Source organism: Streptomyces daliensis, from assembly GCF_054782395.1.
The window spans coordinates 433,490-478,254 of record NZ_BAAGSO010000088.1 but is presented as its reverse complement, the minus strand read 5'-3'; the positions used below and the strand labels follow the sequence as shown (position 1 = coordinate 478,254).

General features: G+C 71.5%; 40 protein-coding genes (1 of these 40 cut by a window edge). 15 read left to right on the top strand and 25 right to left on the bottom strand.

Annotated features, from left to right (window positions below; genetic code table 11):
• The 4 genes from ACYVOO_RS21470 to ACYVOO_RS21455 form a co-directional block, all read left to right on the top strand.
• Positions 1–252, top strand: a 252-nt coding sequence (locus ACYVOO_RS21470) for an acyl carrier protein (RefSeq protein WP_461017277.1), incomplete at its 5' end; no start/stop codon positions are given.
• Positions 245–2,113, top strand: a complete 1,869-nt coding sequence (locus ACYVOO_RS21465) for a fatty acyl-AMP ligase (RefSeq protein ID WP_461017276.1) — start codon at positions 245–247, stop codon at positions 2,111–2,113. The genes ACYVOO_RS21470 and ACYVOO_RS21465, both read left to right, overlap by 8 nt.
• 243 nt (positions 2,114–2,356) lie before the next feature.
• Positions 2,357–3,916, top strand: coding sequence for an eCIS core domain-containing protein (locus ACYVOO_RS21460; protein ID WP_461017275.1), 1,560 nt, complete (start codon positions 2,357–2,359; stop codon positions 3,914–3,916).
• 113 nt (positions 3,917–4,029) lie between these two features.
• On the top strand, positions 4,030–4,500 hold the full coding sequence (locus ACYVOO_RS21455) for a hypothetical protein (protein ID WP_461017274.1): 471 nt from the start codon (positions 4,030–4,032) through the stop codon (positions 4,498–4,500).
• Between the two features lie 70 nt (positions 4,501–4,570).
• Here the strand turns inward: ACYVOO_RS21455 and ACYVOO_RS21450 are convergent, their stop codons facing one another.
• On the bottom strand, positions 4,571–5,785 hold the full coding sequence (locus ACYVOO_RS21450) for a cytochrome P450 (RefSeq protein ID WP_461017273.1): 1,215 nt from the start codon (positions 5,783–5,785) through the stop codon (positions 4,571–4,573).
• A 190-nt stretch (positions 5,786–5,975) separates the two neighbouring features.
• Between ACYVOO_RS21450 and ACYVOO_RS21445 the strand changes: the two genes are divergently transcribed.
• On the top strand, positions 5,976–6,626 hold the full coding sequence (locus ACYVOO_RS21445) for a TetR/AcrR family transcriptional regulator (RefSeq protein ID WP_461017272.1): 651 nt from the start codon (positions 5,976–5,978) through the stop codon (positions 6,624–6,626).
• 127 nt (positions 6,627–6,753) lie between these two features.
• Here ACYVOO_RS21445 and ACYVOO_RS21440 read toward each other — a convergent pair whose 3' ends face one another.
• Positions 6,754–7,380, bottom strand: a complete 627-nt coding sequence (locus tag ACYVOO_RS21440; RefSeq protein WP_461017271.1) for an ATP-binding protein — start codon at positions 7,378–7,380, stop codon at positions 6,754–6,756.
• A gap of 70 nt (positions 7,381–7,450) precedes the next feature.
• Complete coding sequence (locus ACYVOO_RS21435) at positions 7,451–8,311, bottom strand: helix-turn-helix transcriptional regulator (protein WP_461017270.1); 861 nt, start codon at positions 8,309–8,311, stop codon at positions 7,451–7,453.
• 85 nt (positions 8,312–8,396) lie between these two features.
• Between ACYVOO_RS21435 and ACYVOO_RS21430 the strand changes: the two genes are divergently transcribed.
• Together ACYVOO_RS21430 and ACYVOO_RS21425 are read left to right on the top strand one after the other, a co-directional pair.
• The gene (locus tag ACYVOO_RS21430; RefSeq protein ID WP_461017269.1) at positions 8,397–9,158 is read left to right on the top strand and encodes an SDR family oxidoreductase; all 762 of its coding nucleotides are present in this window, start codon (positions 8,397–8,399) and stop codon (positions 9,156–9,158) included.
• Between the two features lie 179 nt (positions 9,159–9,337).
• Positions 9,338–9,547: a 4-oxalocrotonate tautomerase family protein gene (locus ACYVOO_RS21425; protein WP_453350738.1), complete on the top strand. Its 210-nt coding sequence runs from the start codon at positions 9,338–9,340 to the stop codon at positions 9,545–9,547.
• Between the two features lie 36 nt (positions 9,548–9,583).
• Here the strand turns inward: ACYVOO_RS21425 and ACYVOO_RS21420 are convergent, their stop codons facing one another.
• From ACYVOO_RS21420 to ACYVOO_RS21380, 9 genes are all read right to left on the bottom strand, one after another.
• Positions 9,584–10,297, bottom strand: a complete 714-nt coding sequence (locus ACYVOO_RS21420; protein WP_461017268.1) for a bifunctional 4-hydroxy-2-oxoglutarate aldolase/2-dehydro-3-deoxy-phosphogluconate aldolase — start codon at positions 10,295–10,297, stop codon at positions 9,584–9,586.
• Positions 10,294–10,674, bottom strand: a complete 381-nt coding sequence (locus tag ACYVOO_RS21415; RefSeq protein ID WP_461017267.1) for an HPr family phosphocarrier protein — start codon at positions 10,672–10,674, stop codon at positions 10,294–10,296. Before ACYVOO_RS21415 ends, ACYVOO_RS21420 begins: the two co-directional genes overlap by 4 nt.
• Entirely contained in the window at positions 10,671–11,804 is a 1,134-nt protein-coding gene (locus ACYVOO_RS21410; RefSeq protein ID WP_461017266.1) for a DgaE family pyridoxal phosphate-dependent ammonia lyase, read from the bottom strand. Before ACYVOO_RS21410 ends, ACYVOO_RS21415 begins: the two co-directional genes overlap by 4 nt.
• A 115-nt stretch (positions 11,805–11,919) precedes the next feature.
• On the bottom strand, positions 11,920–12,645 hold the full coding sequence (locus ACYVOO_RS21405) for a DUF4310 family protein (protein ID WP_461017265.1): 726 nt from the start codon (positions 12,643–12,645) through the stop codon (positions 11,920–11,922).
• A gap of 15 nt (positions 12,646–12,660) precedes the next feature.
• Complete coding sequence (locus tag ACYVOO_RS21400; protein WP_461017264.1) at positions 12,661–13,452, bottom strand: DUF4311 domain-containing protein; 792 nt, start codon at positions 13,450–13,452, stop codon at positions 12,661–12,663.
• A 7-nt stretch (positions 13,453–13,459) separates the two neighbouring features.
• A complete protein-coding gene (locus ACYVOO_RS21395) occupies positions 13,460–13,795 on the bottom strand; it encodes a DUF4312 family protein (protein WP_453350744.1) in 336 nt (111 codons plus the stop codon).
• A complete protein-coding gene (locus ACYVOO_RS21390) occupies positions 13,792–14,178 on the bottom strand; it encodes an SFCGS family glycine-rich protein (RefSeq protein WP_453350745.1) in 387 nt (128 codons plus the stop codon). The genes ACYVOO_RS21395 and ACYVOO_RS21390 overlap by 4 nt, the downstream gene beginning before the upstream one ends.
• Positions 14,179–14,200: 22 nt before the next feature.
• The gene (locus tag ACYVOO_RS21385) at positions 14,201–14,647 is read right to left on the bottom strand and encodes a hypothetical protein (RefSeq protein ID WP_461017263.1); all 447 of its coding nucleotides are present in this window, start codon (positions 14,645–14,647) and stop codon (positions 14,201–14,203) included.
• On the bottom strand, positions 14,644–15,864 hold the full coding sequence (locus ACYVOO_RS21380) for an amidohydrolase family protein (RefSeq protein ID WP_461017262.1): 1,221 nt from the start codon (positions 15,862–15,864) through the stop codon (positions 14,644–14,646). The genes ACYVOO_RS21385 and ACYVOO_RS21380 overlap by 4 nt, the downstream gene beginning before the upstream one ends.
• Before the next feature lie 137 nt (positions 15,865–16,001).
• Here ACYVOO_RS21380 and ACYVOO_RS21375 point away from each other — a divergent pair, with 137 nt between their 5' ends.
• The gene (locus ACYVOO_RS21375; RefSeq protein ID WP_461017261.1) at positions 16,002–16,748 is read left to right on the top strand and encodes an IclR family transcriptional regulator; all 747 of its coding nucleotides are present in this window, start codon (positions 16,002–16,004) and stop codon (positions 16,746–16,748) included.
• A gap of 45 nt (positions 16,749–16,793) precedes the next feature.
• On the opposite strand, the gene ACYVOO_RS21370 is transcribed toward ACYVOO_RS21375, so the two are convergent.
• Positions 16,794–17,270: an SRPBCC family protein gene (locus ACYVOO_RS21370; RefSeq protein WP_461017260.1), complete on the bottom strand. Its 477-nt coding sequence runs from the start codon at positions 17,268–17,270 to the stop codon at positions 16,794–16,796.
• Positions 17,271–17,495: 225 nt separating this feature from the next.
• On the opposite strand from ACYVOO_RS21370, the gene ACYVOO_RS21365 reads away from it, so the two are divergent.
• A complete protein-coding gene (locus ACYVOO_RS21365; RefSeq protein WP_461017259.1) occupies positions 17,496–18,728 on the top strand; it encodes an erythromycin esterase family protein in 1,233 nt (410 codons plus the stop codon).
• Positions 18,729–18,921: 193 nt separating this feature from the next.
• Here the strand turns inward: ACYVOO_RS21365 and ACYVOO_RS21360 are convergent, their stop codons facing one another.
• From ACYVOO_RS21360 to ACYVOO_RS21345, 4 genes are all read right to left on the bottom strand, one after another.
• Positions 18,922–20,007: an NAD/NADP octopine/nopaline dehydrogenase family protein gene (locus ACYVOO_RS21360; RefSeq protein WP_461017258.1), complete on the bottom strand. Its 1,086-nt coding sequence runs from the start codon at positions 20,005–20,007 to the stop codon at positions 18,922–18,924.
• Positions 20,008–20,173: 166 nt separating this feature from the next.
• A complete protein-coding gene (locus ACYVOO_RS21355; protein ID WP_461017257.1) occupies positions 20,174–21,724 on the bottom strand; it encodes an AbgT family transporter in 1,551 nt (516 codons plus the stop codon).
• A 517-nt stretch (positions 21,725–22,241) separates the two neighbouring features.
• A complete protein-coding gene (locus ACYVOO_RS21350; RefSeq protein ID WP_461017256.1) occupies positions 22,242–22,964 on the bottom strand; it encodes a GntR family transcriptional regulator in 723 nt (240 codons plus the stop codon).
• 186 nt (positions 22,965–23,150) lie between these two features.
• On the bottom strand, positions 23,151–24,236 hold the full coding sequence (locus ACYVOO_RS21345) for an endonuclease/exonuclease/phosphatase family protein (RefSeq protein WP_461017255.1): 1,086 nt from the start codon (positions 24,234–24,236) through the stop codon (positions 23,151–23,153).
• Between the two features lie 210 nt (positions 24,237–24,446).
• Here ACYVOO_RS21345 and ACYVOO_RS21340 point away from each other — a divergent pair, with 210 nt between their 5' ends.
• The 3 genes from ACYVOO_RS21340 (at position 24,447) to blaOXA (ending at position 27,329) form a co-directional block, all read left to right on the top strand.
• Positions 24,447–25,142: a response regulator transcription factor gene (locus ACYVOO_RS21340; RefSeq protein WP_461017254.1), complete on the top strand. Its 696-nt coding sequence runs from the start codon at positions 24,447–24,449 to the stop codon at positions 25,140–25,142.
• Positions 25,135–26,217 (top strand): sensor histidine kinase, encoded by a 1,083-nt coding sequence (locus tag ACYVOO_RS21335; protein WP_461017253.1) that lies wholly within the window; start codon positions 25,135–25,137, stop codon positions 26,215–26,217. The genes ACYVOO_RS21340 and ACYVOO_RS21335 overlap by 8 nt, the downstream gene beginning before the upstream one ends.
• 200 nt (positions 26,218–26,417) lie before the next feature.
• On the top strand, positions 26,418–27,329 hold the full coding sequence (blaOXA, locus tag ACYVOO_RS21330) for a class D beta-lactamase (RefSeq protein WP_461017252.1): 912 nt from the start codon (positions 26,418–26,420) through the stop codon (positions 27,327–27,329).
• On the opposite strand, the gene ACYVOO_RS21325 is transcribed toward blaOXA, so the two are convergent.
• The gene (locus tag ACYVOO_RS21325; RefSeq protein ID WP_461017251.1) at positions 27,220–28,806 is read right to left on the bottom strand and encodes a nucleotide disphospho-sugar-binding domain-containing protein; all 1,587 of its coding nucleotides are present in this window, start codon (positions 28,804–28,806) and stop codon (positions 27,220–27,222) included. The genes blaOXA and ACYVOO_RS21325 overlap by 110 nt on opposite strands.
• A gap of 527 nt (positions 28,807–29,333) precedes the next feature.
• Between ACYVOO_RS21325 and ACYVOO_RS21320 the strand changes: the two genes are divergently transcribed.
• Positions 29,334–31,073: a formyltransferase family protein gene (locus tag ACYVOO_RS21320; protein ID WP_461017250.1), complete on the top strand. Its 1,740-nt coding sequence runs from the start codon at positions 29,334–29,336 to the stop codon at positions 31,071–31,073.
• A gap of 34 nt (positions 31,074–31,107) precedes the next feature.
• Positions 31,108–31,887, top strand: a complete 780-nt coding sequence (locus ACYVOO_RS21315; protein ID WP_461017249.1) for a phytanoyl-CoA dioxygenase family protein — start codon at positions 31,108–31,110, stop codon at positions 31,885–31,887.
• A gap of 52 nt (positions 31,888–31,939) precedes the next feature.
• Here ACYVOO_RS21315 and ACYVOO_RS21310 read toward each other — a convergent pair whose 3' ends face one another.
• The 4 genes from ACYVOO_RS21310 to ACYVOO_RS21295 all read right to left on the bottom strand — a co-directional run bounded on the left by ACYVOO_RS21310 (position 31,940) and on the right by ACYVOO_RS21295 (position 35,404).
• On the bottom strand, positions 31,940–32,635 hold the full coding sequence (locus ACYVOO_RS21310; RefSeq protein ID WP_461017248.1) for an SDR family oxidoreductase: 696 nt from the start codon (positions 32,633–32,635) through the stop codon (positions 31,940–31,942).
• A 47-nt stretch (positions 32,636–32,682) separates the two neighbouring features.
• Positions 32,683–33,600: a cupin-like domain-containing protein gene (locus ACYVOO_RS21305; RefSeq protein WP_461017247.1), complete on the bottom strand. Its 918-nt coding sequence runs from the start codon at positions 33,598–33,600 to the stop codon at positions 32,683–32,685.
• 482 nt (positions 33,601–34,082) lie between these two features.
• On the bottom strand, positions 34,083–35,174 hold the full coding sequence (locus ACYVOO_RS21300) for a 1-aminocyclopropane-1-carboxylate deaminase/D-cysteine desulfhydrase (protein ID WP_461017246.1): 1,092 nt from the start codon (positions 35,172–35,174) through the stop codon (positions 34,083–34,085).
• Positions 35,171–35,404, bottom strand: coding sequence for an MbtH family protein (locus ACYVOO_RS21295; RefSeq protein ID WP_461017245.1), 234 nt, complete (start codon positions 35,402–35,404; stop codon positions 35,171–35,173). The genes ACYVOO_RS21300 and ACYVOO_RS21295 overlap by 4 nt, the downstream gene beginning before the upstream one ends.
• A 354-nt stretch (positions 35,405–35,758) precedes the next feature.
• Here ACYVOO_RS21295 and ACYVOO_RS21290 point away from each other — a divergent pair, with 354 nt between their 5' ends.
• Positions 35,759–37,150, top strand: a complete 1,392-nt coding sequence (locus ACYVOO_RS21290; RefSeq protein ID WP_461017244.1) for an MFS transporter — start codon at positions 35,759–35,761, stop codon at positions 37,148–37,150.
• A 333-nt stretch (positions 37,151–37,483) separates the two neighbouring features.
• Here the strand turns inward: ACYVOO_RS21290 and ACYVOO_RS21285 are convergent, their stop codons facing one another.
• The 3 genes in view from ACYVOO_RS21285 to ACYVOO_RS21275 are tightly spaced (each overlapping or abutting the next) and all read right to left on the bottom strand, a layout consistent with a single transcriptional unit that may run on beyond the window.
• Positions 37,484–38,446 carry a class I SAM-dependent methyltransferase gene (locus tag ACYVOO_RS21285; RefSeq protein WP_461017243.1) on the bottom strand — a complete coding sequence of 321 codons (963 nt, stop codon included), beginning with the start codon at positions 38,444–38,446 and terminating at the stop codon, positions 37,484–37,486.
• Positions 38,443–44,394: an amino acid adenylation domain-containing protein gene (locus ACYVOO_RS21280; RefSeq protein WP_461017242.1), complete on the bottom strand. Its 5,952-nt coding sequence runs from the start codon at positions 44,392–44,394 to the stop codon at positions 38,443–38,445. Before ACYVOO_RS21280 ends, ACYVOO_RS21285 begins: the two co-directional genes overlap by 4 nt.
• Positions 44,391–44,765: the final stretch of an amino acid adenylation domain-containing protein gene (locus tag ACYVOO_RS21275; protein WP_461017241.1), read on the bottom strand. Its footprint extends 13,254 nt past the window's final position; the window shows 375 of its 13,629 coding nt (coding positions 13,255–13,629); its start codon lies off the right edge, out of view; the stop codon is at positions 44,391–44,393. Before ACYVOO_RS21275 ends, ACYVOO_RS21280 begins: the two co-directional genes overlap by 4 nt.

The window sequence follows — 44,765 nt, the reverse complement described above, 5'->3', positions numbered from 1 at the left end:
ATCCTGACCGAAGTGAGAACGCTGCTCGCCGAATGCGGCGGCATCGACCCCGCGCAGGTCGATGAACAGACCGCTTTCATCGCCGACCTCGCACTCGACTCACTCGTCCTGGTACGCATGACCGTCCACGCCGAGGAACGCTTCGGGGTCCGTATCCCGGAGGAAGACGCATGGGAACTGCACACGGTCGGCGCCGTCGTCGGCTACGTCGAGGAGTGCCTGACGCGGCGGGCCGGAGCCGGTGGTGAGTGAACTCGTCCGCTTCCTGCACGAAAAGGTGTGGCTCCTCGGAGACACCCGCTGGTACGCGCGTGTGGACAGGGTCCGGGGCGAACTCGTCGAGGTGGAACGCCTCGGATTCGCCCAGCTCGACGCGCGGGCCCGCGCCGTCGGGGCGTGGCTCGCCGAACGTACGCCTCCGGGCGCACGGGTCCTGCTGATGTATCCGGCGGGCCTGGAGTTCCTCACCGTCTTCCTCGGCTGCCTCTATTCCGGGCGGACCGCCGTCCCGGCGCCACTCCCGGACACCGACCGCCGGGCCCTGCAACGCGCCGAGCGCGTCATCCGCGACGCCGGCGTCGGGCTGGTTCTCACCGATACCGCACACCGGCCGAGGCTCGCCTCCTGGCTCTCCGGCGCGGACACCAACGGCACCGACACCACCCGCCCTGACACGACCGGTCCCGACACCACCGGCCCGGACACCACCGATCCCGACACCACCGGCCCGGTCAGCGCGCCACAAGCCGAGTGCGTCGCCACCGACAGCACCGAGCTGCCCGATCCGGACACCTGGCCCCCTCTCGCCCAGGACCTCTCGGCGACCGCCTACGTCCAGTACACCTCCGGCTCGACCAGCGAGCCGCGCGGTGTCGTCATCACCCACCGCGACCTCCTGCACAACCTGCTGGCGATCAGGGAGACGATCCTCCCCCCGGACGTCCGGGACGAGTTGCGCGACGACCCGTCACAGGCCGGTGCGGGCTGGCTCCCGCACTACCACGACATGGGCCTGGTCGGGATACTGCTCAGCCCGCTCGCCAGTTGCGGCAACCTCGTCTTCTGCTCCCCGGTGTCCTTCATCGCGCACCCACTGCTGTGGCTCCAGATGATCAGCCGGTACCGGGCCTTCTACACCTTCGCCCCGGACTTCGGCTACGACTGGCTGCTCAGACGCCTCAAGGGCGGCCGGCCCACCGAGCCGGTCCCGGTCCCGGATCCGGAGCTGAATCTGGAGCTGGAGCTGGAGCTGAGCTGCCTGCGTTTCGCGCTGAGCGGCGCGGAGCCCGTACGCGCCGACGTCCTGGACGCGGTCGCTCGGCGCCTCGCTCCGATCGGCTTCCGCCAGGACATCTGGGCGCCCAGCTACGGCCTGGCAGAGGCCACCCTCATGGTCACCGGAACGCCCTGCGGCAGCGGAGCCACCGTGCGGCGCTTCGACCGCGACGCGCTGGAAGCAGGCCGTGCCGTGCCCGCCCCGGACGGCGCCGAGCTCGTCGGCTGCGGCCGTCCCACCGGCACCGACGTGCACATCGTCGACCCCGGCACCTCGCGACCGCTGGACGACGGTCACGTCGGCGAGATCTGGGTCCGCGGCGACAGCGTCACCAACGGCTACCTCGGCAACCCGCAGGCCACCGCCGAACACTTCGGCGCCCGCACCGCCGACGGCGACGGCCCCTTCCTGCGCACCGGCGACCTCGGCTTCCGCCAGGACGGCGAGCTCTACGTCACCGGCCGCGCCAAGGACCTGATCATCGTCAACGGCCGCAACATCCACCCCCAGGACATCGAGCGCGTCAGCGAAACCGCCGACACCGCCACCGGTCCCTGCGCGGCCTTCGCCCTGCCCGACGGCTCCGGCGCCGAACGCATCGTCCTGGTCCAGGAGATCCGCCCCCGGCACCTCGAAGGGCGCACCCCCGCGACCCTCGCCGACACCATCAGGAAGCGCCTGGCACACGAGTTGCGGCTGGCCGCCCACGTGGTCGTCGTCGGCCCGATGAGCGTGCCCCGGACCACCAGCGGCAAGGTGCAACGCGCCCGCACGCGCGACGCACTCCGCTCCTCCCGCCTCGCCACCCTCCACTCCGACCTTCCCACGCCGGCCTGAGCGTGCCCGGTTCCGCTCCCGGCGGGGTTCACGCCCCACCCCGTCGGCACAGCCCTGACCAGGAGAGGCGCGGCCACCTGGGGCGCCAGTTCCTCCCATGCTCTTGCCCCTGTCCCTCCCGTCCTGCCCACTCTGCCCTTTGGGCCGTCGGATTGTGCCCTCGAGTATCTGGTCCGGCGGGCGACGGTCGCGTATCCAAGAGAGGTCGCATTCCGGCGTGGGATCGTGAGATGAGGCTTCCCTTTGCGTGATCAAGAGACGGTCGGCCAGCGGGACGCCGGGCCGGGGCGGGCGCCCGTGCGCAAGCCCTCGGAGGGGAGCGGTGCGCCGCCGTCGACGAGGCTGCTGGCGCTGCAACGGACGGCCGGGAACGCGGCCGTGGTCCGGATGCTGCGCCGGGCCGGGCTGACGGAGGCACCGACGCCGCACGATCACGGCCCGAACAATCACAGCCCGCACGCCGATGACCGGAGCGTGCAGCGCTCGGCCGTCCACGACGTGCTGCGCCGCGGCGGCCGCCCGCTCGACGCCGACACCCGCACCGACATGGAGTCGCGCATCGGTGCCGACTTCTCCGATGTGCGGATCCACGACGACGCCGCGGCGAGGGCCTCGGCGGCGGAGATCGGGGCCCGCGCCTACACCTCCGGCAGTCACATCGTCATCGGCGACGGCGGTGGCGACAAGCACACCCTCGCCCATGAACTCACCCATGTCGTGCAGCAGCGCTCAGGGCCCGTGGCCGGTACCGACGACGGCTCGGGGCTCAAGGTCTCCGACCCCTCCGACCGTTTCGAGCGCGAGGCCGAGGCCAACGCCACCCGTGTCATGCGCGCCCCCGCACGCGAGAGCACGTCGGCCTCGGCGGCGGACGTCGGGCGGACACCGGCACCGAACTCCGCGACGGACTTCGTCCAGCGCACCCTGAACCACACCGCCGCGCCGACCCGCGCCGAGCGCGCGTCGCGCGTGGACAACCGGGGCCGGGCCGTGGAGTCCGAGATCCTCACCGACGGCTCGCTGGCAGGCTCACCGGTCTCCCAGGACCCGCCCGGCTACGACTACATCCGCTCTCTGAACCTGACCAGCACCTGGGTCCGCTTCCACCTGGTCAACCAGAAGGCGGGCGGTGAGGGCACCAGGGACAACCTGGTGACCGCCTCGGGAAGCGACAACCAGGTGTACGAGCGGACCATCGAGTCGGTCCTCAAGAACGACGTGAACCAGGCCAAGAACAACCCGGGATCCTACGTCTACTTCGCCACCAGGGTGGCGTACAACCGAACGGCCCCGGCGACCGCCGGTGTCGCCCAGCAGAATTCCGTCTACGCGTTCCCGTCCAGCCTGGACATCACGCACAAGCTGTACGACCCCGCCGCCGGATGGACAGCGGGCACGCACGACAACACGACCTTCACCTTCCAGACCCCGCAGCCCGTCGACACCAGGACTCCGATGGCGATCGCCAGCCTCGACCTGCCGACGCTCTACCAGTACACCGGTTTCGCCCCGAGAACCAAGGTCTGGGACCAGCAGGACATCGGGTTCCTGAAGAGCATCGCGACGGGCGGCAGCCGTCACCAGGCGTTCGTGACCGCCGTGCAGGGGTACGGCGGCACACTGGCCGAGCAGGTCGACGCCGCCCTCTGGGAGTTCCCCTTCTCGCCCCCGCGGGCGAACGCGCGGGGAACGGGTGCCCAGGGCGCGACGTCGTTCGGCAGCCGTGTCACGGGCCACGACGACGGCTTCGAGGCACTGGACGCCCTGTGTGCCACGATCGGCGCGGGGCTGCTGACGCTCTAGCTCTTCCGGCGCGTCCTGCGACACCACCTTGCGGTGCGGCGTGGTGTGGTGGTGAGAGGGTGCCGGGCGTCACGACACGAAGCACCATGACACACCCCTGCGAGGAGTACCGGATGTCGAGTCTGTGGAACGCGAAGGTCGAGGCGGTCGACGGCGCGAGGGTCACGCTCCGTCTCACGGCGGTCCACCCGGATGCCGGAGACCCGCCGGAGAGTGCGGTCTTCGCGCTGCGCCTCCTCGTCGACGGCCTGGAGCGGGCGGCCGACGCACCGGCGGCGGCTGCCCGCCTCGACTCCCTCAGCACGCCCGAGGGGGCCGGCCAGGCCGTCGCCGATGTCTCGGTGACCGAGCGCCGCAACCTCCCCTTCGACGAGCGCGCCGCCAAGCACGCGATCAAGACCGAACTGCGCGAGCGGGGTCAGGACCCCGCGGAGACCTCGGACGCCTTCCAGGCCCGGTGGCGCGACCTGTGGGAGGACCCGCGGCAGGCTCCCAGCGCGAGGCTGACGGTCCACCTGCGCGACGCCGGGGCCGTGGCGGGCCTGAAGCCGGGTCACGCCTGGGAGTCCGCCGCCTTCGGCTGAGCCCCGCGCCGGGCCGGGCCTCCGCCTGGCCGGGGACGGGGGCGTGTGGCGACCGCCCCCGCCGGGGTGCTCACCAGGTGACGGGCAACGACGTCACACCGCCGGTGATGTGACCGGTCTTCACTTCGAGCTCGTCCAGGTCCGCGGCGAGGCGGAGACCGGGAAGGCGGCGGGCCAGGGTCTCGAAGACCACCCGCAGCTCGATGCGCGCGAGGCTGGCGCCGATGCAGAAGTGCTTGCCGTGCCCGAAGCCGACGTGGCCCCGCTCCTCGCGTCCGGGAGTGAACTCCTCGGCCTCGCTGAAGGCCCGGGGGTCACGGTTGGCCGAGTTGAGCGAGAGGATGACCGCGTCGCCACGGCGCACCGTCACCCCGCCGACCTCCACGTCGGTGTGGGCGTAGCGCAGGATACCCAGGTCGCCCGGGGCGCCCAGGCGCATGATCTCCTCGACGGTGGCGTCGGTCCGCGCCCGCGGGTCGGCGGCCAGTTCCCGCCACCGCTCGGGACGGGTGAGCAGGAACAGGGTGCCCAGCCCGATGCGGTTGACGGTGGTCTCGTGCCCGGCGAAGAGCAGCCCCACGCACAGGCGCACCATCTCCGCGTAGTCGAAGCCCTCGTCGGCGGCCTGCGCGCGGACCAGGTCGGAGATGACGTCCTCGGTGGGGGTGTCGCGCTTGGCCTCGGCCAGGCCGGTCATGTACTGGCTGAACTCCTCGCGTGCCCGAAGCGCGTCACCGTCCGGGGACTCGGTGGCCATCCGCTCCGACAGCGACCGGAAGACGTCGCGGTCGGCCTCGGGTACCCCCAGCAGGCGGCAGATGACCGCGACCGGGAGGGGGAAGGCCAGCGCGGAGTGCAGGTCGACGGCCCTCCCGGGTGCCGCGTCGTGCTCGGCGATCATCCGGTCGACGTAGCCGTCGACCAACTCCTGGACGTGGGTGGAGAGCAGGCGCATCCGCTTGGCCGAGAACGCCGGGGTCAGCAGGCGCCGCATCCGGGTGTGGTCCCGCTCCTCGGTGGCGTAGTCGCCGGTCGGGCCGTTCTGCACCGCGGCGGTGGTGATCTGCGCGGCCCGCTCGGGTTCGGGGTGGGAGCGGCCCAGCCGCGCGTCGGCGAGCAACTCCCGCACCTCCTGGTAGGAGGTGACGAGCCATGCCGGGTCGCCGGCGGGTGTGGTGACCGCGGTGACGGGGGCCTCGCGGCGCAACATCTCGTACACCGGGGCCAGATCGAGCACGTTCGGCCGGGGGAAGGGAAGCTGGGGGCGGTCGGTGGCAACGGTCACGACGGGCTCTCCTTCACGCTCACGCGAGGACGATGACGGCGAGATCACCAAACTACCTTTTCTGGCAGTCGCCGCCAACAAAGTGTCGCCAGCATGGCCAGTATTCTGTGCGGCCCGGACACGGTCGCAGCCATGGCCACGGTCACGGTCCCCAGTTACGTTCACGGTCACGAGCGGGAGGCCGGCATTCATGCAGGAGCAGCGCGACGCGGCACGGCGCGGGCGTCCGCCCGTCACCGACCAGGCCCGGTGGGCACAGCGCCTGCACATCTCGCGGCACGCGGTGCGGCTCTTCCGCGAGCAGGGCGTGGCCGCGACCCCGGGCCGTCAGATCGCGCACGCGGCCCAGGTCTCCGAACGCACCCTGTGGCGGCTGTTCCGCGCCAAGGAAAGCTGCGTGGAGCCGCTGCTCACCCAGGCGCTCGAGGCGTTCCAGACGGTCCTGGGCACCTGCCCGCCGGGGCTCCCGCCTGCCGAACACCTCCGCGCCCGCTACACGTTCCTCCCGCCCGCCGCCGGATCCGACGTCGACGCCGTGCTGGCCGTCATCCGCATGACCCGCGACGAGCGGGCCCTGCGCGCGGTCTGGCTCGTCCTGCACGAACAGGCCGAGACCGCCCTGGCCCAGCTCCTCGCACGGCACTCCGGCCACCTCGCCGACTCCTGGCACACGCGCCTCCAGGCCGCACAGCTCAACGCCGCACTACGCGTGATCACCGAGGACTTCGCCCACTCCGCCGCCGACGGCATCACCGGCCACGAGATCGAGCGCCAACGCACACGCGTCGCCGACGCCTTCCACACCGCCACCCACCCGCACCGGCCTGCGCCCGGGGCGTGACGACCGCCGACGCGTGCGACGCTCTCGGCGTCCCCGTCGGGAGCATGTGTCCGAGCCCGAGAGCGCTGTGGACGGTGCCGGTGAAGCCCGCGACGAAGAGGCTTTCTGTGGCCGTAAGGAGAAGCGTTCAGCGGTTGCGGCGGTCGTCGGCCTCGAAAGAAAGCTGTGGCCATGCCGAGGAGAGTCGCGCCAGTTCGTCGGTGGTCACGTCGGGAGCGGTGCGCAGGGACTCGTCGGGGAGGAAGTGGACGACGGTCCCGGTCGTGCCGTCGTCGGCTATCGGTTCCAGGCCGGTGGTGGGGACGCCGTGTGCGTAACGCTGGGTCCAGGATCCGTTGCGGCGGCGGTTGGTGTGGACGAGCCATGTGCTGAGGGCGGCGACGACGGACATGCCCCGACGGGGGTGGCCGTCGGGAAGTGGGGGTGCGTCGGGGCGGTCGAAGAAGCGGAGGTCTTTGGTCGCCATGATCGGCTTCTTCACCGGCCGGCCGTGTTCGTCGAGGCGTGTGTCGGTGCCCCGGCCGTCGTCGGCGATGGTCACTGAGCCGTCGGCGTGGAGGGTGACGCGGCAGTGGCCGCCGTTGCCGCACTCGGCCTCGTCTGCCGCGTAGGCGACGACTTCGATTACCAGGTGCTGGACGCCGCCGGGCGCGAATGTGGCAGGGGCCCGGCGGACGTGTTCAAGGTGGTCGAGGTCCACGCCGCCCGCCCAGTCGTGCGTGGTGTTGCGCCAGGAAGCCCTTGGTGTGTCCATCCGCGAAGTATGCGGGCGGTGGCCACTGCCCGTGCTGCCCCTCGCGACGGCGCCGTAGGCGTGGGACCCCTCAGCGGGCCGGGTCGGCGATGTCCTGGGTGCCGATGACCGTCAGCAGGTCGAGCAGGCCGGCGCTGTCCGTACCGACCGCTGGGGTGAACCAGAGCAGTCGTTGCCGCCCGTCCTCGCTGAACAGGTTGAGGCAGTTGACCTCGACGAGGCCGAGGGCGGGGTGGTTGAGGCGTTTGCGGTCGTCTCGCCGGAAGGCCACGTCGTGCTCGGCCCAGAGTGCGGCGAACTCGGAGGAGAGGCCGAGCAGCTCGCTGATCATCGAGGAGGCTTCGGTGTCCTTCCTGTCCCGCCGGGCGGCGGCTGCTCTCAGGTCGGCGACGAAGGCGCGGGACTGGGCCTCGTGGTCGGCATCCGGGTAGAGCCGCCGGGCCTCGGGTTCGGTGAACCACCGGTGGACGAAGCTGGCCCGGGCGCCGCGGAAGCCGGACTGGTCGCCGAGCAGGGCCACCGCGAGCGGGTTCTGTACGAGGGTCACGTGCAGGTCGGTGATGACCTGCGCGGGTGTCGAGGTCAGACGCTGGAGCAGGTCGAACATTCCGGGGTGGACGTGGGAGGCGGCGCCGCCGTGCACGGGCACCGGGCGGTCGGCCAGGTGGTAGAGGTGGTCGCGTTCGTCGGCGCTCAGCCGGAGCGCCCTGGCCAGGGCGGCGATCATCTGCTCCGACGGCTGGGACCCGGCCCCGCGCTCCAGCTCGTTGTAGTAGTCCACCGAAGCCCCGGCGAGCTGGGCGACCTCCTCGCGCCGCAGCCCGGACACCCGGCGGCGGGACCCGGCGGGCAGCCCCACCTCGGCCGGGCGGATGCGTTCGCGACGCGACCGCAGAAAGGACCCCAGCTCGGTGTATTTCGCAGAACCCATGCCTCCATTCTGCGCTCGGCGGGGGCGCGGACCCAGGGGATGACATCCCCTGGTTGCGCTGGTCAGCACCGCTCACCCTGGAGGCATGAACACAGCTCCATCCACGCAACCGCCATCGGCCACGCGGGCCGCCGTCGTCACCGGCGGATCACGCGGCATCGGCCGGGCGGTCTCCCGGAAACTCGCCCAGGACGGTCTGGCCGTCGTGGTGAACTACGCCAGCGACGCGACCGCCGCCGACGAGACGGTGGCGGCCATCACCGCCGACGGCGGGCGGGCCGTCGCGGTGCCGGGCGACGTGGCGGACGAGCACGCCGTCGCCGCACTGTTCGACCGGGCGGAGGCGGAGTTCGGCGGCGTGGACGCCGTCGTCAACTCCGCGGGCCGACTCGCCCTGTCGCCCATCGCCGAACTCGATCTGACGGTCCTCGACGCCGTGCACCGCACGAACATCCGCGGCTCCTTCGTCGTCGCCCAGCAGGCCGCACGGCGGCTCCGGGCGGGCGGCTCGTTCGTGGCACTGTCGACCTCCGTGGTCGGTACGCAGTTCCCCGCCTACGGTGCGTACGCGGCGAGCAAGGGCGCGGTCGAGGCGATGACGCTGATCCTCGCCCGCGAGCTGCGCGGCCGGGACATCACCGTGAACGCCGTCGCCCCCGGCCCCACGGCCACGGAACTGTTCCTCGAAGGCAAGACGGACGAGGAGATCGACCGGCTCGCCAAGGTCCCGCCGCTGGAGAGGCTGGGGACCCCGGAGGACATCGCCCACGTGGTGGCCTTCCTCACCAGCGCGCAGGGCCACTGGGTGAACGGGCAGATCCTGCGCGCCAACGGAGGCATGGTGTGACGACGGCACGGCAAAGCGTCGTCGCCGTCACGGGCGCCTGCCCGCCCGGCACCAGCCTTGAACCGCTCACCCCGTACGCCCCACACGTCGGCCTCTGACCACTCCACCGGCCGTCCGCAGCACATTCCCCGCACACATGCTTCCGGTCCACGGAAGAAAACACTCCAGGGAGAACCCCCATGCCTTTCGCCCATTTCAAGGTCCCTGCCGGCACCATCAGCGCCGAGGACAAGAAGAAGATCATCGAGCGCACCACCGACCTGTACGCCGAGATCTACGGTGAGCGGGCCCGCCCCACCACCGTCGTCCTCGTCGACGAGGTCCCCGACGGCGGCTGGGGCGTCGCGGGCAACGTCCTCACGGCGGCCATGCTCAACGGCGGCGCCTGAGACCTGCCCTCCGCCGGGGGCCCGGCAGCGGCCCGCTCAGGCGGCGGCGAGTTGCCTGCGCAGGTTCTCCACCGCGGCGGGGATGTCGTCGGCGCCGGTCAGGTCGCTGCCGATGCTCACCGTGAACGCACCGGCCGCCAGCCACTCGGCCGCGTTCGCGAGCGTCACTCCCCCTGTGGCCATGATCCGCGCGCCCGGCAGTACGGAGCGCAGGGACGTCAGGTAGGCGAGGCCGCCGACGTGGGCGGGGAACAGCTTGGCCACCCCGCGCTGTGCCGCTGCGCGCAGCTCCGTCGGGGTCATGCCGCCCTCGACGATGAGCCGGTCGGCGGCGTCGGCGACCGGGCGTACGTCGGGCACCTGGAACGGGCTGACCAGGAAGGCGGCCCCTGCCGTCAGTGCGGTCTCGGCGATGGCGGTGCTGGTGACCGTGCCGAGGCCGACGGTGGCCTCGGGGTGCTCACGCGCCCAGCCGCGTACCAGTTCCTCCCAGCCGGGTGTGGTGGCGGTGAACTCGAAGGTGCTGATCCCGGCGGCGAGCAGGGTGCGGGCCAGATGGTCGGCGGCGTCCGCGTCGGCCGCCCGTACGGTCGGCACGATACGGGCGCGCCGCAGGTGGCCGATGACCTCGCGTACGGCGGGCGTGAGGGAGGCGTCCGGGCCCTCCGGGGGTGCGGCGCCGTTCGGGACCGCAGTGCCGTCCGGGCCTGCGGTCCCGTCCGAGGCGGTGGCACCGTTCGGGGCCGTCATGCGGGGGCCGCTATCCGGGCGAGCGCGTCCAGCGCGCTGCGGGCCTCCGCCGCGTCGGCGCCGCCGTCGGCGCGCAGCACGATCTCGTCGCCGCAGCGGATGTTGAGCGTCAGCACGGACAGCACGCTCCGTGCCGGTACGGGCTCCCCGTCCGCTCCCCCGTCGGCGCGTGCGACGGTCACCTCGGCCGTCGCACGCGCCGCCGCCTGCGCGAACGCCGCGGCCGGGCGGGCGTGCAGCCCGGCCTCCTCGGTGACCTTGAGCCGTCGTTCCACGATCCCCACGTGCGGGGTCTCCTCTCCTCGGTTGCCGGTGTCCGTGTCCTCCGGGGCCGCGCCCGGGGCCCCGGTCCCGCTTCCGCGCGTCGCGCCGGTCATGGCCGACCGTCCAGCAGTGCGGTGATCCGGTCGACGAGCAGTTCTTCCTCCTCCTCGCTCAGCGAGCGCGGGTCCACGGACAGCTGGCCGCTGCCGGAGTGGTGGTCGCGGAGGAAGACCGGGGGGCTGCCCGCCTGGAGGGCGGCGCTCAGTGCCGCCGCGTCGCGCCCCCCGCCGTGGGGGTCCACGGTCAGCCGGGCGCGGTGGATGTCGCGTCCGGCCTCGTCCCGTACGACCTCGGCGGTGATGCCCGGGAGGCCGCCCAGCCGCGCGGCGAGCCGGGCCATGCGCGCCTGCTGCGCCGCCGACTGTGCCGCGCCGTCCGGTGCTGCGGCCCGTGCCTCGTGCTCACGCGTGGCGCGCACCAGGCCGAGGACGGTCTCCTTGCCGACCTTCATCGGCCGTCCGATGCCGCCGTACTGGGCGCGGCAGGCGGCGATCAGTGGCGCGGAGCCGCAGATGAACCCCGAGGTGGGGCCGCCGATGGCCTTGCCGCCGCTGAAGACGACCAGGTCGGCGCCGGTTTCCGTCCAGGCGCGCAGGTCCTCCTCGGCCGCCGCGTCGACGATCACCGGGACGCCGTGCGCGCGGCCGATGGCGAGGGTCTCCGCGAGGGGCAGGGCGCCCTTGTGCACCGTGTGGTGCGACTGGACGTGGAGGATCGCGGCCGTCCGCTCACCCAGCACACCCTCGACGTGGCCGCGCTCCGTCTTGTTCACGGACCCGGCCTCCACGACGGTGCCGCCCCCGAGCGCGACCATCTGCCGCACGGGAGCACCGAAGTGGACGGCGTGGCCCTTCTGGAGCACCACTTCGTGGGGACGACCGCCCGGGTCGGGGAGGCGTTCGACGCGGGCGACGTCGGTACCGGCGATCAGCGCGGCAACGGCGATGGCGATGCCGGAGGCGGCACCGGTCGTGGGGCAGGCGTCCTCCGTGCCCGCGGCGCGAGCGAGTTCGCGACCGGCGGCGGCCAGCAGATCGTCCATCACGACGTGGCTGCGGGCCGCCTCGCCCATCGCGGCGATGACGTCGTCGCTGAGGCGGCTGCCGCCGAGTGCGGTCATCTTGCCGTTGGCGTTGAGGGCCGGGGGCAGGCCCAGTGCCTCATAGATGCTGGTGGGGCTCATGATGCCTTTCCGGGAAATGTACGAGGGGGGAGGGCGGCGGGGCGCCCCGTCAACCGGACCGGACGTGACGTGACGCGACGGGACCGGACGTGACGCGACAGGATCCGGCGCCCGCCTACGTGCCCGCGATCGGGAAGAAGAGCCCGAAGAGCATCGCACCGAGGATCGCACCCCCGGTCAGTGGCTTCTTCCACCAGTAGAAGAGCAGCGCGCCGATGACGGACCCGAGACCGACCGGGATCGAGGCGGTGGCGGCGGCGATGATGACCAGGGGCCCCAGATAGCGGCCCGCCGAATTGCCCGCGCCCATCATCACGTCGGCGCCGAACGTCGACGTACTGCCGGGTGAGTTGATGGTGGCGCGCCGGATGCCCAGGATCAGGCAGCCGATGGCGAAGCCGATGAGGGCGCCGGTCGGCAGGGCCAGCCAGAAGTGTTCCAGGGGTGCGGTGATGCCGCCCGCGAGCAGCATCGCGGGGATGCCGATGCCGACGCCGGTCTGGAGGGAGCCGCCGATGTCGAGGATGCCGACCATCGGCCCCTCGATGATCCGGGCGAAGAGGAAACCGGCGCCGAAGGCGGCCGCCGCGCCGTAACTCCCGCCGTCCATACCGGCCTTGAGCAGCGCGACGACGGCGACCTCGTTGAAGACACCCGTGTGGTAGACGTAATAAAGGTGTGTTCCGGAGAAGATGCCCGCCGCGAGGGTGGCGACGAAGAAGGGGAACGCCCACTCGGACAGCCAGAAGCTCCCCTCCCCCGGCACCTTGAGCCTGCCGCCCTTCCCCGGACCGGGGGCCGGGCCCGCGGCGTCCGCGGTGTTCGCTTCCGCGTGTGTCATGTCTCCGCCTGCCTCTCAGTCCGTCGGGGTGGTGCCGGTGGCGTCGTGCAGGCCGGACAGCCACGAGGGGATGTGGACCTTCATCTGCTCCAGGAGCTGGATGTCGACGCCGCGCAGGAACGCGCTGATGACGAAGAGGGCGACGACGGCTCCCACCAGGGTCCGGGTCAGCCGGGTCCTGCCCAGGTCGTCGAGGCCCTTGCCGACGACGATGCCGAGCACGATGCCCGGCACGGCGTTGCCCATCACGATGTGCGCGAGCCCGCCCAGCACCGTGCCCCAGCCGCCGGTGCGGCGCCCGGCGTCGACGGCCGCCATCCAGAAGATGATCGGCATCACCGGGTTGATCAGCCACTCGGAGGCGGGGCCCAGCACATCGGCCGCGACCTTCTGGAGGGAGTGCGGGATGGAGGCCGCCGTGGTGTTCAGCACGGAGATCAGCACCACGCCGACGCCCGCGCCGAAGAAGGCCATGCGGCGCGGGTTGTGCAGCGTCTCGGCGAGGTTGCGGTTCTTGGCCATGGACAGCGCCGCCGCCCAGTGCGGCACGATGCGGTGGTCCACGTCGCCGGTGAGCGCGCCCGCGCCGACCGTGCTGGCCCAGGCGTTGAAGAAGAAGCCGAAGCCGAACGAGAAGTGCGCGATGGGATCGTTCTCGCAGGCGTTCAGTTCGCCGAGCGTACGGAACGCGCCCATGCCCTGCACCTTGGGGGCGTGGAACATCCGCGCCACACCCGCCGAGGCACCGAACCCGATGAGCGCGCCGATGACTGCCGACTCCAGCAGGATGATGAGGGTCTGGTTCACGGCTGCCTCACCTCATGTGGAGGGCGTGCTGAAGCGGGGTGAGCCGCTCCTCGCGTACGGAGAAGTCGAGCGCGTCCAGGTCCAGCGACGCCACCCGTACCTCGATGTTGAGCTTCAGCTCGAACCGGTGCCGCTTGCGGGCGAAGAAGAGGCCGAGGAACCGTTCGGTCCAGCGGTGCTCGACGGCTTCGGCCACCTCCAGGCCGACGGGCTCGACGCGGAAGCACACGCCCGTCGTCTTCTTCCCCGCGGCCTGCTGGACCTGCGCCATCGCGTCGGCGAACGCCTTGTACCGCGTGGGTCCTGAGCCGGTCAGCCGCAGCACGTGTCGCGTGTGCTTCACTCCGCCCGCGCCTCCCCCGGCTCTGCGGCGGCCAGCTTCTTCAGCAGTGCCTCCGCGACGGCGAACCCGAGTTCCTCGCTGTCGAGGAAGCCGAAGCCCAGGACCGTACGGCCCTGTTCCACGGCCGTCACACCCGCGCGGGGCGAGCGCATGCCGAACTCGATGTCGTGCCCGTACTTCGCCTTCGCCGTCACCGCGCCCGCTCCGCCGCTGCCGCAGAAGGAGATGCCGAGCGCGGCATCCTCGGCGGCCATCACATCGCCGACCTTCATGTCGGCGCCGGGGCCGGGTATCAGCACGGGCTCGGCGCCCGCGGCGCGTACGCCGTCGGCCACGGCCTGGCCCTTGCCCAGCCGGTGCCCGATCACGATCTTCACTGCCATGGTGTCGCTCCCTTGTCGTCTCTCATGCCGTGCTGCTCTCCGCCTGCCGTGCCACCTCGAAGTGCAGTGCGAGCAGCAGGACTTCGCTGTCGGGCGCGCGGTAGCCGCGCGGTGTGCAGTAGGTGTCGATCAGTGCCCGCGTCGCGGCCAGGCGGTCGGCCGGTACCTCGGTGTAGAGCGCGTCGGCGAGCGGGTCCAGGTACTCGTCGTCGCGCACGCGCCGCAGGAAGGCCAGCGCGTGCACGGCGACGGCCAACTGCCGTTCGTCGTCGAGGGTGAGGCCCTGCTGCGCTGCGTGCCGCTGGATGAGCGGCAGCAGTTCCCCGAGGTCGGCGCGGTCCGCTTCGGCCACGGGTGCGGAGCTGTCCGCGACGGCTTCCGCGAGCCGGTCGGTGAGCCGCTCGGTCAGCCGCTCGGTCAGCCGCTCGGTCTGCGGCTCGGTCAGGGGGTCGGTCAGGGGGTCGGTCATGCGGCGGCTTCTCCCGGGGGTGTCGTCGGCCGTACGGGGTGGAAACGCCCCGCCCTCAGCACACCGTGTGCGACGAGCGACCCGGCGCCCTCGCGGTGCGCGCCCGTCGCGTCGGTGAGGGGGTGCGACGGCTGTTCCTCGCGCAGCCGCAGCAGGCTGATGTCGGCGAAGGCGCCGGGGCGCAGGGTGCCCAACTCGCCTGCCAGGCCGAGCACTTCGGCGGGGCGCGAGGTGACGCACGCGAGCACTTCGGTCAGCGGCATGCCCAGGGCGAGGAGCTTGTCGAGGATGGCGGTGAGCGAGTGCACGGGGCCGTGGAGGTTGCGGTTGTGCAGGTCGGTGCTCGCGGTGTACGGGCGGATGCCGGCGGACAGTGCCCGTTCGGCCGTGGCGAAGGCGAAGCTGGCGCTGCCGTGCCCGACGTCGAGGCGTACCCCGCGCTCCAGTGCGGCGCGGACCTGCGGAAGGGGCGTGGCGGCGTACTCGCCCCCGCCCCCGCCCTCGCCCCCGGGTTCGGGTGCGGTACGTGCGAAGAGGCCGCCGGGCTTGCCGTGGAAGGCGTGGGTGACGACGTCGCCGGGCCCGAGCAGGTCGAGGACGTCGCCCAGTGCCGGGGGTTCGTTGCCCACGTGCACCATGACCGGGACGCCGTGCGCGTCGGCGACCTCCTTGGCGGTGCGCAGCGGGGCGAGTCCGCTGCCGCCGAGCACGGACCTGCTCATCCGCACCTTGATGCCGCGGGGTGCCGGGGGCCCTTCCAGGTCAGGGGTGCCGTCGAGGAGCGCGCCCGTGGCGGCGGCGTCGATGTCGGCGGGGCCTCCCGCGAGTTCGCTGTTCCCCTGTACGAGGCCGTGACGGGAGATGTTGAGCCAGTTCAGGACCCGGGTGCGGGCGGGGGCCACGATCTGCCGGGCGAAGTGCGCCCAGTCGTCGCTGCCGCAGCTTCCCGCGTCGACCACGGTGGTGACGCCCTGGTCGACGCCGATCGTGTCGGGCTCGACCCCGAGATAGGTGCGGCCCGCGTAGACGTGGGTGTGCAGGTCGATGAGGCCCGGCGCGACCAGCAGGCCCGTCGCTTCGACGGTTTCGGCGCCCTGGAGGGTGCCAGGTGGGCCGGTGCGTGCGATGCGGCCGTCGCACACGGCGAGGTCGCCGGGCTCGACCGTTCCACGCTCCGGATCGGCCAACCGGCCGCCTGTGATCACGAGTTCGTACATGTACTCCGTCCGCCTTTCGCAGGGGCGGGAGAATGGGCACGACACGTCCACGGAGACCGCCAACCGTTCCGTAGAGTAGATTGGCGTTCCGACGGGCGGATCGATGGCAAACTAATCAGATGTCGTACGGAGGGTCAATGGATGGCGAGAAGTCGGTGAATTCGGTGGCCAAGGCGCTGCGCGTGCTGCACGCGCTCGCCCAGCCCGAACTTCCGCACCGTCTCAAGGAGATCGCGGAGTACGCGGGGGTCTCCAAGGCCAGCACCCATCGCATCCTGGCCACCCTCATCGAGGAGGGGTACGCCGTCGCCGACGGCGAGGGCCGCTACGGGATGGGGGTCCAGCTACGCGCCCTGGCCGCGCGGGTCTTCTCCGACGACACGGTCGGCATCGACGCGGTGCTCCGCGCGCTCCAGCAGCGGCTGGGCCAGGCCGTGCACCTCGCCGTCCTCAGCGGCGACCACGCCACCTACACGCACAAGGTGGACCCCGGACACGCCTACCGCATCGCGACCGAGGTGGGCATGCCGCTGCCGCTGCACGCGAGCGCGGCGGGCAAGGTGCTGCTGGCCCACCTCCCGGAGGCCGAGGCCGAGAGCCTCCTCGACCGCACAGGGCTGCCCCCGCGCACACCCCACACCCTCACCGAACGCGCCGCGCTGGCACGGGAGTTGGAGACCGTGCGCGAGAACGGCTGGGCGGCGGAGTACGAGGAGGCCGACGAGTCCGTCTGCTCCCTGGCCGCACCCGTGCTCGACACCGAGGGCTACCCGATGGGCGCCGTCTCGGTCTCCTCCCTGGTCTTCCTCGTCACACGCGAACAACTGCGGGAGTTCGCACCCGCGGTGTGCCAGGCAGCGAAGGAGGTCTCGCGACGGCTGTGACGGGCGCCTGCGGCATCCCGCACCGCACCCCGGGCGGACACGGCCTCACCCGCCGGAGACCAGCCCGGCCAGGTGGTGCAGTGAATTCGCGAGGTGCTCGGGGCCGAACGGCGGAAACCGGAGGTACTCACGGATGGACGGCGGCACCGCCGACCAGTCGTAGGTGAGTGTGACCTCGGTTTCGGACGGACCGAGCGGTGTGAGGTCGTAACGCCAGGACCAGCCGCCGAACTCCAGACGGCCGTCCTCCTTCTCCTGCCCCGTCAGCCAGCCGATGGTGTGCGGCGCGTCGAGCACCTGGACCTTGTTGGCCACCCGGTAGTCACCGTCGGGATGGCCGGCGTGGTACATGTCCATCCGGAAGACCTGCCCCACCTCGGTCAGCGTCGCCCGGTCGGCAGGCTCCTGGACCCATCCTGTGCCGTCGATCGCGGAATGGGACGCCGGGTCCGCCAGCACCGCGAACACCTTCGCGGCGGGCGCGGCGACGGTCAGGGTGGCGCTCACGTTCTCCTGGTCCACGGTGTGCACACTCCTCGTCGTGTCGTCGCGGGCCTCCCGCGGGCGCGGGAGCCTTCTCCCTTGTGCAGACGACGCGAGGGAGCGGAAGTCATCGGCCGCGCGGACGGAAACCCCCACGCCAGGCCAACCAGCGTGAGCCGTACGCCGATTGGAAGGTTCTGCCGTTCTGCCCTGCTGACATCGCGGAAAAGTCCCCATAAGAGCTTCAACGATACCGTTGAAGCCATGGTTACCGACCTCAGCGCCGCCGCCCATGCCGTCGATGCCTCCCAGGTCATGAGGCTGCTCCCGGGCCGCCCCCGGCTGCTCGCCCTCGGGGAGCCCACCCATGGCGAGGAGGCGCTGCTCGATCTGCGCAACACGCTCTTCCGGCAGCTCGTCGAGCAGGAGGGCTACCGGACGATCGCGGTCGAGAGCGACTGTGTGAGGGGCCTGGCCGTGGACGACTACGTCGCCTCCGGCACGGGCACTCTCGACGCGGCCATGGAGCGCGGGTTCAGCCATGGCTGGGGCACCTCAGCGGCCAACCGCGAGCTGGTGCGCTGGATGCGTGCCTACAACGTCCGCGCCGAAGACGAGGGCAGGCCCGCCTCCGAGCGGCTCCGGTTCGCCGGTTTCGACGGGCCCCTGGAGATCACCCACGCCGAGAGCCCCCGCCACTCCCTCACCGCACTCCACCGCTACCTCTCGTCCCTGGTGGACGCGGACCTGCTCCCCTGCACCGCGGACACCCTCGATCGCCTGCTCGGCCTCGACGACCAGTGGACCGAACCCGCCGCGATGACGGACCCGGCCCGCTCGGTGGGGCAGTCGGCCGAGGCCGGACGACTGCGGCTGCTCGCCGACGACCTGGTGGCACTGCTCGACGCGCAGACACCGCACCTCATCACCGCGACCTCGCGGGACGAGTGGGACCGGGCGCGCCTGTACGGGCGCACCGCCACCGGTCTGCTCGGCTACCACCGCTGGATGGCCGACACCTCCCACGCGCGCATGGCCCGGCTGATGGGCCTGCGGGACGGGATGATGGCCCGCAACCTCCTCGCCCTCGCCGAGCGGGGGCCGACGCTGGTCCACGCCCACAACGGCCACCTCCAGCGGCGGAGGAGCTCGATGCGGATGGCGGGGCTGCCGCTGGAGTGGTGGAGCGCAGGCGCGATCGTCAGCGCCCGCCTGGGAATGCGGTACGCCTTCCTGGCCACGGCCCTCGGCACGCTCCGGCACCGGGGAGTGGACGTCCCGCCCCCGGACACCCTCGAAGGACTCCTGCACACGCTCCCGGAGAGCCACTGCCTCCTCGACGCCGCCCGACTGGCCGACGCCCTCGCCGACGCCCGGCCCGCACCACGTGTGTCCCCCTGGTTCGGCTACGCCCCGCTCGACGCCGACCACCTGCCCGACACGGACGGCGTCGTGTTCGTCAGGGACGTCCCGCGGGCCTCGACGCATGCGCCGTGACCTGGCGGCGACGCACGGTCGCGGCAAGCGCACCGCCTCTCGGGTGAAGTCGTAGAAGGCGACGACGCCGACACGCAGATGGAAGGGCATCGTCGTCGCCGTACAGGCACGGAGCCGAGCGGAGTGGGCGCGCACCGGTGATCAGCGGCCTCGGATGGGGTCCGCGATACCGGTGCGCTCCCCCTTCAGTCAGTCAGCACACCGAACCGTCGATGAATGCTGCTCGGATCGAGCCGACGTGGGAGCCGAGCAGTCCGAGTGACTCTGCCGTCCTGCCGTCGGCGACGAAGTCTCGCCCGCACAAGGTGTTGCTCAGAGCGATGAACGAGTCGGTCAGGGGCATGGAGAGGCCGATCTGGGCGGCCAGCGAACTCCAGATGACCAGTCCGAACGGAATGTCCTCGGTGAAGTACCGGTGGTTGACCGAGTCCGGCTCGGGGAAAGCCTGCCGACCGTAACCCTGCACGATCCGCTCGACGTAGGTGCCCTCGGTGACGCCGTAGGCGCTGGTGAGGAAGTCCCAGAAACTGGTCGCCTCCACTCCGAGTGCATGCGCGAGGCCGAGTCGCTCACGGTCGAGTGCGTCGATGACCTCGGCAATGCGGGGTGTCACCAGGGAATGCTGGGGGCGGCAGTCGGCGTCCTCGACCGTCTTGAAGTTCAGCACGGCCGGCGGCACGTGATAGATGGGGTTGCCGTTGGAGAGCCCGACGGCCAGCGCGTCCCCGCCCGACACGTACCGCTCGCCGAAGTAGGTCCGCAGGATCGCGAGGGCCTGGGTGGTGTCCGCGCTGGGGACGGCGGCCAGGGGCACGGAGTGCTTGATGGCCCCGATGTAGACGTTGGCGGGCTGACGCAGGCGGCAGGTGTAGAGGCTGGTCGGTGTTTCCGCGATGAGGCAGCGCTTGCGGCCGGCCAGCAAGAACATGCGCGCAAGCTCGACGCCGCTGCCCAGCACACCGGGCTGGATGAGGACGAGTTGGGAGGGTTCCAGAATCGCCGCGAGTTCCTGCGAGATGTACGCGTGCGCGAAGGCCGGTACGGCGACGATGACGACCTGCGCGCCGTCGACGGCTGCGGCGAGGTCGGTGGTCAGCAGGGACGGCTTGCCGTGGCCTTCCACTTCTCCGACCAGGTCGATGCCGCCGTCATTGGCCTTGACCGGTTCGAGGTCGTGGCCCCACCTGTCGAAGAGTCGTACGTCGTGGCCCTGGAGCGACATGTGGCCGGCGATGGCCTGACCGACATTCCCCGCGCCGATGATGGCGATGCTACCCATGCGAGAGAATCTCTCTTTCTGTTTCATTTCACAACGGACCTCGGCGTTGCCAAGGGGTGGAATGCCGCAGGGCTTCTGTAGCGGTGAGAACCGCCCTGCGGTCGTCAGGCTGTGACCGCCGGCAGAGGCATGCCGGCAGAGGCGTGTCGCAGCCAGCCCGACGGGCCTATCTGATGGGCACACCTGGTCCGAGGGGGATTCCGAGCGTGTACCAGAGGGCGAAGAAGGCCGACCACGAGATGAGCACGGTCAATCCGACGGGAACCGTGAAGGACAGCAACGTGCCGATGCCGGCGCCCTTGCGGAACTGCTGGACGAATCCCAGGGCCAGGACGAAGTACGCGTTCATCGGGGTGGTGTTGGTCACCGAGTCGCCGATCGCGAAGGCGACCATGGCGGCCTGGGGGGCGAGCCCGATGTACATCGCCAGGGGGACCAGCACAGGGGCGAGGATGGACCACATGGCCGAGCCGCTACTGATGATGATGTTGAGGCCGCTGATGGCCGCGACGATCACGAGCAGAATCACGAGGTGGGGCGCATCAAGGGACTTGAGGAGTTCGGCGCCTTCAACGGTGATCACAGAGCCGATGCCGGTCCAGGTGAAGTAGGCGAGGAACTGCGCGACCGCGAAGAAGAGAACGATCACGGGAGCGATGGACCGGATCCCGTCCGCCATGGCGGAGGGAACGGACGACAGCGTGGGGATCGTGCCTACCTGCCTGCCGTACACGACACCGAGGATCGTGAACAGCAGCGCGATGAACACCGCGATGTTGGCGACGATCACGGACTGGACGATGCTTCCGCCCTCGCCGCGGAACGGGGACCCCGGCCACAGGAGCGCGGCCACTCCCAGGACGTAGACCACGAGTACTGCCGCGGCTGCCTTCATGGCCCGCTTCTCGATGGCGGTCAGCGCAATCGCGTACGGGCTGCCGATATGCCCGCCAGTGTCCGCGTGCTTGGCGTTGAAGACCTTGTCGGCGGCCGCCTCGTCCTCGGGAACCGGCGTGAACTCCGGCCGCTTCGCCAGGAACAGATCGACGGTGAGGGCAATGACGGCAGCGAGGAACACCGAGGACGCCGCGGTGAAGAAATAGGTGCCGACGGGAGTGATGACGTAGTGAGGATCGACGGTGTGCGCAGCCGCGGTCGCAAGCGATGACCGGATGGCATCGGCCGGGGTCACAAGCGGACTGGCGTTGAAACCGATCGCCACCGACGCGTACGCGACCATGAGCCCCAGCAGTGGACTCCGCCCCACGCTCCGATAGGCCAGCGCACCCAGAGGGATCATCACGATGTAGGCCGAGTCACTCATGACGTGCGCCGTCATGGCACTCAGGGCGACCGAGAAGGTCAGCCAGCGAGTCGGCAGCCGACCGATCGTGACACGCAGGAGGGCGGTGAGCAGACCGCTGCGCTCCGTGACGCTGACGCCGAGCAGAACCACGACGACGACCGCCAGGGGCGGGAACCCGGCGAAGTTGTCCAGCGCGGACTCCGCCGCGAACTTGACTCCAGCAGAAGAGAGCAGGTTCTTCACCGCGACGGAGTCGCCCGTCGAGGGCAGTGTGACGGACACGTCGGCACCGGCCAGTACTGCACTCGTCACGCCGAGGACGGCTGCCAGAATCCAGAAGAGCCAGAACGGATGGGGCAGCTTGTTTCCAGCTCGCTCGATGGCGCTGAGCACGCGGAACAGTCGTTTCATAGAGGCGTCGGTGACCGGTCCGCTGCTCGCGGTTTGCGTCATCTCAGAGGCCTTTCGATTCGATTGCGCTGGAGCGGTGAGGTCAATGGGAATGACTTGTCCGGCTCGCACATTTGACGGCTACAGGTGCATCCGTGCGGCGAGGATTGGTTCGGCAGGCAACGATTCGTCTGGACGATCGAGGGAGGCCTGCCGCGTGTAACCGCCTCCGGAGAACCCGGAACGCGACTGGGGCACTACTCAAGCCACGGCCGCATCGGCCGGGCGGGTGCATTTGTCGTCCTCAAGCAGATAGGCGCGATCGGCCGAGGCTGTGCGCGCACACTGCGGGGTCTTGCCTTCGTAGGGCGCCGACTGAAGTGGCGCTCTACGATCTCGATCGCGGACCTGTCCCGCGTGAGCAGGCCATGGGCCCGAGCAGGCGGAACCGCGTGCTCGACGAGACCACGGCAGACGGATTGCCGCGTCGTCTCGGCGAGCCGGGCGCCAGTCGGGTCAACTGGCGGACATCAGGGGACTAGAAGGGCGGTACGGGCTCAATGGTCTGTTCGAGGAAGAACTCGACAAGGTCGGGGCGGATGATGTCCCACCTCGCTTCGGCGAGCTTTCCGTCGACCAGCCAGGTGAGCCGACGAAGCCGGATCACCGCCTGGCCCTCGGGTACGCGAAGCTGTGCCGCAGTCGCAGCGTCGAGCGCGATGGGATCGATGTAGATGCGGGATTTGGCCGCGGGGATGCCCATGCGGGCGAAGTAGTCGTGCACTGTCAGATGGCCGAGGTCCTCCTCTCGCAGTCGCGGCGCCAGTGAGAACGGGATGACGGTGAGTTCGACGGCGATCACGTTGTCGTCGACGTCGAATTTCAGCCGTCGCAGTTGATGTACAGGCGTCTCCTCGTCCACTCCCGGCATTTCCAACCCGGCATCGCGGGCCTGGACCACCGCCGCAGACTCCACAGCATGCCGACCGGGGATCTTCGGCCCCGGCAGGGACGTGTTGACAAAGCGCAGCAGGTTCTCCTGCCGTGCTCCCCCGGTGACGAAGGTGCCCCGCCGCCGGTGGCGCTCCACCAGCCCGGCCTGCGCCAGCTCGCTCAGCACTCGCTGCGCGGTCGCGCGACCGATCGAGTACATCCGCTGTAGCTCGGCCTCCGTGGGAAGCCGACTGCCGGGAGGAAGTGCGCCAGAGCGGATCTGCTGCTCGAGCTCGTTGCGGATCCGCAGGTATGCCGGGACTGCCATGGCCAGAAATGTAGCCTCGCTCAATTGACCGGTCAATAGCCGATTTTTGCAGTCAATTAATCGCTCGTTATGCCCGTGTCCATCAAAGGCCCAAGGTCAGATGCGGGGATCTCCACCGGGCTGCTTTCGCGGCAGATTTCGCGGAAGGCACGGGGCGGATGCGGGTCCGGGGGCTTTACTCGATGTTCACCATCTGATTCCGGCCGCCACCGGCAGGTGGTCGCTGCCGGTCGCCGGCAGCACCCAGGAGCTCTTCGCCTCCACGCCCCGGACCAGGATCTGATCGATCCGCGCCACCGGGAACGTCGCCGGCCAACTGAAGCCGAAGCCCTCCCCGGCTGTGTCCTGGGCCGAGTGCATCTGCGAGGTGATGCCGTCGAATGCGCGGTCGTCCATGGTGCCGTTCAGGTCACCGAGCAGCACCACCCGCTCGTCCGGCTCGGCGGCGATGGCCTCGCCGAGCGCCCGGGCGTTTCTGTCCCGCGAGTCCGTCCAGAAACCTGACCTGGGATTTGCCCGTACGGACCCCAGGTGGGCCACATACACGGCCAGGGGCCCCTGGTCCGTGGCCACCGTGGTGCGCAGCGCCCGGTTGTCGGCCATCTTGACGTCGGCCGGCTTCGTGTCCCCCAGCGGCCCGACGTCCTGCTTGATGTCGACCGGCCGGGTGTCGGACAGCGCCAGCTTGCTCCACAGCCCGACCGTGCCCTGCACTGTGTGGTGCGGATACGTCTTCGCCAGCTCCTTCTCGTACGTGCTCCTGGCCTGCTGGGTGATCTCCTCCAGCGCCAGCACGTCCGCACCGGAGGCGGCCAGGGTTCGGGCGGTACCGGCCGGGTCCGGGTTGTCGGCTCCGACGTTGTGGCCCGCCACGGTGAGGTCACTGTCCGGGTGGGCCTTGTCGCTGAGCAGCCCGCCGAAGAGGCTCAGCCACACCAAGGCGGGCATCAGCAGCGCGACCACTGCCGAGGCGGAGCGGCGCCAGAGCGCTCCGGTCAGCAGCGCCGGGACGAGCAGGCCGAACCACGGCAGGAAGGTTTCCACCAGGCTGCCGAGGCCCCCGCGATCGGTGATCTGCGCGTGCGACAGCATGAGCAGGCCCAGCACGAGCGCCGACGCCGCGAGCACCAGGCCGCGCTTCCATGGCCCCGGCCCGGAGAGGCCCCGGAGCGTCCGATGAATGCGTGCGCGCCACGTCTCGCCGGTCCCGGCCGCCGGGGCACCGGCTCCGGTACCTGGCGCACCGGTATCCGCCGTGCCCACCTGCGTCATCGGCTGTCCTCGCTCGCTGTCGTTCGCTGCCCCTCGCTGCCGTTCGCTGCTGCGTCCTCGGGTCCTGTGCGGGGTCGGCATACAGCGGTGCGTTGTTCGTGCTGATGCTGGGGTTCGAGTCATGCCGTCAGTGAAAGCGACACGATGTTGCCGGCACGTATGCAGTTTTCGATACGCCAGCGATATGCGCTGACTCGTAGCCTCGATACCATGCGTGTGCTGATCGTCGAGGACGAGCCCTATCTGGCAGAAGCCATCCGCGACGGGCTGCGCCTGGCCGCGATCGCGGCCGACATCGCAGGTGACGGTGACACCGCTCTGGAACTGCTGATCATCAACGCCTACGACATCGCCGTCCTCGACCGCGACATCCCCGGACCGTCCGGTGACGAGATCGCCAAACGCATCGTCGCCTCCGGCAGCGGCATACCGATCCTCATGCTCACCGCAGCCGGCCGTCTCGACGACAAGGCATCCGGGTTCGAACTCGGCGCCGACGACTACCTCACCAAACCGTTCGAGCTTCGAGAGCTCGTCATGCGGCTCAGGGCGCTCGACCGCAGGCGCGCCCACAACAGGCCCCCCGTACAGGAGATCGCCGGTCTGCGCCTCGACCCGTTCCGCAGAGAGGTCTACCGGGACGGCCGCTACGTCGCCCTGACGAGGAAGCAGTTCGCCGTGCTCGAAGTCCTCGTCTGCGCCGAAGGCGGTGTCGTCAGCGCCGAAGAACTCCTGGAACGCGCGTGGGACGAGAACACCGACCCGTTCACCAATGCCGTACGCATCACCGTCTCGGCCCTGCGCAAGCGGCTCGGCGAACCCTGGATCATCACCACCGTGCCAGGCGTCGGCTACCGCATCGACACAGCCCTCGGCACCATACGTGAGGGAGGGGACAGTGGATAGGCAGCCCGGGCTGAGCGTTCGCCTCAAACTCACCCTCAGCTACACCGGGTTCCTCATGCTGGCCGGCGCCCTGATGCTCATCGCCGGATGGTTGTTCCTGACTCGTGTGAAGCACGTCGGGCTCATCTTCCTTCCCGACTACCGCCTCTCCGTCGCGCGCGACTTCGCTCCGATGGCGGCCATCACGATGTTGTTCCTGCTGGTGTTCGGTCTCGGGGGAGGGTGGTTCCTCGCCGGTCGCATGCTCTCCCCGCTGAACCGCATCACACACGCCACCCGCATGGCCACGAACCGGTCGCTCTCCCACCGCATCCATCTGCCGGGCCGCAAGGACGAGTTCCGTGAACTCGCCGACGCCTTCGACACGATGCTCGTACGGCTCGAAGCGCACGTCGCCGAACAGCGGAGATTCGCAGCCAACGCCTCGCACGAGCTGCGCACCCCGCTGGCAATCTCGAAGTCGCTTCTCGACGTGGCCCGCACCGATCCGGACCACGACACCGGCGAACTCATCGACCGCCTCCACGCCGTCAACACCCGAGCCATCGACCTCACCGAGGCACTGCTCCTGCTCAGCCTCGCCGAGCAGAGGTCCTTCGCCCGGGAACTCATCGACCTGTCCCTCGTGGCGGAAGAAGCCACCGAAGCACTCCTCCCCCTCGCGGAAAAGCACGACATCGCCCTCGAAACCAGCGGCGACATCGCCCCCACGACCGGATCACCGGCGCTCCTGCTCCAGATGACCACGAACCTCGTACACAACGCGATCGTCCACAACCTGCCCGGACACGGCAACGTGCGGGTCCACACCAGCGTCCGCCCCGACACCGTGGTACTCACTGTCGAAAACACCGGTGAGCAACTCACCCCCCAGTTGGTCTCGACCCTCACCGAACCCTTCCAGCGCGGCACCGAGCGCATCCACACCGACCATGCAGGTGTCGGCCTCGGCCTGGCCATCGTCAAAACCATCACCCAGGCACACGACGGAACACTCACCCTCGCCCCGCGCTCTGCCGGCGGGATCCGCATCACTGTGGCACTACCCGCGATGTCCCCGTACGCCGACAGGTGAGGAATCGGGGAATCGATGCGCGGCCAGCACATTGACGTGCTCCCTGGCCTGACGTCCAGGGATTCCGGTCTGGGTCGTGTGCCCCTTCCGAAGGCTTCCTGCTCTTCACCTCGGGGAGGAGGCCCGGCTCGGTGTCCACGACGCCTCGGGCGCGCGTGTCCCTCGGCCGGGGGCGGCAGCGGCTCCGGTAGCCTCGCCGCGTGAGCAGCACACCATGGCATCGCAGAGTCGGCGCCTGTGCGGCGTCAGCCCTTCTCCTCCTGCTGTCCGCCTGCGACAGCTCCTCCGGCACACCCTCTCCGCCGGAGCGTACGGAGAACAGGCCCGCCGCCAGCAGCCCGGCCGCACGACGGGACCCGGCTCCGGTGGTGCGCGACGACCTGGAGTCCGTGTTCCGCCAGGCCGGCACGCGGGGCGCGTTCGCGCTGTACGACGTGCGGGACCGCCGGTGGACGCTGGTGAACCGCGAACGGGCGGAACAGCGGGCGGTCCCCGCCTCCACCTTCAAGGTCATGAACAGTCTCGTCGCGCTGGAGTCGGGAGCGGTGCGGGACGAGACCGAGGTGGTGCCCTACGGCGGGAAACCGCAGCGGCTGGACGCGTGGGAACACAACATGAACCTGCGCGACGCCATCCGCGCCTCGAATCTGCCGGTGTACCAGGAGGTGGCCCGCCGCATCGGACGGCACACGATGGAGAAGTGGCTCGACCGCGTCGGCTACGGCAACCGCCACATCGGGCCGGACGTCGACCAGTTCTGGCTGGACGGTTCGCTGAAGATCTCCCCCGTGGAGCAGGTGCGCTTCCTCCACCGGCTGTCGGGCCGCCACCTCCCGGCCTCGGCGGACAGTCAGCGGACGGTGCGCGACATCCTGCCCGTCGAGGGGCACGGGGACCGGACGGTGCGTGCCAAGACCGGCTGGGCGCGGCTTCCGGACACCGACCAGGGCTGGTGGGTCGGCTGGGCCGAGCACGACGGGCGCCGCTACTGCTTCGCGCTCGTCATGGACGTCGAGCGCCCCGAGCTGGCGGACAAGCGGATCGCTCTCGGCCACGAACTGCTGCGCCGTCTCGGCGTGCGGCTGCCGGAACCCGCCGCCACCAAGGCGTGACGGGAGCCGGTCCGGCCCGCCACGCGCCGTCCGGCGACGCCTCCTCCGGCTCCCGCTCCCGCGGCCACGCGCCGTTCCGTCGCCCACCCTCCGGGCGGGCCGCTTCCGGGCGGGCCCCGTCGGCTAGCCCGGTCCCTCTCCCTCGGGCAGGCCCCGGCGCGGCGAGCAGCTCCGCGACGATCCCGTCCCCCGGGTCCTCCTTCCGCAGGATCCCGCCCAGCCGGTCGAGCCTGGCCCGCACCTCCGGGTCAGCGGCGACACCGGTCGCAGCGCGGCGGATGTCACCGGCGGTGTCCCGGTCAGCGCGGCCCCGCCGTCCGACGCCGTGGAAGACCACCCGGGCGGCGTTGCCGAACTGGTCCACGCGCCGTGGGAAGACCACCATCGGCACCCCGAGGAGCAGACATTCCTTCACGCTGTTGTGCCCGCCGTGCGTCAGTGCCACCGAGGCGCGGCGGAGCGTGGCCAGTTGCGGCGCCCAGGTCACGGCGTGGACGTTGTCGCCCACACCGTCGAGCGAGGCGATGATCCGCTCGTCCGGGACGGTGATCAGGAGTGCCCACTCCGGGTCCCCCGCGAAGGCCGCCGCGACATTGCGGGCGAGCCGCGCGCAGGTCGGGTCGATGCTGAGGGCCACGGTGCCGACCGAGAAGTACGCCAGCTTGCGGCCCGGTTCCAGCCACGACCAGTCGAAGGGCGGCTCTTCGCGCTCCAGGTCCACGCAGGGCCCGGCGTAGCGGGCGCCGGGCGGGGCGGGGTCGGGCGAGAACTCGAAGTGCCGGGAGGCGAGGACCAGTTCCAGTGTGCCGTCGAACCGGATGTCGTAGGACAGCGGTCTGCGGACGAACCGCTTGCGGAAGGGGAACCGTGCCTCGCGGGAGGCCGCGCGCATGATCCGACGTACGCTCCACCCGCTCCGCAGTCCGGCAGCGGCGGCCGTGACGCGGAACGTCCAGTACCCGGCCCACTGCCAGGCCCAGCGGAGCTGCACCTGGCATCTGCCCCAGGTGGTGCTGCGCGGGACGAGCCCGGAGGTGTACGGGGGTGTGTGCGCGTCGCGCCGGAAGAGGGTCTTGGTCGACAGGGCGACGACGGGCACTCCCTCGGCCCACCAGAAAGGGTAGAACGGCAGCAGGAACGGGTCCATGACCACCAGTTCTGGCCGGGTCTCGCGGACCACCGCCGCGATTTCGTCCCGGGCAGCCCGTACCAGGCCGCGGATCCGGTGCCGTGCCGTCAGACGGCGCCGCAGCGGGCCCGGCGGGCGCGGCGCGCCGCAAGCCGGGTCGTCCAGGCCGGTGGCGTACAGGGGAAGGAACCCGTGACCGTGCGCGCTGACGGTGTCCCGCGCCCGTGGCGGACCGCAGTAGTCGACGCGTGCGCCTGCCTCGGTCATCCGCCGGGCCAGCAGCAGCGTCGCATGGATGTGGCCCGGGTGGGCGTCGACGACGAAGAGCACGCGCCGGACCCGGGTCATGACGCGCTGCCGTCGGGCATGGCGGGTGAGTCGAGTGCGGCAGGTGAGGCCGTCACGGAGCGGGAACCGGACGGGTGCGAACGCTGCAAGGCCCTTTTTCCTCCTACTCGGACGCCGAGGGCCCGGCACGGTGAAGGCACTGCCGGACCGCTCGAAGTGGGCCGGAGACACCACTGCGGGGATACGGCCCGTGCCGCGCACGAGGCCGTCCCGGCATGACGTGATGACGCCGGATGCGAAGGACTGCGCTGCTCCCGGGACGGACACCGCATCGGTATCGGGGAAGGAAAGAACGCCGGGCCGGAATGCGGTCCGGCGCCGGTTCACCGTAAAGAACGATGCTAGCCGCAGTGGAACAGCCCGTCGACCCGCCGGACGAATCCGGCGACGGGCGTACCGCATTGCCGGGGAAGGATTGTGGTGACGCGTCATGGACAATCAACTCGGGTCGTCCGTAGAGTCTTTCGCGCGGTACTGGAAGCGGCGGAAGCCGGTGGATTCCCGTTCGGCACGGCGGTGAGCTGTCCATGAGTACCTCTCCTTCCCCCGGATTCTCCTTCTCCTGTTGCGTCACCGGCTCGGCCGCATTCACCACGCACTGTGCGGATCTGCTGCTCGACGCGGGGCACGATGTTTCCGTGGTCGTCAGCGCGAACAGCCGGGTCTCCTCATGGGCTGAGCGGCGCGGCATCCGGCGCGTGAACGATTTCCGGACACTCATGGCGGCAGGACCGCCGGATTTCGACTATCTGTTCAGCGTCATCAATGGCGTCGTCCTCTCCCCGGAAGTGCTGCGGCTTCCCCGGAAGGCGGCCATCAATTACCACAACGGACCGCTTCCTCGGTATGCGGGCGTCAATGCCGCCTCGTGGGCGCTGCTCAACGGCGAGACGGAGCACGGGGTCACCTGGCACCGGATGGTCGACCGCGTCGACGAAGGCCCGGTGTACGTCCAGCGGCTGTTTCCCCTCGCCCCCGGTGCCACGGCCGGAGAGGTCAACGACACGTGCCGACGGCTCGGTCTGGAGGCCCTCGGCGAGCTGGCCGCCGCGCTCGCGACGGGCCGTGCCACGGAGGTTCCGCAGGACCTCGGCCGCCGCACCTACTATCCGGCGCGCCGTCGGCCCGTCTCCGGCGGGCTGCTGTCGTGGGACCGCGAAGCGCGTGCGCTCGTCCGCCTCGTCAACGCCCACCAGGTCGGGGGCGTCGTCAACACCTTCGGTACGGCCAGGGTCGACCTCGGCACCGGCGCGGCCGTCGTCGGCGCCGCGCGGGAGACCGGCACACCGTCCACGGCTCCGCCGGGCACGGTGGTGGGCGCGGCGCGCGGCACGCTCCGGGTGGCGACGACCACCGACGACATCGAGCTGACGGACGTCACGGACCAGGACGGCGGCGTGGCGGACCTGCCCGCTCCGGGCGGCGTCCTGCCCTCGGTTCCGGCGTCGCTCCAGGCGGAACTGCGGGCCCGCCTGGAGGCCGCGGCGGCGCACGAGGCGTACTGCGCCCAGGAGTTCAGCGTCGCCGACCGGACCCCGCTCCCGGTGAAGGCTCCCCTCCAGGTGGCCGCGCCGCCCCCGGGTGCCCCGCGCCAGGGGCCGTCCGCGCAGGTGAGCGTCGCGCTGCCGGTACGCGCCGACGCCGACGGGGCAGCGGGACCGGACGAGGCAGCGGGGCCGGACGGGGCAGCGGGGCCGGACGGTGAAACGGACCCGGCACACCGGCTCCACCGGCTCGTCCTCGCGGCGACGCTGCTCACCGTGGCGGAGCACACCCGACGGGACCGGGTCACCGTGGACCAGAGGTCCCCGGCGGGCGCGGACCTGCCGTCCCGGCTGGGGCGGTTCCTTCGCGCGGGCCTGCCCGTGACCGTCCCCGCCACCGCCACCGCCACCGGTCAGGGGAACCCCGACGAGTTGCCGGCCGAGGTCTGGGAACGGACCGGTGAAGCGCTGCGCACCGCGCGGGGCCGCGACGTCCACTCGCGCGACCTCGCACTGCGGCGCAAGCTGCCGCGCACCGGCCTGCCGGTCCGGGCCGGTGTCAGGGCCGCAGCGCCCGAGGACGGCGCGGCGCAGCTCGACGTCGTCCTCGACACCGCACGCGGGGAGCTGCGCCTGTCCAGCACCGCCACGCGGCAGTGGCCCGCCTTCCCGGAGGCCGAACTCTCCGCGCTGGCCGACCGGTTGCTGCACTGGCTCCGCCTGCTGCGCACACACGCCGCCGCGCCCCCGGTCCGTGCGGCGCCGGGTGCGGACCGCCGGTGACCCCCTGCTGAAAGGCCCTCCGCCGAAAGGAGACATGGTGCACGACACCGTCTTACGCACCCTCGACGAGGCACAGGCCGCCGCCTTCGTCCGGGACGGGTACGTCATCTCCCGCGAGGTGTTCCCGCGCGAGGTGGCCGAGCAGTTCCTGCCCCACATCTGGCGGCGTCTGGACGGCGTGACACCCGACCCCGCCACCTGGCGGCGCCCCAACGAGCAGGTCGAGGACGTGCTCACCGACGGGCCCGTCGACGGGCTGTTCACGGCGCGCTACCGCGCCTGTGTGGACGATCTCGTCGGTGCGGGACGCTGGACGACCAAGCGCGGCTACGGCTGGGTGATCTGCCGCTTCCCCGGCTTCAGCAGCCCGCCGTGGCAGCCTCCGCCGACCGGGTGGCACGTGGACGGCATGGACTTCCAGCACCGGCTCACGTCGCCGGAACAGGGGCTGGTCGGCCTGGAGCTGTTCACCGACATCGAACCCGGCGGGGGCGGCACCGCCGTCCGGGTCGGCTCGCACGCGGTCGTGTCGCGCCTGCTCAGGGACGCGGAGCCGGACGGGGTGAGCTACCCGTGGCTGCGCGAGTGGTGTGCCGAGTTCGAGGGGCTGCCGGTCCGGGAACTCACCGGTGCCGCGGGCGACGTCATCTGGATGCACCCGCACCTCGTCCACGCCCGGAGCCCCAACACCCGCGAGACCGTGCGGATCGCGGCGAACCGCACCATCTCGCTGCACGCGCCGATGGACGTGACGGGCCGGGCCGACGAGTCCCTCGTGGAGCGGGCCATCAGGACCGCGCTCGCCGAGGGCTGAGCTGACGGCGGGGGGCGGGCCCCGGGCGGAGACCCCGGACCCGCCCCCGTCGTCACCAGGGGATCTCCTTCCCCTCGTGGTCGAGGAACCGCCCCGAGTCGCCTGGACCGAGGCCGTCGATGACGGACGCCACAGCCCGCGCGCTCTGCGCCGGTGAGAGCGGCGCGCCGGGCCCGCCGAGCGCCGTTCTGACCCAGCCCGGATGAATGCTCGCCACGGTCACCCCGCGCGGGGCCAGTTGCGCGGCGAGGTTCCTGACCACCATGTTCAGTGCCACCTTGGCCGTCCGGTAGGCGTACCGGGAGCCGTCCTGCTCCTCGGCCATGCTGGCCATCCGGCTGCTGATGGCGACGATCGTCTTCCTCTCGCTGCGCGCCACCGGCTCCAGCAGTGCCTGGGCCAGCTTGAGCGGCGCGTAGACGTTGATCCGCATCGACTGTTCCCACGCTTCGTACGTGATGTGCGGGAACGGCTGCGAACGCCCGCCGCCGAAGGCGTTGTTCACGAGGAAGTCGACGGACTCGCCGGACAGCGAGTCCGCCAGCGCCTCGATCCGCGCGTCGTCGACGAGGTCGAGCCGCGTCCAGCGGAGCCGGTCGTCGCCGTACCGTTCCCGCGCCGCGGCCAGCTCGGGCGGCGGTGCGGGGGCACGGCCGGTCGCGACGACGCGCCAGCCCCGCCGGACGCATTCCTCGGCGAGCGCCAGGCCGATGCCCCGCCCGGCGCCCGTGATGAGTGCAGTGTGCACACCGTTCCTGTCGTCGTGACGTCCTGTCGTCCTGGCTCCCTGGCGCCCTATCGCGAGCGTTCCATCACTTCCTGCCTGCGGGTGAAAGCCTTGCGCCCGGCCAGGTGCCGGAAGAGGTACTTGCGGTACGGCTTCATGATCAGGCTCCGCCTGCCGTTCGGGTATCCCCAGCGGCGCAGCGGGGCGTCCCAGAACTCGACGGCCACGACGCACGGGTCCACCGCTGTGGTGAAGTGCCACCAGTGGGTGGGGATGAACAGGCAGTCCCCGGCCTGGAGTTCGGTGGTGTACGGCGTCGTGCGGTCGAACAGCGGGTACTTCTTGCGGTCGATGGCGTCCAGGCCCTGCTCGAAGGGGATCTCGCTGCAGAACACCGCCTCGGTCTCGTCGAACCATGCCTTCGGCCCGTCGGCCAGCCGCCGGGGGTAGAGGTACGGCGAGTCCTTCGGGTCGAAGAGCACGAACCGCTTGCGGCCGGTGAGGAGCTGGGCCACCGCGTCGCGGCCGTTGTGCCAGTGGATGCCCCGGTGGAAGCTGATGAACAGGGCGTGGCGGCTGCTCTCCCGGAAAGGCAGCGCGGGGCGGTCTATCTGGTCGAGCCCTTCCAGCCACGACGGCTTGCGGTACAGCTCCGCGAGGTGTCCGATGTGTTCCAGGGGTAACTGGCACACCGCGTACTGCTGTTTCTCCGTGCTGGTCACGGAGCGGGTCAGCTCGATCGCCTCGGCGAAGGGCATCTTGGTGATGACGAACTCGTCATCCACGGTCGGCCCCGAGGCGCCCCAGTCGTAGACCGGAACGGTGACGTCACCGACGAGGTCGGAAAGGCCGTCGAAATCCCACGCGCTCTGCGGGAGTCCCTTCGCTCCGCCGGCGATGACGACGGGCTTTCCGGCTCGGACATATTCGTGCAGGAACGTCGCTCGGGTGGGGGCCTCGATACGCTCGATCTCACGCAGGTGCAATGTCGGCCATCCTTTCGGGTCGCTGTGCTCGGGAATTTCCGGAGAGCGTCCCGGCACGCGCCGGGGGCACGTGCCGGATGTCGCTCTGCCGCACGCGAGAGCCGGAATAAGGGTGGCGGCCGGACCGGTGGGGGAGGGAAACACCCCGGCCGCCGTCGAGTCTTCCGGAAGAGAGGAATCCGGAACCCCGGCTGGGCGACAGAGTCCAGCCGGTCGGTTTCTTCCGGCAGTGAGAGACGGGTGGACATCCTCAGAATGGAGGGTGAAAGCCGTCGGCGGCAAGGAGTCCCGCAATGACGGACCGTTCCGGGCGCCTCTCAATCGCCGGAATTCTCTTCCGGCGCGGCCCGTACCGGACCAGGCCGTTCCTGATGCCCGTGGCCGGTGGCCGCCGGTTCCGGTGCGGCGGCCGACGGCGGGCGCGCCGGTCCGCGAGAGCCCGCAACCGGCCCCAGGAGGCGAGCTCCCGGATCTCCGCGCTGTCACCGCAGGTGCGCCGCGAGGTGTCCGGGCAGCGGGGGTTCCGGGTCGCCGCCCGGGGCCGTGTCCGGAAGCTGTCTGCGGTTGCTGCCGCTGTGCCAGAACAGCCTGCTGCCGGAGAGGGGGCGGGCGGAGGCGTCGCGCCGGAAGTGCAGGAACGCGGGCGCCGTGTACCACTCGTCCAGGTCGATGCCCTCCAGTTCCCGCAGCCGTGCCGCCTCCTCGGCGGCCCCCGGCAACGGCTCCCCGTACGCGGTGCCGCTCCAGCCGTCCCGTACGGCCACCTCGTGCTCGTGGACGGTCTCCCCCGGCTGCCCCATGGCCTCCCGCAGGGTCCGCACCGTGTGCCGTGCCCGCGCCAGCAGGCCGGGGGCCGCGACGGCCCCGTCGCCCATCACGTCGACGGCCACCACCCGGAACGGCAGACCCGCCAGCTTCAGCCCGGCGGCGATGCCAGCGGCGGTGAGCATCGAGGCGGCGGGCAGATGGACCCGCAGCGGCAGCGGGAGTTCCTGCCGCCTGGCCTGCTCGGCGAGTTCGAGCCCCGCGTAGGCGTGCGCGAGGGCGCTGCGCGGGTCGGCGCCGCCGAAGGCGAGGACGAAGGGCCGCGCACCGTACGCGCGCAGGGCCCGCAGCTCCGCGGTGACGGCGGGCCCGGCAGGTCGCACCGAGGTGCCGTACTCGACCGGGACGAGGTCGGCGCCCGCCGCGAGGGTGAGCCGCAGGTTCCGCTCCACCATGGGGGTGTGCGGCTGCGGCAGCACCAGCGCGCGGACGCGCAGCCCGAGCGTGCGGGCGTACAGCGCGGTCGCCGCGAGGTGGTTGGAGCCGATGGTGGACGCGGTCAGCACGGTGTCGGCCGACTCGGCCACCGCGGCACCGAGGGTGAACTCCAGTGAGCGGGCCTTGCAGCCACTGAAGACGCGGGCGTTGGTGTCCTCACGCTTGATGTGCAGTGCGGGGACGCCGAGTTCGGCGGCCAGCCGCGTCAGCGGCAGCACCGGGGTGTCGTGGGTGTCGAGGAGCGGGGTGCGCGGGAGGCCCGCGGCGCGGGGCGCGGCGGGGAAGCCGCCGGGGGCCGGGGGCCGGGTCACGCGTGCTGCCCGCCCGAGGTGTCCGCCTCGCGCAGCGCTTCGCGCAAGCTCTTGGGGCGCATGTCGGTCCAGTGGGTGTCGATCCACGCCAGGCAGGCGTCCTTGGTGCCGCGGTGCCCCGCCGGGCGCCAGCCCGCGGGGAGTTCGCGGTCGGCGGGCCAGACGGAGAACTGCTCCTCGTCGTTGACCACGGCGTCGTACACGGTGTCCTGGGGGCTGCCGTCACTCATGTCCGGGGCGCTCCTCGTCTCGTCGTCGCGGATGGTCGCGGATCTGCGTACGGGGCGTGCGGGCCTGCGGTACGGACCGGGCCGGGCCGCACCCAGGGCGGGCGGCGAGGAGCACGCCCACGCCCCCGGAGGGCCGTGCGGGAAATTCCCGTCCACGCGCCGCGCGCCCCGCCCCGTATAGAATCGCCCAGGCCGAATTCCCCGTCCACAGTGCGTGGTGGAGTTTTCCGGCCGCTGTTCCGCGTACGCACGGACGCGTGGGGGGAGATTCCCCTTCCGCGGGCGGAGAGGGGCAACGTGGGGGAATCCTCCGGAAGCGCGAAAGAGAGGACACCGGCTCTTCTTCTCATAGCGATGGCCCAGTTGCTGTTGCTGATGGAATCCGGTATCACGACCATCGCGCTGCCGACCATAGGCGGCGAACTGGGCTTCTCCCCCGGCGGACTGGCATGGGTCGTCAACGCCCAGACGCTCGCCTTCGGCGGACTCCAGCTCCTCGGCGGCCGGGTCGCCGACTATGTGGGCCCGCGGCGGATGTTCGTCGCGGGCTTTCTGCTGTTCGCGCTCTCCTCGGCCGCCGGCGCCGTGGCGTCCTCGCCCGGCCTGGTCATCGCGGCGCGCGCGGGGCAGGGCGTGGGGGCCGCCGCTGTGTCGCCCGCCGCGCTGGTGCTCGTCCTCACCACCTTCCCCGAGGGCCCCGAACGGCAGCGGGCGCTGGGCGTGTACGCGTCGATGGTGGGGCTGGGAGGCGCGCTCGGCTTCACCCTGGGCGGAGTGCTCACCGACTGGTTCGGCTGGCGCTCGATCTTCGCGGTGAACGTACCGCTCGGCGTCCTTGCCGCGCTCCTCGCGCCGCGCCTCTTCCGTGAGGCGGCGGCGCGGAAGACCGGACGCCACTTCGACCTCACCGGCACCCTGAGCATCACCGGCGCCCTGGGTCTGATCGTGTGGGCCACCACCCAGGCCAAGGAGGCGGGCTGGACCTCGCCGGGCACGCTCGGCGCGTACGCGGGCGGGGTGCTGCTCCTGCTGGTGTTCGTACGGGCGGAGAGGCGTTCGCCCGATCCGCTGATCCCGCTGCGGATGTTCCGCAACGCCCCGCTGCGCGGCGCCAACGCCGTCGCCGTGTTCCTGGCGATGGGCCAGTACCCCTTCTACCTCTTCCTGACCTTCTACACGCAGAACTCCCTGGGGTTCGCGCCCTGGCAGGCGGGCATCGCGCAGCTTCCGGCCGCCGTCACGATGACGCTGTGCGCCGGGCTGCCCGCCTCCTGGCTGATCGCGCGGTGGGGCGCGCGGCGCGTGATGGTGCTGGGGCTGCTGTGCGCGGCGGCCGGATGGGCGTGGTTCGCGGCCATGTCGGCGACGGGATCGTACGCGGTGGACGCGCTCGGCCCGTCCATGCTGCGCGGCGCCGGGCTCGGGCTCGCGATCGTCTCCGTCACCACCACGGCGACGGGCGCGGCCCGCGCGGGCGAGACGGGGCTCGCCTCCGGCCTGATCAACACCACCCAGCAGTGCGGCGGTGCGATGGGGGTGGCGATCCTGGTGGCGGTGTCCACCATGGGCGCTGCCGGGGCCGCTTCCCCGCCGGTGGCCGCGCTCACCGACGGCTACCGTACGGCGGCGCTCGCGGGCTGCGGCATCACCCTGCTCGGGGCGCTGCTGGCGGTGCTGCTCGTACCCGTGGGGACCGGAAGGACCGCCGGGGGCAGACAGCGGCGGGCGGTCGGCGCTGACGGCTGACGGCTGACGGCTCCGGCGAGCGGCTTCCCCAGTACGGGACTTGCCGGGCCCGCTGGGCTTCGCATACGAAAAGGGCGGGGGAGCACGAAGGCGTCACCGCCCCCGCTCTCCCCTGTCCTCCCCCGGAATTGAATTCGCCTCGCGATTTCCTCGTGGAGCCGGTGACGGATTCCGGTTCGACGTGGAGCGGAACATTCCGCGACGGTGTCATGAAGGCCCCGTCCCACGGCGGCACCGCGCGCTTCCGCGAATTCCGCTCGCGCACTCCGTAAAGGCCCCGGCGACGCACGGCGGGCCCTTTCCGTCCGGCCCGCCGCCGTACCCGCGCGTGCGTCACCGCGCCCAGGCGCCCTCCCCCGGCCCCGGCAGCGGACCGGTCCTGCGCAGCACGTAGAACTGGAAGAGCGCGTGCCCCGACGGTGTGCGGCCTGTGCGCTGCTCGACGGTCATGCCGAGGGAGGCGCACCACTGCGCGCTGGGCAGCACCGGGGTATGGCCGAGGAGCACCACCAGGCCCCCGGTACGGCAGGTGCCCGCCGCTGCCAGGAACAGTTCGTGGGCCTGCCGGGTGGGCACCACGCAGGCGTTGAGGTGGCGGCAGACCACGAGGTCGGCGCTGCCGGGCGACAGCGCGGGCGCGATGCTGTCGCCGTGGTGGACCTCGTCCACCCGCGTTCCGGCGTGCCGCACCATGTCGGCGCTGAGGTCCTGCCCGACTGTACGGGCCTGCGGGAACGCCTGCTTGACGGCGGAGAGGAAAGCGCCCGTCGAGCAGGCCGGATCGTAGACGGTGCCGCCGTCGAAGCCGTGCTCCCGCAGCCGTTTCACGGTGTAGTCGCGCAGGACGCTCTCCGCGTGGTCGAGTTCGTCGACCCTCTCGGAGCTGTCGGTCCAGAACTCCGGGTCGGAGAGGATCTCGGTGCGCTCCGCGCCGTCGAGCCGGGCGTAGGGGTGGTAGAGGTCGCACATCGGGTCCTGGGTCGCCTTGGCGAACAGCGCGGTGCGCTCGGCGTCCGGCAGTGGCCGGTAGTGGACCACCACACCGTCCTGGAAGACCTGCTCGCGCTCCGCCACGCCCAGCACCATCCGCGCCTCGACGAGGGTGCACTTCAGCTCGGTGCCGGAGGCGGGGTCCGGGTAGGCGGCCGGGGTCTTGCGGCCGAACAGCCGCAGCCCGTCGACGTCGAGGAAGAACAGGTCGTAGGGCTTGTCGTCCCAGGCCATGAAGAAGTGCCGGGGCGCGGTCTCCCGCACCGCACCGACCCCGTCCACGTCCACGCCCGTGCCCGCGCTCATCGGGTGCTCCCCTCGTGGTCCGTGCCGAGGCCCGCGCCGATGGCACGCGCGGTGTCCGGCAGGAAGGCGTCGTCGAAGAGGAGGTCGTGCTCGCCGGGTATGGCGACGGTCTCCAGGCCCGGCAGCAGCGCGGGGTCCCAGTGGCCCGGTGCCACCTGGCCCGGCTGGGGGACGGGGCCGCCCCGGGCCCGTTGCGCGCAGCTCAGCAGCACCACACGTCCCGGATAGTGCCGCTGCGGATGGCGCGCTGCGAGACGGCCGTTGTGCACCTGCTCGGCGACGAGGTCGCGGGCCTCCTCGGTGTCCGGGTCGAAGCCCCGCTGCGCCAGATAGCGGCGGGCGCCCGCCTCCGGGTCGCCGGACGGCCCGCCCGCCTCCTGGCTGTGCAGGTCGGCGCTGTCGATGAGCAGCACCGTCTCGATCTCCACCCCGTGCTCGCTCATCTGCCGGGCCATCTCCAGCGCGACGGTGCCGCCGAAGGACCAGCCGCCCAGGGTGTACGGGCCCACCGGGTCGATCCCGTGCACCCACTGGGCGTAGAGCCTGGCCATCTCCTCGATGCTGCCGAAGCGTTCTCCGTCCCGCCCGAACCGGGGGTTGGAGAGGAGGTGCAGCCGCAGGTCCGGCAGGTGCGGGGCGAGCGCGCGGTACGCCAGGGCCAGGCCCTCACCGGGGTGTACGAGGAAGAGGGAGCCCCCGGTGCCGTCCGGGTTGAGGGTCTCGATGTGCGCGGACGCCGAGCCTTCGACGGAGCCGACGAGCATCTCGGCGAGGGAGGCGACCGTGGGCGCCTTGAAGATCTGCGTCATGTCGCAGGACACGTCGGGCGGCAGCGCTGCACGCAGCTTCTTCAGCAGCCGTACCGCCATCAGCGAGTGTCCGCCCAGTGCGAAGAAGTCGTCGTGGACGCCGAAGCCGGTGCTGCCCAGCACGTCCTCCCAGGTGGCGAGGATGCGCCGTTCCAGCTCCGTGCGGGGGCGGTGCGCCTCCCCTTGCCGCGCCGCGTCAGAGGTGCCGGGTGCCGCCACGGCCTCCTTGGCGAGCACCTGCTGGTCGACCTTGCCGTTGGTGGTGAGCGGGAGGGAGTCGCGCGCCAGGAGGCGGCCGAGCATCCAGTCGGGCATCTGCCCCAGGGCCCAGTCCCGCAGTGCGGGCAGGTCGAGGCGGGTGCCGGGGGCGGGGACGACGAAGGTGGCGAGGGTCCCGTCGTCCAGGCCGAGGGTGACGGAGCGGGCGACCGAGGGGTGCCGGGTGAGCACGGCGTCGGTCTCGGCGGGTTCCAGCCGGTGTCCGCGGATCTTGAGCTGCCGGTCCCTGCGGCCGAGGAACTCCAGTGCACCGTCCGGGCGCCGTCGTGCCCGGTCCCCGGTGAGGTACAGCCGTCCGCCGCCGTACGGGTCGGCGACGAAGCGCCGCGCGGTCAGTGCCGGGTCCCGCCAGTAGCCCCCGGCCAACGGGATTCCTGCGATGGCGAGTTCGCCCTCGACACCGGCCGGGAGCTGCCGCAGCCGGTCGTCGAGTACGTACAGCCGGGTGTTGCTGACGGGGTGGCCCAGCGGTACGGAGTCGCGGTGGCCGTCCTCGGGCACACAGGTCCAGTGGGTGACGCTGATGGACGCCTCGGACGGGCCGTACGCCTGGTGCAGCACCGCCGGCAGGCCCAGCGCGGTGTGGGCGCGGACCATGGCGGGGGTGACGGCCTCGCCGCCGGAGACGAGGTGCCGCAGTCCGGTGCACTGGGCGGCGGCGGGGGTGTCGAGGAACTGGGCGAGCAGCGTGGGCAGCAGATGGACGACGGTGATGTCCTCGGCGCGGATCAGCCTGGCGAGTTCCGCAGGGTCGAGCACGCCCTCCGGTGGGGCGATCACGACGCTGCCCCCGGCCGCGAGGGGGAAGAACATCTCCCACAGCACGATGTCGAAGGCGGTGCCCGCTGTGGCCAGCAGCCGGGGCGGCGCTTCGGTGCGGTAGGTCTCGCACGACCACAGCATCCGGTTGACCAGGCCCTCGTGACGGAGCATCACCCCCTTGGGTGCTCCGGTGGAGCCGGAGGTGTGGACGAGGCAGGCGGTGCCCGGCGGCGCGGTGGCGGGCCGTAAGCGCGTGCCGTCCGCCGGTACGGGCGGCCCGGTCCTGCCGTCAGGACGTAGCACCGGCAGCCCGGCGAAGTCGGCGGGGTCTGCGGTGGTGACGACCGCGCGGGCACCCGCGTCGGCGGCGAGGGCGCGGCGCCGCGCCGCCGGGTGCGCAGGGTCGAGCAGGACGGGGACGGCACCGCACCGGAGGACGGCGAGCAGCGCGGTCAGGAACTCCGCAGAGCGGGGCACGCACAGGGCGACCAGGTCGCCCTCGCCTGTGCCGTGCCCGGCCAGGGCGCGGGCCGTGGTGCGGGACGCCTCGTCCAGCCCCGCGTAGGTGAGGCGCAGGGCTCCGTCGGTGACGGCCTGCGCCGCGGGGGTGCGCGCTGCCTGTTCGTCGAACAGGGCGAGGAGGGTGTCTGGCGCGGCGGCGCGTTCGGTGGCGGTGTCGTTCCAGCCGTCGAGCGTCGCCCGGTCGGCGTCGGCCAGCAGCCGCAGGTCGCCGAGGCGGGCGTCGGGGTGTTCCAGGAGCTGCCGGAGGAAGCCGGTGAACGCGCCGGTCATCCGCTCGACCTCGTCGGCGGTGAAGTGGGAGCTGTCGTAGGTGAAGTGGCAGCCGAGCCGGTCGCCGGGCAGCGCGATCAGCCCGAAGGGGTACTCGGTCTTCTCCTGTGCGTGCAGGTCGCGGATGCCCAGGGTGGACCGCTCCGGCTGCGGGAGGTTGTCCTCGGGGTAGTTCTCGAAGGCGACGAGGTTGTCGAAGATGCGGCCCTCGGTGAGCCGGGTGCCCGTCGCCCAGGACTTGATCTCGGCGAGGGGCACGTCGGCGTGCGCGGCGGTGGCGGCCAGGTCGTGGTGGACGGCGTCCAGCAGTTCGGTGACGGTCAGCTCGGGGGCGAGCCGTACCCGCAGCGGGACGGTGTTGATGAACAGGCCCACCATCGTCTCGACGCCCTCCAGCTCGGGCGGGCGGCCCGCGACGGTGAGGCCGTAGACGACCTCGTCGGCCCCCGCGTACAGCCCGAGCAGCAGGCTCCAGGCGGCCTGGGTGACGGTGTTGGTGGTGACCCCGTAGGCGCGGGCGCGGTCGGCGAGCAGACGGGTGGTGTCCTCGTCCAGGTCGAGGACACGGGTGCGGACGGCGCCCTCCTGGTCGCCGCGTGCGCGGGAGAAGGGGGTGGCGGTCATGTCGCGCAGGTACTCCTGCCAGAACGCCTTGGCGGCGTCGCCCTTGGCGGCCTTGGCGCGGATCCACGCCACGTAGTCGCGGTACGGGCGTACCTCGGGGAGGGTCAGGTCGCGGCCGGCGGCGAGTGCCTCGTAGAACTTGAAGAAGTCGCCCCAGATCAGGGACAGGCACCAGCCGTCGAGCAGGATGTGGTGGTGGCTCCAGATCAGATAGTGGCGGCCTTCGCCCCGGCGTACCAGCACCAGCCGGTACAGCGGGCACTCGTCCAGTGCCAGGCCGCGTTCCCTGTCCTCGGCGAGGAGTTCCCTCAGCGCCGCCTCGTCGTCCGCGGGGTCGCGCCCTGTCCAGTCCTCGGTGCGCCAGGGCGGTTCGATGTCGTCGCGCACGTACTGGAGCGGCTGGTCCAGGCCCTCCCAGACGAAGCCGGTGCGCAGGATCTCGTAGCGCTCTGCGGTCAGCCGCCACGCCTCGCGCAGCGCCTGTTCGTCGAGGTGTTCCCCGGTGAGTTCGAGGACGTTCTGGTTGAAGTAGGCGTCCGAGTCCGGCCAGTACAGGCCGCGGAAGAGCATGCCCTCCTGCATGGGTGCCAGCGGGTACACGTCGGTGACGCCGGGCCGTTCGCGCAGCGGGGCCACCTGCTCCTCGGGGATGCCAGCGAGGAGGGCCGCCGCGAGGTCAGGTGCCGCGTCCCGCGCCGTGGCGGCGGTGCCGTCCGTGGCGGTCGCGGTGGCGGCGAGGGCGCGGATCGTCTTGCGGGAGAAGACGTCGGAGACCTCGATGTGCACGCCTTCGCGGCGGGCGCGGGCGACCAGCCGCATGCTGGAGACGGAATCGCCGCCGGTCTTGAAGAAGTCGTCGTCGATCCCGAAGTCGTCGTGTCCCAGAAGCCCCGACCACAGTGCGGCGAGGGTGCGTTCGGTCTCCGTGCGGGGCGGCGCTGCGGTGCCGGTGCGCGCGTGGGTGACCTGGGGCAGTGCGGCACGGTCCACCTTGCCCGCGGTGGTCAGGGGCAGTTCCGGCAGCCACACCAGGTCGGTGGGGACCATGTAGGCGGGCAGCCGCTCGGCGAGTTCCGCGCGCAGCCGGCCGGTGCGTGCTTCGGTGCCGTCCGCCGGGGCGGACGCGGGCGCGGAGACGAACGCCGCCAGCCGCCGCGCCGTGCCCTCGCCGTGGACCACGACGACGGCCTGCCGCACATCGCCCGACTCCAGCAACGCGGCCTCGATCTCCCCGAGTTCGATGCGGTGGCCGCGCAGTTTGACCTGGTGGTCGTCGCGGCCCAGGTACTCGATGGCACCGTCGGGCGCGAAGCGCCCACGGTCCCCTGTGCGGTAGAGCCGGGCGCCGCCGCCGGTAAAGGGGTCGGGCACGAACCGGTCGGCGGTCAGCGCGGGGCGTCCCCGGTAGCCCACCCCGACGCCCTCGCCGCCGATGTACAGCTCCCCCTCGGAGCCGGGCGGCACCGGCTCCATGCGCGCGTTGAGGACATACATCCGGGTGTTGTCGATGGGCCTGCCGATGGGCACGTACGGCAGTTCGGGCTGCTCGGCGACGGGCCAGCTCGTCACGTCGATGGTGGCCTCGGTGGGTCCGTACAGGTTGTGCAGCGCCACGTGCGGAAGTTGGCGGGTGAACGCGTCGGCCAGCGGGCGTGGCAGCGCCTCGCCGCTGCACACGGCGGTGCGCAGCGCGGCGCACGCCCGGGTGAGTCCGTCGGCCTCCAGGAAGGCGGGCAGCAGCGAGGGGACGAAGTGGAGCATGGTGACACGTTCGGTCCCGATGAGGGAGACGAGCTTGCGCATGTCGCGGTGGTGTCCCGGCGGGCTGACGACCACGCAGCCGCCGCTGATGAGCGGGAGCAGTTGTTCCCACACGGAGACGTCGAACCCGAACGACGTCTTGTGCAGGACGCGGTCGTGCGGCCCTGTGCCGTAGGTGCGGCGCATCCACAGCAGCCGGTTGACGAGGCTGCGGTGGCTGATGCCGACGCCCTTGGGGCGTCCGGTGGAGCCGGATGTGTAGATGACGTAGGCGAGTTGGGCCGAGGAGACCGGGGCCGCTGGCTGCGGCGGTGCGGGCTTGAGCGGTGCGGGCGCGGTGCCCGGCGAACCTGGCGCACCCGGCGTGGCCGCGTCGGCGTCGGCGTCGAAGACCGCGCCGAGTGCCGCGCCGAGCGCGCCGTCGGGCCCGTCCGTCGCGTCGGTGAGCAGCACGGGCCCCTCGTACCCGGCCAGGACACGGGCACGGGTGGCCGTGTCCGTCACGAGCGCCCCCGGAGCGCCGTCCGTCAGCAGGAACCGCAGCCGGGCCGCCGGGTTGTCCAGGTCGAGCGGCAGATAGGCGGCGCCCGCGTAGAGGGTGCCGAGGACGGCGACGAGGCGTTCGGCCGAGGGCGGGAGCGCGAGGGCGACGAGGTCGCCGGGGCGGATGCCATGATCCTTCAGCGCACCGGCCATGTGCCGGGCCGCCAGGTCGAGCCCGGCGTAGGTCAGGGCGCGGTCGCCGCAGACCACCGCCCGCGCACCGGGGTGCGACGCGGCCTGTTCCCGGACGAGTTCGTGCACGCAGGTGTCCGCGGGGAAGGCGCGTCCCGTGGCGTTCCACACCTCGTGCAGGAGGTCCAGTTCGTCCTCCTCCGCCGAGCCCAGGTCGCCGACGGTCAGCTTCTTGTTCACGGTCACGCTGCTTCCTCTCGCAGGGCCTCGGCTATGTGCTGGAGCAACCTGATCAGGCGTCGGGACAGGGCCGACGCCGCCTGCGGGGCGAGGGTGTCGGCTCTGCTGGTGAGGTCGAACGTCATCCGGTCGCCGGGGCTGACGGTGAGCGACACCGGGAACTCGGTGCTCTCCACGGCTCGCACCACGCGCAGCCGCCCCAGGTCGCCGACGGGCTGCCCGGTGCGGTCGCCTGGGTAGTTCTCGAAGACGACGACGCTGTCGAACGGTGTCGTGGACCCGTCCAGCCCGGCCCAGCGCCGGATCGCGCCCAGCGGGTGCGCGGCGTGCTCGTAGACCGCGAACAGCCGCTCCTGCGCGTGCCGGAACAGCTCGGG

Excerpts from the sequence above, each read along its gene's own strand:
- ACYVOO_RS21360 (WP_461017258.1), bottom strand. The coding sequence starts at position 20,007 with ATGGGTAGCATCGCCATCATCGGCGCGGGGAATGTCGGTCAGGCCATC.
- ACYVOO_RS21325 (WP_461017251.1), bottom strand. The coding sequence starts at position 28,806 with ATGACCCGGGTCCGGCGCGTGCTCTTCGTCGTCGACGCCCACCCGGGC.
- ACYVOO_RS21315 (WP_461017249.1), top strand. The coding sequence starts at position 31,108 with ATGGTGCACGACACCGTCTTACGCACCCTCGACGAGGCACAGGCCGCC.
- ACYVOO_RS21410 (WP_461017266.1), bottom strand. The coding sequence starts at position 11,804 with ATGAGCCCCACCAGCATCTATGAGGCACTGGGCCTGCCCCCGGCCCTC.
- ACYVOO_RS21445 (WP_461017272.1), top strand. The coding sequence starts at position 5,976 with ATGCAGGAGCAGCGCGACGCGGCACGGCGCGGGCGTCCGCCCGTCACC.
- ACYVOO_RS21340 (WP_461017254.1), top strand. The coding sequence starts at position 24,447 with ATGCGTGTGCTGATCGTCGAGGACGAGCCCTATCTGGCAGAAGCCATC.
- ACYVOO_RS21355 (WP_461017257.1), bottom strand. The coding sequence starts at position 21,724 with ATGAAACGACTGTTCCGCGTGCTCAGCGCCATCGAGCGAGCTGGAAAC.
- ACYVOO_RS21345 (WP_461017255.1), bottom strand. The coding sequence starts at position 24,236 with ATGACGCAGGTGGGCACGGCGGATACCGGTGCGCCAGGTACCGGAGCC.
- ACYVOO_RS21350 (WP_461017256.1), bottom strand. The coding sequence starts at position 22,964 with ATGGCAGTCCCGGCATACCTGCGGATCCGCAACGAGCTCGAGCAGCAG.
- ACYVOO_RS21390 (WP_453350745.1), bottom strand. The coding sequence starts at position 14,178 with ATGGCAGTGAAGATCGTGATCGGGCACCGGCTGGGCAAGGGCCAGGCC.
- ACYVOO_RS21425 (WP_453350738.1), top strand. The coding sequence starts at position 9,338 with ATGCCTTTCGCCCATTTCAAGGTCCCTGCCGGCACCATCAGCGCCGAG.
- ACYVOO_RS21290 (WP_461017244.1), top strand. The coding sequence starts at position 35,759 with ATGGCCCAGTTGCTGTTGCTGATGGAATCCGGTATCACGACCATCGCG.
- ACYVOO_RS21365 (WP_461017259.1), top strand. The coding sequence starts at position 17,496 with ATGGTTACCGACCTCAGCGCCGCCGCCCATGCCGTCGATGCCTCCCAG.
- ACYVOO_RS21295 (WP_461017245.1), bottom strand. The coding sequence starts at position 35,404 with ATGAGTGACGGCAGCCCCCAGGACACCGTGTACGACGCCGTGGTCAAC.
- ACYVOO_RS21435 (WP_461017270.1), bottom strand. The coding sequence starts at position 8,311 with ATGGGTTCTGCGAAATACACCGAGCTGGGGTCCTTTCTGCGGTCGCGT.
- ACYVOO_RS21405 (WP_461017265.1), bottom strand. The coding sequence starts at position 12,645 with ATGACACACGCGGAAGCGAACACCGCGGACGCCGCGGGCCCGGCCCCC.
- ACYVOO_RS21420 (WP_461017268.1), bottom strand. The coding sequence starts at position 10,297 with ATGACGGCCCCGAACGGTGCCACCGCCTCGGACGGGACCGCAGGCCCG.
- ACYVOO_RS21455 (WP_461017274.1), top strand. The coding sequence starts at position 4,030 with ATGTCGAGTCTGTGGAACGCGAAGGTCGAGGCGGTCGACGGCGCGAGG.
- ACYVOO_RS21380 (WP_461017262.1), bottom strand. The coding sequence starts at position 15,864 with ATGTACGAACTCGTGATCACAGGCGGCCGGTTGGCCGATCCGGAGCGT.
- ACYVOO_RS21320 (WP_461017250.1), top strand. The coding sequence starts at position 29,334 with ATGAGTACCTCTCCTTCCCCCGGATTCTCCTTCTCCTGTTGCGTCACC.
- ACYVOO_RS21385 (WP_461017263.1), bottom strand. The coding sequence starts at position 14,647 with ATGACCGACCCCCTGACCGACCCCCTGACCGAGCCGCAGACCGAGCGG.
- ACYVOO_RS21440 (WP_461017271.1), bottom strand. The coding sequence starts at position 7,380 with ATGGACACACCAAGGGCTTCCTGGCGCAACACCACGCACGACTGGGCG.
- ACYVOO_RS21430 (WP_461017269.1), top strand. The coding sequence starts at position 8,397 with ATGAACACAGCTCCATCCACGCAACCGCCATCGGCCACGCGGGCCGCC.
- ACYVOO_RS21415 (WP_461017267.1), bottom strand. The coding sequence starts at position 10,674 with ATGACCGGCGCGACGCGCGGAAGCGGGACCGGGGCCCCGGGCGCGGCC.
- ACYVOO_RS21285 (WP_461017243.1), bottom strand. The coding sequence starts at position 38,446 with ATGAGCGCGGGCACGGGCGTGGACGTGGACGGGGTCGGTGCGGTGCGG.
- ACYVOO_RS21375 (WP_461017261.1), top strand. The coding sequence starts at position 16,002 with ATGGATGGCGAGAAGTCGGTGAATTCGGTGGCCAAGGCGCTGCGCGTG.